Below are 49,181 nucleotides of genomic sequence, written 5' to 3' on the forward strand. Positions count from 1 at the left end.
GAAGAGGGCGACCGACACCACACAGACGAACACGGAAGCGAGCAAAGAAGTTCCCCCCTAGGAAGCGCCACGGAAGCGCCGCGGCAACGCTCGGATCTCCCCCTCCTCACGCGACTCCCCAGTACGCGTGCGTCTCTCCTCGGCCGAGGGTAAGAGGGTAAGGGGGAAAGGTGAAACTCAGGTGCGGAAACGATAAATCCTGTGTTTCCGAACGAACTCGGGCTTGATTACACAATGTTGGCATAGACCTTTCCCGGCGGGGGAGCCGCGCGCCGGGGTGCCGGACTGCCGGGCCGCCGGGGTGCCGGAGTGTGGGGCCATGGCCCGGAGGCGTTCTTCCGTCCGGCTCGGGCCGGTGGGAGACTCCCCGCTATGGGTGCGTTGGGGCGCATACGTGTCCGTGTTCCCCGGGTGCGGTACGCGGCGGGCGCCGCCGCTCTCGCGGGTGCGGCCGTCGTGACGCTCGCCGGCTGCGACCCGGCCGGCGGGCTCGATCCGGTGACCGTCGCGGTCACCACACAACGGCAGGCAGGCCAGGCGCTCGACCGCGCGGGCGTCCACGTGGCCTGGCTCAGCTGCAAGGGCAGGGCCGAGAACGGCGGCGCGGACTCCGCCGGTGCGACACAGCCGGTATCCGCCGTCGGTGTCGAATGCGAGGGGCGCACCGACACGGGCAAGAAGATCATCGTCTTCGGCAGGGTCACCGGCATCACCGGCCAGGCCTGCGTCCGCGGCCTGCTGACCGCCAAGGCCGACGGCAGGACGGTCTTCTCGCTGAGCGTGCTCGGCGACTGTTCCCACACGGGCACGGGCACGGGCGACGGCAAACCGCCCGGTCCGCCGCCGAAGCCCACCTCGTCCGCCGACTGCACCGACAAGCCGCCGAATCCCGGCGATCACGGCCACCACCAGCAGGGCAAGTAGCGCGGGGCCGGGCGGGGCCGCCACGGCCCGTAGGGACCTACCGGTAACATCCGGATCGTAGAAGCCGACGACCCGGGAGGAGCCACCGGTGGCGGGAGAACCGCAGGCCGACTGCCTGTTCTGCAAGATCGCGGCAGGGGAGGTGCCCGCGACGGTCGTCAAGGAGACGGAGACGACCCTCGCGTTCCGCGACATCAACCCGCAGGCGCCCGTGCACTGCCTGGTCATCCCCAAGGTGCACTACCGCGACGCCGCCGCCCTCGCGGCCGCCGAGCCGCAGATCGCCGCCGACGTGCTGCGCGACGCCGGCGAGGTCGCCCTGCAGGAGAACGGGGAGAACGGCTTCCGCATCGTCTTCAACACCGGCGCCGGCGCCGGGCAGACCGTCTTCCACGCGCACGCCCACGTCCTCGGCGGCCGCGGCTTCAACTGGCCGCCCGGCTAAGCGGTATGTCCGTACGCGAGCTCGTCGTCCTCGGCACCGCCAGCCAGGTGCCCACCCGGCACCGCAACCACAACGGCTACGTCCTGCGCTGGGACGGCGAGGGCCTGCTCTTCGACCCCGGAGAGGGCACCCAGCGCCAGATGCTGCGCGCCGGGGTGGCCGCCCACGACCTGAACCGGATCTGCGTCACCCACTTCCATGGTGACCACTCCCTCGGCCTGGCCGGGGTCGTCCAGCGCATCAACCTCGACCGGGTGCCGCACCCGGTCACCGCGCACTACCCGGCGAGCGGGCAGCGCTTCTTCGACCGGCTGCGGTACGCAACGGCGTACAAGGAGACGGTGAAGCTGGCCGAGGAGCCGGTCGCCGGCACCGGCGCGGTGCTCGCGCGCACGGACTCGTACATCCTCCAGGCGCGCAGGCTCTCCCACCCCGTCGAGTCCTACGGCTACCGCCTCGTCGAGCCCGACGGCCGGCGCATGCTGCCGGAGCTGCTGGCGGCGCACGGCATCAGCGGGCCGGACGTGGGCCGGCTGCAGCGCGAGGGCGCCGTCCGCGGCGTCACCCTCGACCAGGTGAGCGAGGTCCGGCGAGGGCAGCGCTTCGCGTTCGTCATGGACACCCGCCTGTGCGCCGGCGTCCACGAGCTCGCCGAGGGCTGCGACATGCTCGTCATCGAGTCGACCTTCCTCGACGATGACGAGACCCTCGCCACCGACCACGGCCACCTGACGGCGGGCCAGGCCGGGCGCGTCGCGGCCGAGGCGGGCGTGCGGCACCTGGTGCTCACGCACTTCTCGCAGCGCTACGACGACCCGGCCGTCTTCGAACGCCAGGCCCGGGCGGCGGGCTTCGACGGCGAGCTGACCGTCGCCCGGGACCTGATGCGCGTGCCCGTGCCGAAGCGGCTGTGAGCGCCGTGCCGGCCGGGCGGGGTCCGGAAGACCACAGGAGCATGCGGGTGCGGCAAACGTGGACTCCTTCGCCGTGAATCCTCGAAGAGTGGTAAAACGCCTGCGCCGCGCCGGACTGCAGCTGCTCCCCGGCGGCGTGCCCGCCGTCACCACGCCTCCCTCGGTCATGTCGCTGCTCACCACGTGCGGGAACGAGGACCGCCGCCGGGACGCGGCGGTGGACGGCGAGGCCTGGGCCGACGGTTGGCTGGAGGAGAACCCGGACTTCGTGCCGCGGGCCAATGCGGTGTGGCACGCGTTGGCGGTCGAGCACCAACTGTTCGGCCCGGAAGGCGATTTCCTGCTGCTGGTCGGCCGTCACTGGCGGCGGGTCCATCTCCTGGACGAGTGGGACCTCATCGGCGCGGGTTCCGCCTCCCGCCTGCTGGGCTCCGCCACGGCGGGGTGCCCCGAGTTCGCCATGACCTCCCTGGACGGCCGCGTCGCCCTGCGCGGCACCACGTACCAGAGCTGCATTTCCAGCCTCGTGGTGCCCGTGCCGTGGCTCGCGCCGACGGTCCGCGCGTACATGGGCCGCCTCGGCGACCGCGTCGCGCGGGGGCTGGACACGGACCCGGAGAATGTGGCGACGGTACGCGCGTGGGAGCGCTATGTCCGGCACCAGCGGGCCATGGAGGACGCGTACGTTGCCCGTCCGGCCGGCTCAGTGGCCTGCGTGACGGTAGCGGGCGCCCCGCATCCCGGCGCGCACGGCGGGGGTCGGGCGGCCGGGCGGTAAAGGCTTCGCTCAATCGTGCCGCATCCCGGCAACGGCCCGGCCGGGCACCATATGCGCGGTGCCCGGCCGGGCCGGCCGGGGCAAACCCCTACGGGAGGTAGTACATCGGGTTCGGCAGCTTGTAGGTGCGGTCCGCGTAGCCGCCCTGCAGGTCGCTGTACTGGTCGCCGAAGTTGGCGACGATGTCGTAGCCCTGCGACTCGATGTACTTGCGGGTGCCCGACTTGTACTCGACGGTCGTGCACTTCGCGCCGCACGCGAGGTAGGCGGGCGGGGTCTGCTTGTTCTTCAGGAAGAAGTGCGCGGTGTCGGCGGCGGGCTTGTAGCCGACGTTCTTGAGGTTGCGGGCGCTCCACTCGCGCTGGTGTTCGCCGCGGCCGGTGACGTAGAAGACCTCGATGCCCTGGGACTTGGCCCAGTTGACGAGCTTCGGCATGCCGAAGACGGGCGCCATGTCGGTGGACTTCAGGTACGCGTCCTGCGACTCGGGCGTGAAGTGGAAGCCCACCTGGAGCTCGTAGTTGTAGGTCAGCAGCGTGGTGTCGTCCACGTCCAGGACGATGGCGGGCTTCTTCGCGCCCTTCTTGGCGTGGGCCCGGTTCTTGACGACCTTCTCGAGCTGGGCCGTGGCCTTCTTCTCGATGTCGGCGACCTGCTTGGCGTAGTTGCTGTCCGGCGAGGCGTAGTGCTGGCCCGCCTTGTCGACGGTGTCGCCGTAGAAGGCCTTGATCTTGTCCTGGACCTGGGTGAGGTTCGGGATCTCCTTGTCCGTGCGGGGCACCGCGTGGTCGGCCGAGGCCGCGCCGGCGGTGTAGAGACCGGCGCCGACGGCCAGTGCGGCGGTGGCCGCGGCGATGCGCACGCGGGTGGACCTGGGGGAGAGCGACACTGTAGTGACTCCTGGGTAACAAGGAAGGTGCAGCGCGAAGCTAAGGCGCTTGACCAGCGCTGGTCAAGGGTCTTCTACGCGCGGAGAAAGATCCTTGGGCGTACCGTGACCATGTCGGACAGACCAGCGACGAGAAGGGTGGGGCGCTGACCATGGCGCAGGAAGTACGCGGAGTCATCGCACCGGGGAAGAACGAGCCGGTCCGGGTGGAGACCATCGTCGTGCCGGACCCGGGACCCGGCGAGGCCGTGGTGAAGGTCCAGGCGTGCGGCGTCTGCCACACCGACCTGCACTACAAGCAGGGCGGCATCAACGACAACTTCCCCTTCCTCCTCGGCCACGAGGCCGCGGGCGTGGTGGAGGCCGTCGGCGAGGGGGTGAGCGAGGTGGCCCCCGGCGACTTCGTCGTCCTGAACTGGCGCGCCGTGTGCGGCCAGTGCCGGGCGTGCCTGCGCGGCCGTCCGCAGTACTGCTTCGACACCCACAACGCGAAGCAGAAGATGACGCTGAAGGACGGCACCGAGCTCTCGCCCGCGCTCGGTATCGGCGCGTTCGCCGAGAAGACGCTGGTCGCGGCCGGCCAGTGCACCAAGGTCGACCCCGACGTCTCCCCGGCGGTGGCGGGCCTCCTCGGGTGCGGCGTCATGGCGGGCATCGGTGCCGCCATCAACACCGGCGAGGTCGGGCGCGGCGACTCGGTGGCCGTCATCGGCTGCGGTGGCGTGGGCGACGCGGCGATCGCCGGCTCCCGGCTGGCGGGCGCGGCGCGGATCATCGCCGTCGACATCGACGACCGCAAGCTGGAGACCGCGCTGCGCATGGGCGCCACGCACACGGTCAACTCCCGCCGGACGGACCCGGTCGAGGCCATCCGCGAGCTGACCGGCGGCTTCGGCGCGGACGTCGTCATCGAGGCGGTCGGCCGCCCCGAGACGTACGAGCAGGCGTTCTACGCCCGTGACCTGGCCGGCACGGTCGTCCTGGTCGGCGTGCCCACCCCGGAGATGAAGCTGGAGCTGCCGCTCCTGGACGTCTTCGGTCGCGGCGGCGCGCTCAAGTCCTCCTGGTACGGCGACTGCCTGCCCTCGCGCGACTTCCCGATGCTCATCGACCTGCACCGGCAGGGGCGGCTGGACCTCGGCGCGTTCGTCACCGAGACGATCGGCCTGGGGGACGTGGAGAAGGCGTTCGAGCGCATGCACACCGGCGACGTGCTGCGCTCGGTGGTCGTGTTCTGACCCGCCCTGCTCCGGCGTCACCGATCACTGACGACTGTCCCAGAGAAAACGTGCTTTCCTGACGGCGTTCCGTACGCCGCTGTAGGTTTGTCCGACTTCCCAGGGAGTGAGGATGTGGTCATGACCGACAGCGCGGAGCAGGCGATCATCGAGCTCGTGCTTCCCGACGGCCTGGAAGTCGCGTGCTTCAACGAGTACGAGACGAACATGCTCTGGCAGGAGATCCAGGGCGATTCCCCGTACGCCCGCGCTGCCCGGGGCCTCGGCCCGGACGAGGTGGTGCTCGACGTCGGCGCCCACATCGGCCTGGCCACCCTGTGTTTCGCCCGGCTGCTTCCGAGGACGCGCATCCTGTCCTTCGAGCCGGCGACGACGATGGGCGAGTGCCTGGAGCGCAACATCGCGCGCCACGCGAAGAACGCCACCGCGTTCCGGACCGCCCTCGGCGCACAGGTGGGCGAGCGGGAATTCGTCTACTACCCGCACGCGTCGTCGAAGTCGACCCTCTGCGCCGACGAGGCCGACAACGAGCTCAACCTCCTGGCGTTCATGGACGGCGCCGGGTTCAACGACGAGCTCAGGGCCCTGACGCGCCGGCTGGACGAGGTGCGCGAACACACCACGGTCCCCGTCACCACGCTCAGCACGGTCTTCCGCGAGCACGCCGTCGACCGGGTCGGCCTGCTCAAGGTCGACGTGGAACGCGCCGAACTCGAGGTGCTGGCGGGCCTCGACGAGGAGCTGTGGCCCCGGGTGCGGCGCCTGCTCGTGGAGGTCCACGACCGTGACGGGGCACTCGGGCAGGCCGTCGCCATGCTCGCGGGCCGCGGCTACACGGTCGAGGTCACCAAGGACCCCGCCTTCGCCGGTGGCACCGTCCACATGCTGTTCGCCCGCCGGGACTGACCCTGCGGGATCCGCGCCGGCGGCCGGGCGTGGCGCGGCCCGCTCCGGCCGCGCCCCGCAGGGGGCGTCAGGCCTGCGCCCGGGCGAGGATGCGGGCCGCCACCGCCGGGGAGTCGACCAGCGGGTGCAGCGCCAGGGCGCGCAGCGCCGCGGCACGGTCCTCGTGGACGGCCGCCTGGATCGTGGCCCGTTCGACCGCCTTGAGCTGGAGCATCAGGCCCAGCTGGTCCTCGCGCAGGGGGGCGCACGGCATCGGGTGCGCGCCCTTGGTGTCCACTACGCACACCGTCTCGATGATGGAGTCGGGGTTCAGCGCCGGCACGGTGGAACCGTTGCGTACGTTGAGGATGAGCCGGGCGCCCTCGTTCTCGGCGACCCCCCGCATGAAGGCCAGCGCCACCTTCTCGTAGCCGCCGCCGTCCAGGTCGCAGCTGTCGCGCTGCCAGCCGCCGCTGGCCGCGCGGCTCGCGGCCCCGTAGGTCTCCTCGCGCTGCAGCCGGGTGCGCTCCCACAGCTCGTACGAACGGTGCGGGGCCGCGGCCGCCTCGGTGAAGAAGTCGCTCTGCTGCTGGTCGAGGAACTCGCCGCGGGTCTCCGGCTCCTCCTGCACCGAGCGCAGCGTCTCGCGGCGGAAGTAGTAGTAGTGCAGGTACTCGTTGGGCAGCGCGCCCAGGGCGCGCAGCCACTCGCCGCCGAAGAGCTTGCCCTCCTCCAGCGTGTGCAGCGCCTCGTCGTCCTCCAGCAGGCCCGGCAGCAGGTCCTTGCCGTCGAGCGACAGGGAACGCAGCCACCCCAGGTGATTGAGGCCCACGTAGTCGTAGACCACCCGTTCCGGGTCCGCGCCGACCGCCTGCGCGGCGCGGCGCGCCAGGCCCACGGGCGAGTCGCAGATGCCGATCACCCGCTCGCCCAGCACGGCGGACATCGCCTCCGTCACCATCCCGGCGGGGTTGGTGAAGTTGATGACCCACGCGTCCGGGGCGACGGCCGCGACCCGTTCGGCGATCCCCAGCGCCACCAGCACGGTGCGCAGACCGTAGAGCACCCCGCCCGCACCGACCGTCTCCTGGCCCAACACGCCCTCGCTGAGCGGGATGCGCTCGTCCAGCACGCGCCCGGCGGTGCCGCCCACACGGATCGCGGAGAAGACGAAGTCCGTCCCCTCCAGCGCCTGGTCCAGATCGTCGGCGATCCGCACGGCCGGGGCGCCCGGCACCCCGGCGGCCTGGGCGGCCAGCACCGACGCGATGACTCTCATGCGTGTGGAGTCGGTGTCGTACAGCACGAGTTCCGTGCAGCGGCCCGGGGCCTCGCGCCGGGCGTCGTCCAGCAGGGCCCGGTGCACGAGAGGCACCCGAAAGCCGCCGCCGCCGAGAATCGTCAGCCTCATAGTCCGGAACGTACCGCAGGATCGGGCAGACTGTGGCGGACCGCACCCGTGCGTCCCTGAGAGGAGCAACGAGCGAGCATGTCGGTCCCTTCGCCGCACGTGACACCGCAGGCAGCCGGCCAGGGCGAGCACTTCCGGGACGAGCGGTTCGAGCCCGCGGCGCCCGTCCTCGACCCCCTCGCCGAGGTCCGTTCCGAGAGCGACCCGGCGACCGACGTCTACCTGACCGGACCGGTCTTCCTCGACATCATCTTCACCGGCCTCGACTCGGCCCCCGTGCGCGGCACCGAGTCCTGGGCCCGCGGCATGGGATCCAGCCCCGGCGGCATCGCCAACATGGCCACCGCCCTGTCCCGCCTGGGCCTGCGCACCTCGCTGGCCGCCGCCTTCGGCGACGACATGTACGGCGAGTACTGCTGGGAGGCCCTCTCGCGCGGCGAGGGCATCGACCTGAGCCTGTCGCGCACGGTGCCCGGCTGGCACTCCCCGGTCACCGTCTCCATGGCCTACGAGGGCGAGCGGACGATGGTCTCCCACGGCCACGAGGCCCCGCCGCCCGAGGAACCCGCCCCCGAGTGCCCGCCGCCCGCCCGCGCCTGCGTCGCCCTGCTCGTGCCGGGCCGGCAGGAGGAGTGGATCGGGCGCGCCGCCCGCCGGGGCAGCCGCGTCTTCGCCGACGTCGGCTGGGACGACACCGGCCGCTGGGACCCGGCCGACCTGGCCGACCTCGAGCACTGCGAGGCGTTCCTGCCCAACGCCGAGGAGGCCATGCGCTACACCCGCACCGACTGCCCTCGCGCCGCCGCCCGCGCGCTGGCGGACAAGGTGCCGCTGGCCGTGGTGACGATGGGGGAGCGGGGCGCGTACGCCGTGGACGGGCGTACGGGCGAGAGCGCCGAGGTCCCGGCGATCGTCGTGGAGGCGCTCGACCCGACGGGCGCCGGGGACGTGTTCGTGGCCGGCTTCGTCACCGGCACCCTCGCCGGGTGGCCGCTGGCGGACCGGCTCGCCTTCGCCGGGCTGACCTCGGCCCTGTCCGTGCAGGAGTTCGGCGGGTCGCTCTCCGCGCCCGGCTGGGTCGAGATCGCCGCCTGGTGGCAGCACGTACGGTCCTTCAACGACCAGTCCCAGGCCGCCCTGCGCCGCTACGCCTTCCTCGACGGCATCCTCCCCGCCGCCGCCCGGCCCTGGCCGCTGCGCCGGGCCGTGCCCACGCTGGGCTTCCGGCGGCCGTAAAAGCCTTCGGGCTCACGGGGGCACCGTCGTACCCTTGGTATTCCAAGGTCCTTCGTCGGACGCAGGACGCAGGACGCAGGATAGAAGGGGATGAGCAGGCCAGAGAGCCGGCCCATGACTCAGACACCCGCACGACCGCAGGAGACAGCCCGGTTCACCGTCCCGGCCAAACACCCGATGGTGACGGTCCTGGGCTCCGGGGACTCGCTCCTGCGCGTTATCGAGAAGGCATTCCCGTCGACGGACATCCACGTACGGGGCAACGAAGTCAGTGTGGCGGGCGACGAGCGGGAAGTCGCCCTCGTCCAGCGCCTCTTCGCCGAAATGATGCTGGTGCTCCGCACGGGGGCGCCGATGACGGAGGACGCGGTGGAACGCTCGATCGCCATGCTCAGGGACGAGGAGAAGGGGGTCGAGACCCCCGCCGAGGTCCTCACCCAGAACATCCTCTCCAGCCGCGGCCGCACCATCCGCCCCAAGACGCTCAACCAGAAGCGGTACGTCGACGCCATCGACAAGCACACCGTCGTCTTCGGCATCGGCCCCGCCGGTACCGGCAAGACCTATCTGGCCATGGCCAAGGCGGTCCAGGCCCTGCAGTCCAAGCAGGTCAACCGGATCATCCTGACCCGGCCGGCCGTCGAGGCCGGCGAGCGGCTCGGCTTCCTGCCCGGCACGCTCTACGAAAAGATCGACCCGTACCTGCGCCCGCTCTACGACGCCCTGCACGACATGCTCGACCCGGACTCGATTCCGCGGCTGATGGCGGCGGGGACGATCGAGGTGGCGCCGCTGGCATATATGCGGGGCAGAGCACAACCGCGCTTCACGAAGGTCCTGACACCGGCTGGCTGGCGCCCCATCGGTGACCTCCAGGTCGGTGACCTGGTCATCGGCTCGAACGGTGAGCCGACGCCGGTCCTCGGCGTCTACCCCCAGGGCGAAAAGGACATCTACCGCGTCACGGCACAGGACGGCTCGTGGACGCTGTGCTGCGGCGAGCACCTCTGGACGGTCCGTACAGCCTCGGACAAGCGCCGCGACAAGCCGTGGCGGGTCCTGGAGACCCAGGAGATGATCGGCAACCTGCGTGCCGCGCACGCCCGGCGGTACGAGCTGCCGCTGCTCACGGCGCCGGTGTGCTTCCCGGAGCGCGAGGTCCCGATGGACCCGTACGCCCTGGGTCTCCTGCTGGGCGACGGCTGCCTCACGGGCCGTACGACGCCGTCGTTCGCCACCGAGGACGCGGAGCTCGCCTCGGCCCTGGAAGCGGCCCTGCCGGGTGTGAAGGCGCGCTGGAAGAGCAAGGTCGACTACGTCCTGAACCGGGTGAAGGCGCCGGGCGATGTGGTCACTCTGGAAAATCCGGTCACCGGGTCGCTGCGCACGCTGGAACTGCTCGGCACCCGGTCGCACACGAAGTTCATCCCCGACGACTACCTGCGCAATTCGGCCGAGGTACGGCTGGCCGTTCTCCAGGGCCTGCTCGACGCCGACGGCGGCCCCGTCACGCAGTCCGCCCGCACCTGCCGCATCCAGTACACGACGACATCGATCCTGCTCCGCGACGATGTCATCGAGCTGGTCCAGTCGCTCGGTGGAGTGGCGTACTCCCGTCGCCGCGCGTCCGAAGGCCGGACGCCGGGAAGGGCGAGGGGCCGCGATGTCCACCACCGCTACGACGCTCACATCGTCGACATCCGGCTCCCCGAAGGCATCGAGCCCTTCCGTCTCGCCCGCAAGGCCGAGAAGTACCGGGCGGCCGGCGGCGGCGGTCGGCCGATGCGCTTCATCGACAGCATCGAACCCGCAGGGCGCGAAGAGGCCGTCTGCATCCAGGTCGCGGCCGAGGACTCGCTGTACGTCACCCAGGACTACCTGCTGACGCACAACACGCTGAACGATGCGTTCATCATCCTCGACGAGGCGCAGAACACCAGTCCCGAGCAGATGAAGATGTTCCTCACCCGGCTCGGCTTCGACTCCAAGATCGTGATCACCGGTGACGTCACCCAGGTCGACCTGCCAGGTGGCAGCACCAGCGGCCTGCGCCAGGTGCGGGAGATCCTCGACGGCGTCCAGGACGTCCATTTCTCCATTCTCACCAGCCAGGACGTCGTCCGGCACAAGCTGGTCGGACGTATTGTCGACGCGTACGAGCAGTACGACAGCCGCAACGGAAAGTAAGTCTCGGTAACCCCATGGCAATCGACGTCAACAACGAATCCGGCACGGAGGCCGACGAGCAGGCGATCCTCGACGTCGCCCGCTACGCCCTCGCCCGGATGCGTATCCACCCGCTCTCCGAACTCTCGGTCATCGTCGTCGACGCCGAGGCCATGGAGCAGCTGCACATCCAGTGGATGGACCTGCCCGGTCCCACCGATGTGATGTCCTTCCCGATGGACGAGCTGCGTCCGCCGGCCAAGGACGACGACGAGCCGCCGCAGGGCCTCCTCGGCGACATCGTGCTGTGCCCGGAGGTCGCGAAGAAGCAGGGCGAGGAGGCGCCGACCGGGCACTCCATGGACGAGGAGCTCCAGCTCCTGACCGTCCACGGCGTCCTGCACCTCCTCGGCTACGACCACGAGGAGCCCGACGAGAAGGCCGAGATGTTCGGCCTCCAGGCGGCGATCATCGACGGCTGGCGCGCCGAGCGCGGCATCGAAGGGCCCTCCCCGGCGCCCACGTTCACGTGACCGGCCGGCTGATCGCCGCGGCGGTCCTGCTGCTCGTCGTCGCCTGGCTCGCCGCCTGCGCCGAGGCCGGCCTCGCCCGGACCACCCGGTTCCGGGCCGAGGAGGCCGTGCGGGCCGGGCGGCGCGGCAGCGCGCGGCTGATGGCCGTCGCCTCCGACCCCACCCGCTACCTCAACCTGGCGCTGCTGGTGCGCGTCGCCTGCGAGATGGCGGCGGGCGTCTTCGTCACCTATGTGTGCCTGGAGGAGTTCGACTCCACCTGGCAGGCGCTGACGGTCGCCGTCGGCGTGATGGTCCTCGTCTCGTACGTGGCCGTCGGCGTCTCGCCGCGTACCATCGGCCGCCAGCACCCGCTGAACACCGCCACCACGGCGGCGCACGTTCTCCTGCCGCTGGCCCGGATCATGGGCCCGGTGCCCCGGCTGCTGATCCTGCTGGGCAACGCCCTCACCCCCGGCAAGGGCTTCCGCATGGGCCCCTTCGCCTCCGAGGCGGAGCTGCGGGCCATGGTCGACCTGGCGGAGAAGGAGTCGCTGATCGAGGACGACGAGCGCCGCATGGTGCACTCCGTCTTCGAGCTCGGCGACACCCTCGTCCGCGAGGTGATGGTGCCGCGCACGGACCTCGTCGTCATAGAGCGCGGCAAGACGATCCGGCAGGCGCTCACCCTGGCCCTGCGCTCCGGCTTCTCCCGCATCCCGGTGACCGGCGAGAACGAGGACGACGTCGTGGGCGTCGTCTACCTCAAGGACCTCGTCCGCAAGACGCACATCAGCCGTGACGCCGAGTCCGAGCTGGTCTCGACGGCCATGCGGCCGGCCGTCTTCGTCCCCGACACCAAGAACGCGGGCGACCTGCTGCGCGAGATGCAGCAGCAGCGCAACCACTGCGCGGTCGTCATCGACGAGTACGGCGGCACGGCCGGCATCGTCACGATCGAGGACATCCTGGAGGAGATCGTCGGCGAGATCACCGACGAGTACGACCGTGAGCTGCCGCCCGTCGAGGAGCTCGGCGACGGCCGCTTCCGGGTCACGGCCCGCCTCGACATCGGTGACCTGGGCGAGCTGTACGGCCTGGAGGAGCTGGACGACGAGGATGTGGAGACCGTCGGCGGCCTGCTCGCCAAGTCGCTGGGCCGGGTGCCGATCGCCGGTGCGACGGCGGACGTGAAGCTCACGGAGCTGGGCAGGGACCCCGGCCTGACGGCGCTGCGGCTGACCGCGGAGGCGGCGTCGGGGCGGCGCAACCGCATCGTCACCGTGCTGGTCGAACCGGTACGCGCAGGGGACGGCCCGGCGGAGTGAACATCCCCTGTGCGGGGATTTCCTCCGGGGTGCTCCGGGAACGTACCGGAGGTGGCAGTTGTCAGAAGGGTCGCCCGTCCGCTGCTGGCCTCGGCGTTCGTCAGCAGCGGCCTGCGGACCGTCCAGCACCCCGAAGCGCTGGCCGGGACGGCCGCGCCCGTGGCCCTCGCCATCGCCGAGTGGGTGCCGGGCCTGCCGCGTGACGCGCGGGCGCTGGTGCGCCTGAACGGTGCGGTGCATCTCGGGGCCGGCTCGCTGCTGGCCCTGGGCATCCTGCCCCGCACCTGCGCCCTGGCCCTGGCGGTCAGTCTTGTGCCGACGACGCTGGCGGGGCACGCGTACTGGGCGGAGGAGGACCCGGGCAAGCGGATGCAGCACCGGGTCGCGTTTTTCAGCAACATGTCGATTCTGGGCGGGCTGCTGATCGCTGTCGCGGACCGGCCACGAAGAAGGCGGCGCCGATGCGGCTGAGGCTCTGGTCCTCAAACGCCGGACGGGCTGCTGCGCTGTCCTCAATCGCCGGACGGGCTGGCTGTGCTTGTGTCCTCAATCGCCGGACGGGCTGGAAATCCAGCCCGTCCGGCGTTTGAGGACCGGGGGTCCGGGGGCGGAGCCCCCGGTTACGGTCAGCCCGTCGGCGTGACCGCCACATCAGGCTCCCGCTCGCGCGCCGCCTTCGGCGCGATGAGCCGCTCGGCGAGCTCGCCGAAGACCAGCCCGAAGCCGGTCCACAGCACAAGCTGAATGGCGATTGCCGAGAGGCGGAACTGCCACAGCAGCGTCGCCGGAAAGCCCTCCGGCACATTGTCACCGGCGGGCAGGAACGCGTACGCGAGCCCGACCGCCACCACCAGCGCCGCGCCGGCCGCCACCGTGGCGTGCCAGTTGCCCAGCCGCGGAGCCAGCCGCTTGCCGAGGATGACCGCGCCGACGGCGAGCAGCACGCTGAGCGCGATCATCAGGAAGAACAGCGCGGTGCGCTGGTCGAGGGTGTCCGGGTCGCCCACCGCGGGCGGGTTGGCGGGGTACTTCAGGAACGGCACCAGGAAGACCGCCACGAACGCGCCGGTGGAGACCAGGGCCGCTGTGGCCCGCGGGCCGAACCGGCCGACGCGGCCGAGGGCCACACAGAACGCCAGCGCGGCGATGCCGCCCAGCGCGACGCCGTAGACCAGGACACCGGTGGCCAGACCGCCCGTGGCCTGCATCGTGCGGCTGACCAGTTCGACGCCGTCGCCGTGGTCGTGGCTGTGCGCCTCCTCGAACGCGATGGCCGAGTCCACGTGGGGCTCGCCCAGCAGATAGGCGGTGATCAGGGCCAGTACGCCGGTGGCGAGACCGGCCAGCATGCCCCGCACGAGGAGGGCTCTTACGGATACGGAGTTCACGAGCTCGTTCCCCTTGGTCTCAGTGGCAGGGGAAGCCGAGCAGATGACGGCCGTCGTGCACCCACTCGTGCACGTCCTCGCCGGCGATGAGCGCGGTGGCACCCTGCTCCGCCCCGACGAAGTAGAGGAGGACCAGCATCAGGATCCCCATGAAGACCGCCCAGGGGGCGATGGCCTTCAGAGAAATGGGGGCGACCTCCGGTAGGGCGGGGGTGCTCGATGCGGGGACAGCGGACTGGGCCATGGCGGAACCTCCTGGGGAACAACGCGTCCCGATCGTTGGTGCGGACGACGGTGCCGGGTCTGACTTCCTCCGCCGCCCCGGGTGCCCCGGGGTGGCCGTCAGGTACACAGTGGCGCGACCGTGCCGGATTCACACCGGCTTCCGAGCGCACCGTCGTCATGTACACGCGACCGTACCGCCTGCGGGATCACTGCGCTACGGGCGTACGGAGGCGCACCCCCCGCGCACGCCCCGCCCGATGCCCGTGGTCTGCTGGGCCCTTGGGCCCGCGCGCCCGCCTGGCCCGGAGGGGAGAAGGACCGTGACCGTGCGTGTGATGCTGATCTCACCCGCGCCGGGGCCCGCGCTGCGGGCCGCGCGCTTCGACGACGACGCGCCGCTGGACGAGGCGGCCGTGCGCCGGGCCGGCGAGGCGGCGGGTGCCCTGCCACGCGGTGCACGGGCCTTTTCCGCGCCGTCCCGGCGCTGCCTGCAGACGGCCGCCGCGCTGGGCCTGGACCCGGCCGCCGAGCCCGCGCTGCGCGATCTGGAGGCCGGCTGCTGGCGGGGCCGGTCGCTGGAGGAAGTGGCGGCCGGTGAACCGGAGGCGGTGGCGGCCTGGTTGGCGGATCCCGGGGCCGCGCCGCACGGCGGCGAGACCCTCCTCACCCTGATCGCCCGGGTGGGCGCCTGGCTGGAGGACCGGGTGAGCGGCGACGGCGGCCGGGTTCTGGCCGTGGCGGACCCCGCGGTGATCCGCGCCGCGGCCGTGCACGCGCTCGGGCTGCCACCCCAGGTGTTCTGGCGCCTGGACGTGCCCCCGCTGACCCTCACCGAACTCTCCGGTCGCGCCGGGCGGTGGAACCTGCGCTGCGGCCGACCGCTGACGGCGTCCGGGCCGCCGCTGGACTGACCGCGGAAGCCGCCGCGCCGGACCGGCCCCGCCGCCCCTCAGCAGCGATGCCGGCCGGCACGGCGGCAGCTCGATGACGACGACAAGGATGACTACGACGAGGATGACGACGGCAAGGCCGTAACGGCCCGACACGCACGCCCGCTCCGGCACCGCCGGACTCCCCGGCGGAGGTCGCTCCCCGCCGCGCGGCGGGAAGCGGGCGCCGCAACGCCCGCTTCCCGCCGCAGGGAAGGCAATCCAGCGCCGCAGCGCGCTTCCGCCCGGACCGGCGATCCGCCGCCCCGGCGGCTACCCGCGCCCGTCGAGCTCCGCGCGGACGCGGCGGGCGGCCTCGACCAGGTGTTCCAGGGAGTCGCGTACCTCCGGCCAGCCGCGGGTCTTCAGGCCGCAGTCCGGGTTGGCCCACAGCCGCTCCGCCGGAATGGCCGCGAGGCCCTTGCGCAGCAGTGCGGCGATCTCCTCCGTGCCCGGCACGCGCGGCGAGTGGATGTCGTAGACGCCCGGACCGACCGCGTGCGCGTAGCCGGCCGTGGCGAGTTCGCCCGCGACCTGCATGCGGGAGCGGGCGGCCTCCAGGCTGATGACGTCGGCGTCCAGGTCCTCGATCGCGGCGATGATGTCGCCGAACTCCGCGTAGCACATGTGCGTGTGGATCTGGGTGTCCGCCCGCACCCCGCCCGTGGTGAGCCGGAACGCCTCGGTGGCCCAGGACAGGTACTCCGCCCGGTCCGCCGTCCGCAGCGGGAGCGTCTCGCGCAGTGCGGGCTCGTCGACCTGGATGACGGCGGTGCCCGCGGCCTCCAGGTCGGTGACCTCGTCGCGCAGGGCCAGGGCGACCTGGCGGGCGGTGGCGGCGAGTGGCTGGTCGTCGCGGACGAAGGACCAGGCGAGCATGGTGACGGGACCGGTGAGCATGCCCTTGACGGGGCGTTCGGTGTGGGACTGGGCGTAGGTGGTCCAGGCCACGGTCATCGGCTCGGGGCGGGAGATGTCACCGGCGAGGATCGGCGGGCGGACGTAGCGGGTGCCGTAGGACTGCACCCAGCCGTGCTGGGTGGCCAGGTAGCCGGTCAGCTGCTCGGCGAAGTACTGCACCATGTCGTTGCGTTCGGGCTCGCCGTGGACGAGGACGTCCAGACCGGCCTTCTCCTGGAAGGCCAGGACCTCGCGGATCTCGGCCGCGATGCGCTCGTCGTAGGCCGTGGCGTCGATGCGCCCGGCCCGCAGGCCGGCGCGGGCGGCGCGCAGTTCGGGGGTCTGCGGGAACGAGCCGATGGTGGTGGTGGGAAGCAGCGGCAGGCCGAGCCGGGCCCGCTGGGCGGCGGCGCGCTCGGCGTACGGCTGCGGGCGGCGGGTGCCGGCGGCGGTGACGGCCTCGGCGCGGGCCCGCACGGCCGGGTCGTGGGTGAGGGCGGAAGCGGCGCGCGAGGCCCGGGCGGAGCGGTTCGCGGCGAGCTGCGGGGCGATGGTGTCGACGCCCTGGTCGAGGCCGCGGGCCAGGGTGACCGTCTCGTCGGCCTTCTGCCGGGCGAAGGCCAGCCAGCGGGCGACCTGCGGGTCGATGTCGCGTTCGGCGGTGGCGTCGAGGGGGACGTGCAGCAGGGAGCAGGAGGGCGCGACGTCCACCCGGTCGGCGAGGCCGAGGAGGGTGGCGAGGGTGGACAGGGACTGTTCGAGGTCGTTGATCCATACGTTGCGTCCGTCGACCACGCCCGCGACCAGGCGCTTGCCGGGCAGGCCGCCGGCGGCCGCGAGGGCGTCGAGGTTGGCGGCCGCGGGCCCGGTGAAGTCCAGGGCCAGGCCTTCGACGGGAGACTTCGCGAGGACGGGCAGGGCGTCGCCCAGGCGGTCGAAATAGGTGGCCGCCAGCAGCTTGGGGCGGTCGGTGCGGGCGCCCAGTTCCCGGTAGGCGCGGGCGGCGGCGTTCAGGACGGCCGGGGGCTGGTCCTGCACCAGGGCGGGCTCGTCCAGCTGGACCCACTCGGCGCCGGCCGCCCGCAGGTCCGCGAGGACCTCGGCGTACACGGGCAGGAGCCGGTCGAGGAGGGTGAGCGGCTGGAAGCCGGGCGGGGCGCCGGGCCCCGGCTTGGCCAGCAGCAGGTAGGTGACGGGTCCGAGAAGCACGGGCCGGGCGGTGTGGCCGAGCGCGAGGGCCTCGTGCAGTTCGCCGGTCTGCTTGGCGGAGTCGGCGGTGAAGGCGGTGTCCGGGCCCAGTTCCGGTACGAGGTAGTGGTAGTTGGTGTCGAACCACTTCGTCATCTCCAGCGGCGGGAGCTGCTGGGTGCCCCGGGCCATGGCGAAGTAGCCGTCCAGGGGGTCGGCTTCGACGGCGGCGCGGTAGCGCTCCGGAATGGCGCCCACCATGACGGTGGTGTCCAGGACGTGGTCGTAGAGCGAGAAGTCGCCGGTGGGGAGCTCGTGGACGCCGGCCTCGGCGAGCCGGCTCCATGCGTCGCGGCGCAGCGCGGCGGCGGTGGTCCGCAGGGCGTCGGCTCCGACGCGGCCGGCCCAGTAGCCCTCGACGGCCTTCTTCAGTTCGCGGCCGGGCCCCTGCCGGGGGTAGCCATGGACGGTGGCCCGGGTGCGGGCGGCGGTGCGGTGGGTGGAAGGTGTTGCCACGGAACTCTCCTTCGCGAGTCGCGGTGGGATCGCGGCGGGGCCCGGGTGCGAAGGAACGGCAGGTCACCGGGTGGAGCATGCCGGGGCATGCCGTGCCCGTACCGCCGGCCCGCCCTCGGGGCCACCGAGATCGCCGCATGCGGGTGCATGCGGGCAGCGGCAGGTATTCGGACTCGCGGGCGCGCCGCGCCCGTCAAGGGCACGTCATCTACTGGCCGTCGCTTCCCGGGCCGCTGGTGGCCCAGTGCGTCTGACGGCGGTCGTTCCCGCTCACCGCTGCGGGGCAGTCCCGGATTCCCACCGGGTTCCCTCTTGCGACGCGCCCGCCTGGATGGCGGGGCGAACCGGCTGCGTCTTCACCCTAGACGCAGTCGGCCGCCCGCCGACAGGCCTTGCCCGGACAGGTTCGATCTTGGGTGTTCATCCGGTGGGGTACGGGTGGAAGCCGCGCCCGCTCTTGCGGCCCAGCAGCCCGGCGTCGACCATGCGGCGCAGCAGCGGCGGCGGGGCGTACAAGGGTTCGCGGAACTCCTCGTACAGCGACTCCGCGATCGCCGCGACCGTGTCGAGGCCGATGAGGTCGGCCAGGGCGAGCGGTCCCATGGGGTGGGCGCAGCCCCGTTCCATGCCGGCGTCGATGTCGTGTGCGGTGGCGAAGCCGGACTCGGCCATGCGCACGGCGGCGAGCAGGTAGGGAACCAGCAGCGCGTTGACGACGAAGCCCGCGCGGTCCTTGGAACGGATCACGTCGCGGCCCAGGACGGTGGTGGCGAACTCCTCGGCCGTGCGCAGGGTTTCGGCCCCGGTGTGCAGGGAGGCAACCACCTCGACGAGCGGCATCACGGGCACGGGGTTGAAGAAGTGCAGTCCGACGACACGGTCGGCGCGGGTGGTCGCCATGCCGAGCCGCATGACGGGGATGGAGGAGGTGTTGGTGGCCAGGACGGCCCCCGGATCCTCGACGATCTTGTCGAGGGCGGCGAAGACCTCGCTCTTGATTCCGGCGTCCTCCACCACGGCCTCGATGACGAGCTGGCGGTCGGCGAGCTCGTCGAGGGTGCCGGTGAAGGCGAGCCGGGCCAGGGCGTCGTCGCGTTCGGCCGCGGTCGCCCTGCCCCGGCGGACGGCGTGGTCGAGGGAGCGGACGATCCGCTCGCGGGCGGCATGGGCGGCGGGGGCGTCGGCTTCGCAGACGAGGGTGTCGAGTCCGGCGCGGGCGCAGGCCTCGGCGATGCCGGCGCCCATCCGGCCGCCGCCGACGACGCCGACGCGTCGTATCGCGGTGCCGCTCACTGTGCCGTTCAAAACTGCTCCTCCTCGGTGGAGCCGCGCAGGGCGAGGGTCTCGGCCGCCGGGTTGAGCGCGGTGCTGACCAGGTCGAAGTAGCCCGTGCCGACCTCGCGCTGGTGCTTGACGGCGGTGAAGCCGTGCCGCTGGTCGGCGAACTCGCGTTCCTGCAGGTCGACGTAGGCGGTCATGCCGTGCTCGGCGTAGCCGCGGGCCAGGTCGAACATGGCGTGGTTGAGGGAGTGGAAGCCGGCCAGGGTGATGAACTGGAAGCGGTAGCCCATCGCGCCCAGCTCGCGCTGGAACTTGGCGATCCGGTCGTCGTCGAGGGCGGCCCGCCAGTTGAAGGAGGGCGAGCAGTTGTAGGCGAGCAGCTGATCGGGGTACTCGGCGTGGACGGCCTCGGCGAACTCCCGGGCCTGTGCGAGGTCCGGGGTGCCGGTCTCCATCCACAGCAGGTCGGCGTGGGGGGCGTAGGCGAGGCCGCGGGCGATGACGGGGGCCATGCCGGGCTCGACGCGGTAGAAGCCCTCGGCGGTGCGGTCGCCGGTGCAAAAGCGCGCGTCGCGCTCGTCGACGTCGCTGGTGAGGAGGTTGGCGGCGAGGGCGTCGGTACGGGCCACGATCACGGTCGGCACGTCGGCGATGTCGGCGGCCAGGCGGGCGGCGTTGAGGGTGCGGATGTGCTGGGCGGTGGGGACGAGGACCTTGCCGCCGAGGTGGCCGCACTTCTTCTCGGAGGCGAGCTGGTCCTCGTAGTGGATGCCCGCGGCACCGGCCGCGATCATCGCCTTGGTGAGCTCGAAGGCGTTGAGCGGGCCGCCGAACCCGGCCTCGGCGTCGGCGACGACGGGGGCGAGCCAGTCGGTGGTGTCGCCGCCCTCGGCGGTGGCGATCTGGTCGGCGCGCAGTAGGGCGTTGTTGATCCGGCGCACCACGGTGGGCACGGAGTTCGCCGGGTACAGGCTCTGGTCGGGGTAGGTGTGCCCGGCCTGGTTGGCGTCGGCCGCGACCTGCCAGCCGGAGAGGTAGATCGCCTGCAGTCCGGCCTTGACCATCTGGACGGCCTGGCCGCCGGTGAGGGCGCCGAGCGCGTGGACGTAATCCAGTTCGTGGAGTTGGCGCCAGAGCCGTTCGGCGCCGCGCCGGGCCAGCGTGTGCTCTTCGCGGACGCTGCCGGACAGCCGGACGACGTGCTCGGCGCCGTAGGTGCGCTCGACGCCGCGCCAGCGGTCCTCCGTCGCCCACCGGTGGGCCAGCGTTTCGGCGGCGGTGCGCGATTGCGGGTTCGTCCCTGTCATGGCCGCTCCTGGGGGGAGTTGGGGATGTGCCGTCTCGTGCGAAGTGTGCGAACGGTGCGGTGCGGCCGGCCCGGGCCCGGTTCCCGGGTGCGCGGAGAGAGGCCCGTACCGGGCCCGTACCGGCCGCGAAGTCGACTCTCGCACCGTGGTGACGGCCGGTCGACCGTGGACCGGTGCCGATTTCAGTGAATGTTTTCGCGCTGCTTTGCCAAGCTTGCGAAGGCGGGTAGGCTCGCCGGACTCCGGCCGAAGGGGAGGTGGGTGGGCGGTGAGCAAGACCTACGCCGGTGCCCGGTTACGGCGGCTGCGCGAGGAGCGCCGGCTCACCCAGGCCGAGCTGGCCCGCCAACTGGCCATCTCACCCAGCTATCTGAACCAGATGGAGCACGACGCGCGGCCCCTGACCGTGCCCGTACTGCTGCGCCTGACGGAGGCGTTCGGGGTGGACCCCGGGTTCTTCTCCGCACGGGACACCACCCGGCTGCTGGCGGATCTGCGCGAGGCCCTGGCCGACGCCCCGGCGAGCACGGCCGTCCCGCCCGCGGAGCTGGCCGAGCTCGCCGAGCGGCTGCCCTCCGTGGCGCGTGTGCTGCTCGATCTCGACCGCCGCAACCGGGCGCTCACCGAGCGGATCGCCGAGCTCGCCGGGGACCGCGAGTCCGCCCCGGCCGCGGGCCGCACCCCGCACGAGGAGGTGCGGGAGTTCTTCTACCGGCGCCGCAACTACCTGCACGAGCTGGACGCCGCCGCGGAGCGGCTGGCCGGCGGGATGGGGCTGCGGCGCGGCGAGGTCCGCGAGGCGCTGGCCGCCCGGCTCGCCGACCGGCACGGCGTGCGGCTGGTACCCGACGCCGAGCAGCTGCACCGCTACGACCCGGCCGCCCGGGTCCTGCACTACTCGCCGCGGCTGCGCCCGGGGCAGCAGGCCTTCCGCATGGCCACCCAGCTGGCGCTGCTGGAGTACGGGCAGGAGCTGTCCCGGTATGCGGCCGAGGACTTCGCGGCGGGCTCCCCCGCCTGGGCGCAGGCCCGGATCGGCATCGCCAACTACTTCGCCGCCGCGCTCGTCCTGCCGTACCGCGTCTTCCACGCGGCCGCCGAGGAGATGCGTTACGACATCGAGCGGCTCGCCGACCACTTCGGCGTCGGCTACGAGACGGTGTGCCACCGGCTGTCCACGCTGCAGCGGCCGGGCGCCCGCGGGGTGCCGTTCTCGTTCGTCCGCGTCGACCGGGCCGGCAACCTGTCCAAGCGGCAGTCGGCGACCGGCTTCCACTTCTCCCGCAGCGGGGGGACGTGCCCGCTGTGGAACGTCTACGAGGCCTTCGCCTCCCCGGGGCGCGTGCAGGTGCAGGTGGCGGCCATGCCGGACGGGCAGCGGTACTTGTGGACGGCCCGTACCGTCACCCGCTACCGGGGCGGGTGGAAGGAGCCCGGCAAGACCTTCGCCGTCGGCCTGGGGTGCGAGATCCGGCACGCGGGCCGGCTGGTCTACTCCGCCGGCCTCGACCTGGGCAACGCCTCCGCCGCCACCCCGATCGGCATGGGCTGCAAGGTCTGTGAACGCCTGGACTGCCCGCAGCGGGCCGTGCCGCCGCTGGGGCGGCGGCTGGCCGTCGACGAAAACCGCACGACCTTCGTGCCCTACCCGGTCGAACCCTGACAGCGTCGGCCGGCACCCAGCCACCATAAGCCGAAATAACCCCAAAACAGGCAACCTCATCCGGGCGTAAACCCTCTTTCTCAGCAGAACCCCCTGCGAAGAGGAGCGACAACCGTGGGCCTCACGTCCCAGACCTTCCTGCTGGTCCTGGTGGCCATCGCCGTCGCGGTGACCGCCCTCGTGCTGTGGCTGTGGCCGCGGGCCGCGAAGAAGGGGCCTTGGGCGCTCGCCTCCCGGCTCGGCCTGCTCGTCGTCGCACAGGCCGGCATCCTGTCGGTGCTGCTCGTCGCGGCGAACAACGAGTTCGGTTTCTACTCCACCTGGAACGAGCTCCTCGGCCGCGCCTCCGGCAAGCAGGCGCTGCAGCCGGGCACGGAGGGCGGCAAGCGGCCGCCCGCCCTCGTGGTCAAGGGCCAGGAGTCCGTCGGCCTGGGGCCGAAGGAGAAGGCCGGGCGGGTCGACAGGATAGAGATCCGCGGCCCGGTCAGCGGGCTGAGCATGGACGGCTACGCCTACCTGCCGCCGCAGTACTTCCAGAAGGGGCACGAGAAGGACCGGTTCCCCGTGATCGTGGCGATCACCGGGCAGCCCGGCACCTCCAAGAACCTCATCACCCAGATCAAGGTCCCCCAGGCGGCCTCCGCCGCCGTCACGGCCAAGCAGATCAGACCGACGATCGTCCTCATGGTGCGCCCGTCGGTGGTGGCGGACCGCGACACCAACTGCACCGACGTGCCGGGCGGCCCACAGGCGCTGACGTTCTTCAACCAGGACCTGCCGGTCGCCGTCAACGACCAGTACCGCGCGGACAACTCCCGCGGCGCCTGGGGCGCGGTGGGCAACTCCACCGGCGGGTACTGCGCATTGAAGGCGGCCATGACCAACCCGGCCCGGTACGGCGCCGCCGCCGGGCTGTCGGCCGACCTCTTCGCGCGCCAGGACCACACCACCGGTGACCTCTACGCGGGCAACAAGCAGATCAGGAACGAGTCCGATCTGATCTGGCGCCTGGAGCACATGCCCCCGCCGCCGGCGTCCCTGCTCCTGGCTGCCAGCCGGAAGGGCGAGGAGAAATACTACGAACCCATGCTGAAGTTCGCCGGCAAGGCCAAGGCGCCGACCAAGGTCGACAAGCTGGTCCGCGAGGAGGGCGGCCACAACTTCCGGACCTGGCGCGAGGAGTACCCCGCGGTGCTGCGCTGGCTCGACAAGGAGCTGATCGCCCGCAGCTGAGGCACACACGGCCTTCACTCCCGGCCGGGAACGGTATCGGCCACGGCCGCGTCCCAGCCAGTGTGGCCCGAATGCGCACGGCTCGGTACGCCGTACGCAGGGGGAGGGGGCGTACGGCATGAACGGCGTGGACGGGATGAACACCGAGCGGCGCAGGCCGCTGCTGGCCGGTCGGTACCGGCTCATGGAACAGCTGGGCCAGGGCGGCATGGGCGTGGTCTGGCTCGCCATGGACGAGGTGCTCGACCGGGAGGTCGCGGCCAAGGAGGTGCGGGCGCCGGAGCGCATGAGCGACGAGGACGTCCGGGTCCTGTACGCGCGCCTGAAGCAGGAGGCACGGGCGGCCGCGCGGGTCGCCCACCCCAACGTCATCACGGTGCACGACGTGGTCGAGCAGCAGGGCCGCCCCTGGATCGTCATGGAGCTGGTGCGTGGCCAGGCGCTCGACGACGTGCTCCGGCAGGAGGGTGTGCTCCAGCTCAAGGAGGCCGCCCGGATCGGAACCCAGGTCCTGCGGGCCCTGCGCGCGGCTCACGCCGTCGGGGTACTGCACCGCGACGTCAAGCCGGCGAACGTCCTGCTGGAGGCCGGGGGCCGGGTCGTGCTCACCGACTTCGGCATCGCCGTGGTCGAAGGGGCCGGCACCCTGACGCGCACCGGCGACCTGGTCGGCTCCGCCGAGTACCTGGCCCCCGAGCGCGCCACGGGCAGGCGCCCCGGCATCCCCTCGGACCTGTGGTCGCTGGGGACCCTGCTGTACGTGGCGGTCGAGGGGGTCTCCCCGTTCCGGCGCGGCGACGCGCTCAGCACCCTGCGGGCCGTCGTCGACGACGAGCCCGCTCCGCCCCGGCGGGCCGGACCGCTGGCACCGCTGCTGGAGGGCCTGCTGCGCAAGGACCCGGAGGCCCGCATGGGCTCTGCCGAGGCGGAGCAGCTGCTCGACGCGGTGGCGAGCGGCAGGCTCACCGAGGAGCCGCCGGGGTACGTCCGCACCGCCCTCGACGAGCGGGTGCGCAGCGCGGGCCACGGCGCGGGGCCCGTGACGGTACCGGACACGCCCACGCCCGTGCCGGACCCGCCGACGCCGGTGTCCTCGTTCTCGCTCCTGCCTCCCCCGCGGGGCCCCGGTTCCGCCGCGGGGCCGCATGCGGGCGGTGTGCGGGCCGGGCTGCAGCAGGGCGGTTCGCCGACGCCCCAGGTCGCACGGTTCCCGGGGACGCCGTCGCCCGTCGGGTACCCGCTGCTCCCGGTGCCCGGCCCGGCGCCGGCGCCGCGGCGGGCGGTGTGGATCGTGACGGCCGTGGTGGCGCTTCTGCTGCTGGTGGGGGGCGTCGCCGTACTGATCTCCCTGCGTGAGGACGGCGGGTCCGGGTCCGGCGGGCCCGGGGACGCTCCCACGGCGACCGCCGAGCAGACGGACGGCACTTCGGAGCCGGAGACCCCGGAGCCCACCACCGGACCGACGGGGGACTACACCACCGCTCCCGCGCCGCCACCGCCGACCCCGGCGGAGAGCCCGGGCAAAACCTGCAACGGAGGCTGGGTGTGCTAGCGAAAGCGAAGTGAAGCGACGGAAGTGACCGGCAGACTTATCGGGGGGAGTGCGCTGTGAAGCGCGAACGGATGGGTGTCGTCGCACTGTTGGCCGTCTCCGCACTGCTGGGCGGCACGGGGGCGGCGGGTTGTTCCAAGGCCTCGAAGAAGATGGTCGCCGAGATCGCCCTGGAAGCCGCGGGGGTGATCGCGCCGGGTGCGTTCATGCCGGCGCCGGGCGCCGATCTCCAGGGGGTCAAGGCCGTGCCGCGCAGCGGTGATCAGGCGGCCGGCAAGCGGGGGACGCTCGGCGGCACGCCCGGCAGGACCCGCTGCGACAAGGCGAAACTGATCGCCGAGCTCACCCGGGACCCCGTCAAGGGAGCGGCGTGGGCAAAGGTCCGGGAGATCCCGTTCGAGAAGGTCGAGGAGTACATCAAGGGGCTGAGCGAGGGGAGTCTGCTCCAGGACACCCTGGTCAAGAACCACAACTACCAGGGCGACGGCAAAACGGTCGCCTACCTGTCGGTCCTGCAAGTGGGCACCACGGTCCTCGTCGACGCCTACAACAACCCTTCCGTGAAGTGCAATTGCGGCAACCCGCTGCTGCAGCCGGAGAAGAACGTCGACCGCGAGGCCTCCACGTACACCGGGCCGCACTGGGAGAGCTTCCAGAACTCGCAGGTCACCGTCATCACGCCCAGGCCCCTGGAGGAGGGGCCCATGAAGAATCTCCCGCTCGTCGACGCCTACCAGCCGGACAAGGGCTTCGACCGCCCGGTCGGCAGCGACGGCTCCCACGACTCCGGGACCTTCGCCGTGCCGACGCCGCCGGTTCCCTCGCCGTCCCGGTCCGGCTCCGGGGGTGCGAGCGGAAGCGGTTCCCGGTCGCCGTCCGGGAGCGCGTCCGGGTCCCCTCCCTCGTCCGTTCCCCCGTCGAGCGGCGGGGCGGCCACGTCGCGGCCGCCGGCGGGCACGCCGCCCACGCCGTCCCGCACGGCACCGCCGAGGACCGGCACCCCGAAGGTGCCACCGCCCGCCACCGGCACGTCGTCGCGGCCCTCGCGCTCGGCCCCGGCCGTGACACAGCCGCCCCCGCGCACGGCGCCCGTGCCCCCGCCCGTTCACACGACGGTTCTCTCCCGGCCGCCGAAGACGGCGCCTCCCCCGGTCGAACGCACCCTCGCCCCGCCCCCGAGGACCGCCGCCCCACCGGTCGAACGCTCCATCGCCCCACCGCCGAAAACGGCGGCGCCGCCCCGGGAGCAGCACAGCCTCGCGCCGCCGCCGAGGACTGCGGCTCCGCCGCCCGCTACCGCGCCAGCGCTGCCCGCGCCCGCCTGAAGTGCCGGTCGGTGACCTCGTACGTGGGGGCGGCATACAGGCCCCGCGCGCGTTGTGCGGGGTCCGGATGCGGGTTGCGGTACAGCCGCTCGGCCAGTCCCCGCAGCCGAAGCATGACCGGCGCCGCGGCCCCGATCCCGGCCGGGGCGCCGGTGAAGGCGTCCTCGAGAAGGCACAGCAGCTGTGCGTACACCTCGTTGAACTCCTCGGCGGCACGCCGCACGGCGCTGCCGCGCGGGTAGTGGGTCGCCTTGGCCCCGGGGTCGATGGGGTGGACGTCGCGCCAGGTGACGTCCACGACGGGGCCGGTGGGCCCCGTGGCCGGGGTGTCGTGCGGCCCGTAGGCGCGCTGCTGGAGGAGCTCGTTGAACCGGAAGTAGTGCGCGGGTTCCCTGGCCTCGCCGAAGACCTGGTCATCGGAGTCGAAGACGCTCATGCTCACGCCCTCGCCCTGGTCGGTGATCACCTTCAGGGTCTTGAGCGCGGAGGCCAGGCCGGTGACCGCGAAGACCTCGCCGCCGGAGTTGTAGAAGTGCTCGGGGCCCACCTGCCGGGCAGGGTCGCCGCTGAACAGCCGCTGCTCGCCCAGCTGTGCCGACAGCCGTAGCACGCCCTCGCGGATGGTGTCGTAGAACTGCCCGACGGAGGTCCACCCCTCGGCGTCCCCGGCTGCCGAGGGGTGATGCGGCGGCCCGGACAGGTACTCGGGCTGCTCGATGCGCAGGAACGTCTCCAGGGCCTTCACTCCGAAGTGGCGCAGGGCAACCGTGACCCGGTCCCGGCTGAAGGGCAGTAGGGCGGGGTAGCCGGTGACGAACCGGGAGTTCGCCACCAGGGGCGTGCCGCCGACCGCGTTGAGGAGGTTGGCGACGAGCGTCATGTGGAGCATCTCTTCGAGGACGACGCCCCGGATGGCGTAGAAGGCGGGCCGGTTGGTGCCGGGCCGCATCGAGTACATCGCCGTCAGGTAGGGCGGGATGGTCAGGTGTTCCAGCGTCAGCGCGGCCTGGAGGAACAGCTGCAGGTCGGCGCGGTCGCGCGGCACCCGGAAGGGCGGCTCCCGCAGCACGGCGGGTCCGGTCATGGCTGTTCTCCCCGCCTGCGGCCGGTGGTGGCCGTCCGGGCCGCGGGCACCGGGCGGACGGTCCTGGGCCGGTGCAGCTCCCTCAGGTCGCGGTGGATCCGTTCGCAGCTGCGCAGCGCGAGGGCGGCCATGGTGAGCGACGGGTTGGAGGTGCCCATCGAGGGCATGCTGCCGCAGCCGACGGCGTAGAGGCCGGGGTGGTCCCAGCAGCGCTGCCAGTGGTCGACCACGGATGTCGCGGGGTCCTCGCCCATGATGTGCGTTCCGGCGCCGTGCCCCGCGCCCTGGAAGACGAAGTCGCGGTCGTCGAAGCGGAACCAGCCGGGTGAGAAGGGGCCGGGGGCGTAGCCGGTGCGGTCCTCGGCGCCGAGCAGCCGGAAGATCTGGTCGGACACCGCCTTCGCGGCGGCCATGCCGCGTTTGACGCGCTCGGAGAGGTCGTAGGTGATGACGGGCCGGGGGTTGCCCAGCAGGTCGCGGTGGCGGGGGTCGACGGTGACGCGGTTGCGGCTCTCGGCGTCCTGTTCCAGGGCGAACTGCAGGCTGAACTGGTGCCCGACCTCCCGGCACAGGGCCTCGCGCAGCCCGGCGCCGAAGACGCCCCTGCCGCGCGGCTGCGCGGAGTCGCCCCCGATGCCCAGCAGCCGGGCGACGTCGCTGCCGGGGGAGCCGGTGGGCCAGCTCCAGCCCCAGTTGCCGATCTCGATGCGGAAGGGGGCGCGGCCGCGGCGGGCGGGACCGGTGCGGAAGTTCTCCAGGCCGGAGGTGGAGCCGGGGCCTCGGAACGGGCCCACCGGATGGTCGAGCAGCCCCCAGGTGAGCAGCGTGGGGTGGTCCATGAGGTTGCGGCCCACCTGGCCGCTGCTGTTGGCGAGCCGCGAGACGAGGAGCAACCTGGCGTTCTCGATGGAGTGGGCGGCCAGGACGACGATGTCCGCCTCGGCGGTGCGGGTGGTGTGCACGGGGCCGGCGGGGTCCTCGTACCGCTGGTACTCGACGCCGAGGACGCGGCCGTTGCCGGTGGTGAGAACCCGGCTGACCACGGCACGGGCGACGAGTGTGACGCGGTGGCTCCAGGCGGCCCGGGTCTTGAGGGGGTTGTACTTCGCCTGCACGGGACAGATGGGGACGCAAGAGGCGTGGCCGACGCAGCGTTCGCCGTAGTTGGGCAGCCCCACCGCGCCGGCGGGGCGGTAACCGGCGCCCGCGTCGTACCGCTGGTTCGGGGTGCTGTTGCGGGCGTGCGGGGTGGTGACCACGCGCAGGGTGGTCTCCGGGGCGTCCGGTGCCTCCCGGACGACGGTGCCGTCGAGCCGGGCGGCGAGCACGCGGTCGAGATAGGTGCGGGGGATCTCGTGCATCGGGTAGACGTAGCCGTCCGGGAAGGGCAGCCCGATGGCGTCGCTCTGCTCGGCGGCGTCGCCGGCCGCGCCCAGGAGGCGCTCGGCGGTGCGGTAGTGACTCTCCAGGTCGTCGTAGCCGAGGGGCCAGTCCCGCCCGTAGCCGTAGGTCCGCTCGACCGCGAAGTCGTCCGGGTGCATGCGCGGGACCAGGCCCATCCAGTGCATGGCGGTGCCGCCGGTGGTGCGCAGGTAGTCGCTCGCGTAGGGCAGGGCGCCGTTCTGGACGAAGTAGCCGCGTGCGCGGTAGCCGCCGGCCGGCAGGCCCTCGAGGTCGAGGACGTCCGGGGAGGGTGCGGCGACGTTGGGCCGGTAGGGCGAGTTGGGGACCTTGGCGGGGGCCGCGTAGAAGGAGTTCAGCGCGTCGAGGTGGCCGGGCCAGGTGTCCAGGGTGCGGGTGCCGGCCTCCAGGACCAGCACCCGCCAGCCCAGGTCGCCCAGTTGCCCGGCCACCAGGGAGCCGGCCAGTCCGGCGCCCACGACGATCACGTCGTAGCGGTCCGCGCCGGGCCGCGGTGAGGTGGTCACGCGGCGCCCTCCGGCCGCCGGGCCGGGGCGGGGACGGCGGGGGCACCCGGCGGCGGGTCGGCCCAGGTGCCGTGGCCGGGGGGCTTGGCGCCCGGTGGGTGACCGTGGAAGGTCCGCCAGGCCAGGCCCTCGGTGTACGCCTCGGGGGAGACCATGAACGCGGTGTTGGCGCGCTCCCGGCCGAGTCCGGCGTGGACGGACTGCGCGAGCTGCGGCCAGACGCCGAGGTACCACAGGTGCGTGATGGCGCGGGCGATGTCGCGCGAGGTCTCGTCGGCGATGCCGTCGGGGTCGCCCCCGGCCGCGGCCAGATCGTCGATGAAGCGGCCCACGGCCGCCCGCCCCACCTGCTCGACGGTCGTGTCGTGGTACAGCCGGACCATGCCGGTGGCCCGCAGCTCGAACTCGTCGAAGCCCGTGAGCCGTACGGACACGGCGACGAAACCCGCGCACTCCGCGGGGGCTCCGGCGGGTCCGGGCGGGGGCGCTGAGTGCTCGGGATCCATCCTGGCTCCCCCCATCTGTGCGACTGCCGCATTTCTACCGGAGAGTCCGCAATGAGAGAAGGGTCTTGAACGCCCTTCACCTTCAGGTGGTTTGCCGGAGCCCGGCGCATGGGCCTCTAGCGCTGCACGAGGTCGCTGGGGTCGGTGTTGGCACCGCAGACGACCACGGCCACCGTCTCGCCCTCGGCGGGCACGTACCCGCTCCCCTCCTCCGCCCCGACAGCCGCGAGGGCGGCGGCCCCCGCGTGCTCCACGGCGAGCCGGCGTTCGTCCCAGAGCGCCTGCCGCGCGCGGACGATCGCGCTGTCGGGTACGAGCACGGACCGCACGCCGTCGTCCTGCGCGACGGCCAGAGCGGTCCGGGACACCCGCCGGGCCCCCAGCGCGTCGGCCGCGACCGATTCGACGCCCACCTCGACGACCCGCCCGGCGCGCAGGGCGGCGTGCAGGGCACGGCAGTTCTCGGGTTCCACCGCGACGATCCGTATGCCGTGGTGCCGGGCGGCGGTGGCCACGCCGGCGAACAGCCCGCCGCCGCCCACGGCCACGACGACGGTGTCCAGGCCGGGCACCCGCTCGCGGATCTCGTCGAGGAGGGTGCCCGCGCCGGCCGCGATCAGCGGGTGGTCGTAGGCGTGGCTCGCCAGGGCACCGGTGGTCCGGGCGAACTCCTCGCACGCCGCCAGGGCCTGGGCGTACTCGGTGCCGACCAGGCGCACGTCGGCACCGTAGCCGCGGAGCTTGGCGACCTTGACGTGGGGGGCGTTCTCGGGGAGGAAGACGGTGGCCCGTACGCCCTGCCGCCGGGCGGCCCACGCGCAGGCCAGGCCGGCGTTGCCGCCCGAGGCGATGGTCACCCCGGCGGCCGGCAGTGTGCCGGCTTCGCGGTGGGCGGCAAGGAAGTTGTGGGCGCCGCGGGCCTTGAAGGAGCCGGTGTGCTGCATCTGTTCGAGCGCCAGCCACAGTCCGGGGCGGGCGGGGGCCACGGTGACGGGCCGGATGTGGCCGGCCACGCGGCCGGCTGCGCGCTCGACGTCGTCATAGGTGAGGTGGTGCACGGTTCTGCTCCTTGGGAGGGCTGGTCGGTTGACGCACGGCTGGTTTCCGCGTGGGGATCTTGCCCCGGACCCGCCCTTTCACCTCCCCCAGCTGACATTTCCGCCGGCTGGGCAACCATCAAGCCCGTCCGGCGTTTGAGGACCGGGGCCCGGGGCGGAGCCCCGGTTCGGGAAGGGGCGGGGTGGGGGAAGATCCACCGCCCGCGAGCCCAGGCCGCGGCGTCCAGCAGAGTCCGCGCCGCCTCCCGGGCCCGGCGGGCCACACCAGGGCCCCGGAGACGGCCGCCGTCGCCATCGCCCCCTCGGCGAGCAACAGAAGATGATCCGCAAGCCGCGACGCGAACGGCCTGATGCGAGGGCGCTACGCCAGTGCCAACAACCTGCGCATCACCGCCGGGGAGCGTCGGGTCCGTTCTCGGGGGGAGTCATCCGCAGCGGCGTGAGCTGCTCGATGTCGTAGCGGACGCGCAGCTCGGCGACCGCCTCGTGGTCCACCTCCGGCCCGGAGCTGAGGATCTCGAAGAGCTCCTCGAAGTAGCGCTCGTGATCGGGCGGCGGCGAGGCCTGGAAGAACATCCGGGCCGGTTCGCCGGTCGGGTTGGCGAAGGCGTGCGGGCAGCCCGCCGGGACGACGATCACGGTGCCGGCGGTGGCCCGCACGCACCGCCGGCCCGTCGGGGACTCCCACTCCCGCCAGTTGTCGCGGGTGCGTACGCGCGGTTCGAAGGCGAGGACGTCGAGCTCGCCCTCCAGGACGTAGAACAGCTCTTCGCTGCGGGTGTGCAGGTGGGCGCCGACGTCGAAGCCCGGCGGCACGACCACTTCGAAGCTGGAGGCGGCACGCGAGTGCTCCCCGGTCACCTTGAAGGTCACCTGCTGGGCCGGGGTGACGAGGGTCCGCCCCCCGTCGGGGGGCACGACGAGGCCGTCGGGGGCGGTGATGAGCGTCATGGTGCGGGCCTTTCGGAACGGCCGGGGCGGTGGCCTGCGCGGCGGTCACCAGGTGACGGGCAGGTTCTCCGGGCCCCGGATGAGCGCGCTGCGCTGCCACCGGATCCTGTCCAGGGGCTCGGCGAGGCGCAGGTCGGGGAAGCGCTCGATGAGGCTGGTGAGGATGACCTCGGACTCCAGCCGGGCCAGCATCGAGCCCAGGCAGAAGTGCGGCCCGTGTCCGAAGGACAGGTGCGGATTGTGCTCCCGGTCGAAGTCGAGCTCGTCCGGGGAGTCGAAGACCTCGGGGTCGCGGTTGGCCGTGAGGTAGGAGGAGTGCACGACCTCCCCGGCCCGGATCAGGACGCCGCCCACCTCGACGTCCTCGGTGGCCACGCGGGCCAGCCCCACGGCGTTGCGGTGCGGGATGTAGCGCAGCAGTTCCTCGATGGCCTGGGGCAGCAGCTCCGGCTCGGCGCGCAGCCGCGCCAGGTGGTCGGGGTGGGTGAGCAGGGCGTAGACCATGTTGGCGCTGTTGTTGCGCACGGCGTGGGCGGCGCTGGCCTGGATGAGCAGGGCGATGGCGACCGCTTCCTCCACGCTCAGTTCGCCCTGGACGGTGGCCTCGGCGACGTAGCCGATCAGGTCGTCGCTCGGCTCGGCGCGCCGGCGTCCCAGCAGCTCGGTGAAGTAGGCCGCCATTCCCGTCTTGGCGCGCTCGCTCTCCTCCCGGCCGTACCCGGCGGACAGCAGGATGTTCGTCCACTCCGCCATCTGCGGCCGGTCGTGCGGCGGGACGCCCATCACATCGCTGATCACGGCCAGCGGCAGCGGCCCGTGCAGATGCTCCATCAGGTCCGCGGGCGGCCCGTCCTGCTCCATCTCGCTGAGCAGTTCGTCGGCGGCGCGCTGCGCGGCGGGGCGCAGCCGCTCCAGGCTGCGGGTGGTGAAGGCCCGCGCCACGGCCTTGCGCAGCCGGGTGTGCTCGGGCGGGTCGGCGAACCCCACTGCCTCGTCGAGCGGGATGAAGTGCGGGGCCAGGCGGGTGATCGGGCGGCCGAGCACAGCCTGCCGGCTGAACCGGGGGTCGGAGGTGACGAACTTGACGTCCTCGTACCGGGTCACGAACCAGGCGTGCCCCTCGCCGTTGGGGAGCTTGACCCGGGAGACCGGCTCCTGGTGGAGCCGTTCGGCCATGAAGGGGTCGAAGTCCAGGCCCCGCAGGTCCTTCACGTCCCAGAACCGCACGGGGTACTGGTCTGATACGGATTCCGTCGTCGTCATCGGCTGCACACCCACCCTGCACTTGAGCGCTGCTGTCCCGAGGGCGAATCTCCCCGCAAACGCGTGTGTGCAGCACGCCACGCCGCCGATTTCACCCGTCCGGCCCAGGGCCGGGGCCCGGGCGCCACCCGTTTGCCTGACACGCGGGCGTGGCGGCGCCGGTGCGGCGGACGGGGCGGCCGACGCTGTGCGGCGTGCGTGGACAACGGGTACGGAAGGCTCGCGAGGGCGCCTCGCTGAGACGGTCGGCGGCCGTCCTGCTCGCGGTGCTGCTGCTGATCCCGGCGGCCACCGGCGTCGCCGGTGCCGGGCAGCGTGGCGGGGCGGGCAGGGCGCCGGCCTCTCCCATCGTGGCGGCCGACCAGGCGACGCGGGCCGTGTACGTGCTCGACGCCGGCCGGACGCGGTGGGACACCGGGGGCGACGACCCGGGGGTGCTGTGGTCCTGGAGCGCGGACGGGCGGCGGAGTCTGGAGGACCTGCGGACGGACACCTCGTGGACGAACCCGAGCGAGGTGAAGTCCCGTGAGCTGGACGGCCGGCGCTATCTCCTGGTGACGGCCTCCGGCGGGCTGGCCGCGGTGGTGGGCTATCCGGACGGCGCCGTGTACTGGGCGGCCGACACGGGGACGGGCAACGCGCACAGCATCGATCTGCTGCCCGACGGGAACGTCGCCGTGGCGGCCAGCACGGGCGGGTACGTACGGCTGTACGCCGCCTCCACCGGGTCGCGGGCCACCGGGCACGCGCAGGTGCCGCTCGCCGGGGCCCACGGGGTGCACTGGGACCCGCGCACCCGGCTGCTGTGGGCGCTGGGCAGCGGGCAGCTCGTCGCCCTGCGGGTCGGCGGGGCGCCGGAGGACCCGGCCCTGAGCGTCGTGCGGCGGGTGACGCTGCCCACCCGCGGCGGTCACGACCTGGCTCCCGTCCTCGGCACCCCGGGGCGGCTGTGGGTGACCACCGCTTCGGCGGTGTACCAGTACGCGACGTCGCAGGGGGCGTTCGTGGCGTATCCGCTCCAGGAGCGGATCAGCGTCCCCGGCGTCAAGAGCGTCGGGGACGACCCGGACACCGGGCAGGTGCTGGTCGCCCGGCCCGAGCCGGGCAACCCCTGCACCTGGTGCACTTCCAAGCTGGTGCTGTACCGGCCCGACGGCACGCGGACGCTCCTGCGCGGAGGGATGTACAAGGCCCGCTGGTGGAGCGCCGACCGCGGGCGGTGAGCGGGCCGCCGGCAGTTCAGCGCGAGAGGCTGGGCGGCGCCTCTTGCAGGCGCGCGCGGACGTCCGCGGCGGCCCCGCCGCTGTCCGGGACCCGCTCCCACAGCGCGAGCAGGGCAGGCGCCAGGCCGGACGCCCGGTCGCCGCTGTGCTGCCAGCAGTAGTGGGCCCGCTTGAGCGCCGCGAGCGCCTCGGCGTCGGCGGGGCCGCCGCCGGCCAGGCGGTGGGAGGCGGCCGACATCCACAGTTCGGCGGCGCGCGGGTGGTCGCCGGCGAGGCGGGCGAGGTCGGCGCGCACCTCGATCCACAGGCCGGCCTCAGGGCTGTGCGGCCCGTGGCGGCGCAGCGCCTGCTGCTCCCACGCCGCGGCCATGGCGGCGGCCTCGTTGTGCCGGCCGGCGTGGGCCGCGGCGAGGATGCGCGGCAGGGGGTCCTCCTCCCGCGGCGGGGCCGGGGCCTCGGCCGCCACCGGGGGCGCGGGGGCGGGGGCGGGGGCGGGCGGGGCAGCGGGCCGCGGGGCCGCGCGATTGGTGAGGACGGCTCCCGCCGTGCCGGACCGCAGGGCCACGAAGCCTTCGGGGAGCCCTGCCTGAGCCAGCGCCAGCTGGTGCAGGAGGGCGGGGTCGAGCGTGGGCCCGGCCGTGGGGTGGCCGACGGACAGGGCGGTGAGGAAGGAGCGGGTGTAGGGCCCGGCTTCCTGTGCGGGTCTGTCCGGGGTGGGGGTGATCACTCCGCAGGCCGGGAGGCCTCCGGCGAGGCGTCCGTCGTGGGCCGCGGCGGCCACGTGCGGCCAGGCCTGGGCGTCGGCCTCGGCGTCGAGGAGGAGCAGGGTCGGGCCCGGGTGCCCGCGCAGCGCCCGGACCAGCCACTCCCAGGGCAGGCCGGTGTAGCGGACGGTGGCGGCGGTGCTCTCCCGCAGCGCCAGGTGCAGCTCGGTGCTGCGACGGGCCGGCACCATCAGGTGCCCGGTGACCCACATCAGCAGCGGTCCCGGCACCCGGACCGCGTCCTGGAGGTAGGCCAGCACGCTCTGGGGGCCGGCCATGGCGGGCAGCTGCACCACGTCGGCCGAGGCGGCGGCGAGGAATCCGCGCGGGCTCGCGCCCGCGATGGCGTGCGCGGTCGGGTTCGGCAGGGCACCCCGCCGCCCGTCGGGGGTGCCGTCGAGCAGCAGAACACAACCATGGGTCGCGTGGTCCAACGCGGTTCTTCCTTCCGGCCGATGCGAGAGCCCGTGACGCAACTCTAGGCGCCGGTCCGCGCGCCGCGGCCGCCTTTCTCCACCACATCCGGCCCCCGCCCCCGCGAAATCCGACATTGAGTCACATATAAGTCATATGAGAAGTGTGTTTTTTCGTCGGAGAAGCGGAGTACGGGTAGTGATGAGGCACACGGGCACAGCCGTACTGGCGGTATTGGGCGTCATAGCAGGGTCGGTCACGGCGGGCTGCTCACCTCCGGACAGGGGGGTGCGGACCGCCGGAGCGCCGCCCGCGAGCCCCGTGGTGCGGGGCGGGTTCACGCTCGTGGCCACCGGGGACGTCCTCCCCCACGACTCGGTGATCGCGCAGTCACGGGAGGACGGCGAGCGGTCCGGTACGGCCTACGACTTCCGCCCGATGCTCGCGGGCGCCAAAGGCGTCGTCTCGGGCGCCGATGTGGCGATCTGCCACATGGAGACGGTGTACGGGCAGGAGAAGGGGCCGTTCAGCGGCTATCCGGCGTTCGTGTCACCCCCGCAGGTCGCCCGGGCGCTCAAGGAGACCGGGTACGACTCCTGCTCGACCGCCTCCAACCACACCCTGGACGCCGGGGAACCGGGCGTGCGGCGCACGCTGGACGCGATGGACGCGGCGGGCCTGCGGCACACCGGCTCGGCCCGGTCCGCCGCGGAGGGCGCCCGGGTGAACCTGCTGCGGGCCGGCCCGGCCCGGGTCGCCCAGCTCTCCTACACCTACGCCACCAACGACATCCCCGTCCCCGAGGGCCGCCCCTGGACGGTCGGCCTCATCGACGAGGGCCGCATCCTGGCCGACGCCCGCGCCGCCCGGAAGGCCGGGGCGGACGTCGTCGCGGTCAGCCTGCACTGGGGCACCGAGTGGCAACAGGAGCCGGACGAGCAGCAGCTGACGCTCGCCCGGCACCTCACGGCGGCCACCACCGGCGGCCGCCCCGACATCGACCTGATCCTCGGTACGCACAACCACGTGCCCCAGGCGTACGAGAAGGTCAACGGCACCTGGGTCGTCTACGGCATGGGCGACCAGCTCGCGGGCGAGATGTTCAACCCCGCCGGCGAGCAGGACGCCCGGGGCAACCAGAGCTCCGTCGCCCGCTTCACCTTCGCCCCGCCCGCACGCCGGGGGCAGCGCTGGAACGTGGTCAAGGCGGAGTTCCTGCCCCAGGTCACGGACCTGCGGCGGCCGTTCAGGGTGCTCGTCCTGGACCGGGCGGCCGCGAGCAGGCCGGGCCGGGCGGACCTGGCCGACGCCAGGGAGCGCATCCGCCGGGCCGTACTGTCGCGCGGGGCCGCGAAGGACGGCCTGACCATGACCGGCTAGCCGCGGTCCCGGCGCCGGGAGCCGCGGCTACGGCCGGGCCGCCCGGCGTTCGCGCACCGGGCGGCGGCTGCCTCACCCCACGGCCGCGCGCGTCGCCGGAGTCGCCTCGGGGGCCTTGCCCGTGACGGCCTTGCAGACCGGCACGTCCCCGGTGCTCTCGATGTACTTCGCCGAGACCCAGGTGGCGCGGTCCCGCAGCATGTACCAGATCGGGTTGCCACCCACGTCCTGGGCACGGACCTTGCAGCGCAGGGCGGCCTGGCCGTGGTGCTTGAGGATGCCTCTGACGGAGGAGTCGGTGGTCGGGAAGGCGCGTTCGACGATGCCTGTGGTGGCGACGACCGTGCCGTAGGGCCGGGTCGGCGGGGCGGCCTGGACGGGCGCGGCGGCGAACAGGGATCCGCCGAGGGCGGCGGCCGCGATCACACCGGCCGAGACCTTCCTGCTGCGGATCGCGAATGTACTGAACATGGGAACTCCCTCGATGCGAAGTGGATCACGCATTGCCCAGGTTCCACATGAAATGTCGACCTAAACACAAATCAAGATGACGGCCCGGATCGCCGACCATTCGGCCGTCACCGGAGACCTCAGCCGTCCTTCTTCTTCGCCCGGCTGGGCTGCACGCGCTTCGGCTCGCCCTTCACCTTCGGGTGCTCGGGCGGGTAGGGCAGATCCCCCAGTCCGTGCTCGCGCTCGTCGCGCGCGGCCAGGTCGAGCGCCGCCGCCAGCCCGCAGGGGTGCGCGTCCATGTCGGCGTGCACATCGCCGACTTCGGCGAACCGGGCCGGCATCGTGGCCAGGTCGAAGTCCTCGGGGACGGCGCTGGACAGCTCCTCCCAGCGCAGCGGCGCGGAGACGGGAGCGTGCGGGCGGGGCCTTACGGAGTAGGCGCTGGCGATGGTGCGGTCGCGGGCGGTCTGGTTGTAGTCGACAAAGATCTTTTCCCCGCGCTCCTCCTTCCACCACGCGGTGGTGATCCGCTTTGGCGCCCGCCGTTCCAGCTCCCGCGCGACGGCGATGGCCGCCCGGCGCACCTGGGCGAACGTCCAGTCCGGCGTGATGGGCACGAAGACGTGCAGGCCGCGCCCGCCGGAGGTCTTGGGCCAGCCGGTCAGGCCGAGCCCGGCCAGGACGTCCCGCAGCTCGAGCGCGGCGCGGACCGCGTCCGCGTAGTCGGTGCCGGGCTGCGGGTCGAGGTCGATGCGCAGCTCGTCGGGGTGGTCGGTGTCGGTGCGCCGCACCGGCCACGGGTGGAAGGTGAGGCAGCCCAGGTTCGCCGCCCACAGGACGGCCGCCGTCTCGGTGGGGCAGATCTCGTCGGCGTACCGGCCGCTGGGGAACGCGATCCGGCCGGTGGGAATCCATTCGGGGAGGTTCTTGGGCGCCCGCTTCTGGAAGAAGGACTCGCCGTCCACCCCGTCGGGGTAGCGCTCCAAGGTGGTGGGCCGGTCCTTGAGGGCACGCACGATGCCGTCGCCGACGCTCAGGTAGTACCGGGCCAGGTCGTACTTGGTGAACCCGGGCTCCGGGAAATAGACCTTGTCCGGGTGGGACAGCCGTACCGTCCGCTCGCCGACGGTGAGCTCCAGGGTCTCTGCCATGCGTGTCACGTTAGGCCGAACGGGAGGGCCGCGCCTGTCGGCGGGCGGGGCCCCGGCCTCGCCCGCACAATCCAGGTCATGGACCTTCCGGTGATGCCTCCCGTGCAGCCCATGCTGGCAAAGCCGGCGGCGGCGATCCCGCCCGGCATGCAGTACGAGGCCAAGTGGGACGGCTTCCGGGCCATCGTCTTCCGCGACGGCGACGAGATCGAGCTCGGCAGCCGCACCGGGAAGCCGCTCACCCGCTACTTCCCCGAGCTCACCGGGACCCTGCTGCGGCAGCTGCCGCCGCGCTGCGTCCTCGACGGGGAGATCGTCATCGCCCGCGGGGGCCGCCTGGACTTCGAGGCCCTGCTGGAGCGCATCCACCCGGCCGACTCGCGCGTACGCCATCTGGCCGAGGCGACCCCGGCGAGCCTGATCGCCTTCGACCTGCTCGCCCTGGGCGACGAGTCCTGGATGGCGACGGCCCAGCGCGAGCGCCGGGACGCGTTGACGGACGCCCTGCGCGACGCCCGCGACCCGCTGTTCACCGCCCCCGTCACCTACGACCTGGAGGTGGCCCGGGGGTGGTTCGGGCAGTTCGAGGGGGCGGGGCTGGACGGGGTGATCGCCAAACCGCCGGGCCTGCCGTACCTGCCGGGCGAACGCGCCATGGTCAAGGTCAAGCACGAGCGGACCGCCGACTGCGTCGTCGCCGGGCTGCGGCTCCACAAGAGCGGCCCGGTCGTCGGCTCGCTGCTGCTGGGCCTGTACGACGCCGCCGGGCGGCTGCAGCACGTGGGGGTCTGCGCCTCCTTCCCGATGCGCCGGCGCCAGGAGCTGATGACCGAGCTGGAGCCCCTGCGGATGCCCTCCGCGGCCGGCCACCCGTGGCAGGACTGGGCCAGCGCGGAGGCCCAGGCCGCCGGCCGGCTGCCCGGCGGCCCCAGCCGCTGGACCGGCAAGAAGGACCTGTCCTGGATCGCGCTGCGCCCGGAGCGGGTGGTCGAGGTCGCCTACGACCACATGCAGGGCGACCGCTTCCGGCACACGGCCCAGTTCCGCCGCTGGCGCCCGGACCGGGAACCGGAGCAGTGCACCTACGCGCAGCTGGAGGAGCCGGTCGGCTACGACCTGGCGCAGGTTCTCGGCACCGCCTGACGCTCCGTCAGCGCAGGCCTCCCCTCGGAGCAACAACGCCCCTCGTACGGCGCAGAAAACGCACATCTGACGGGACGCCACATCCCACTGCGGGGAGAAGTACCGCACCCGGTGGAGAGGTGGTGCTCATGGCAAGGGCCCGGACGACACGCTTCGTCAGCGGTGCACGGTGGGGTGCCGCCGTGCTGGCATGCGCGGGTGCCGTGTGCCTGCCGCTCTGCGCGGGAGCCGCCACGGCCTCGGACGCCGACGGCCCCGATTCCCCTTTCTGGGCCGAGCCCGTGAACCGGCCCGCCAAGCAGGCGCAGATCTGGCAGGAGCGGGGACGGGAGGAGGAGGCCCAGGCCGTGCGGCGCATCGCGGTGCAGCCCACTGCCGTCTGGATGACCGGCGACGACCCGGAGGAACAGGCCGGGCGAGTCGTCGAGGAGGCCGAACGCGCCGGCCGCATCCCCCTTCTGGTGGCGTACGACATCCCGCACCGCGACTGCGGCCAGTACTCCTCCGGCGGCGCGCCCACCGCCGCCGCCTACCGGGAGTGGGTGGCCCGCGCCGCGGCCGGCATCGGCGAGCGCCGGGCGTGGGTGGTGCTCGAGCCCGACGCGGTCGCCCAGTGGGCCTCGGGCTGTCTGCAGGCGGACGCGAAGGCGGAACGCCTCGGACTGCTGGCGGAAGCGGTGAGGACGTTCAAGGCCCGGCGCGGCACGTCGGTGTACGTCGACGCCGGCAACGCGGGATGGATCTCCGACCAGCGGCTGCTGGCCGGCGCTTTGCAGCAGGCGGGGATCGCCAAGGCGGACGGCTTCGCGCTGAACGTCTCCAACTTCCACACCACTTCCGTCACCCGGGCGTACGGCGGCCGGTTGTCGGATCTGCTGGGCGGCGCCCACTACATCATCGACACCAGCCGCAACGGCAACGGGCCGCTGCCGCCCGCGCCACCCGGTTCGGGGGACGAATCGTGGTGCAACCCGCCGGGCCGGGCGCTGGGCACGCCTCCCACGACGGCGACGGGCGACCCGCGCGTCGACGCGTTCGTCTGGGTCAAGCGCCCCGGCGAGTCGGACGGCTCCTGCCGGGGGGCTCCCCAGGCCGGGCGCTGGTGGTCGGAGTACGCCCTGGGCCTGGCGACGGCCTCGCCCGCCCCCACTCAATGACCGGGGCTCCGCCCCGGAGCCCGCTCCTCGGTCGCCGGACGGGCTCGACCCTGTCACCCGGACCGGTGGAAAACCGAGCCGGTCCGGTGATCGCCCTCAGTGCACGTGCACCCACGCCGCCCGCGACGGCGTCCCCGCCCGGTCCACCAGGAAGACCATGTACCAGCCCGCCGGCACCAGCGACGGATCCTCCGGAACCGTCACGGACACCGCACCGTTCCGCCCGCGGGCGAAGCCCAGCGCAACCGACCGTTGCTCCACATCCGTCGCATGCGTCACCGCACTCGGCCGCATCAACCGCACCGCGGCCACCTCCCGCCGGTCAGTCCCCGGCAACGTGAACGCTCCCCCGCGCCCCGCCTCAAGAGGCCCCGTGCGCAGCGCGGGACGGCGGTCACGGTAGAGATAGGGCGGGGTGTAGACCTCGATGCGCTTCTCGAAGGCGCCCATGCGGTTGCCTTCCTTGTCGGCGAAGAGCGGGTTGGAGCCGAAGACCGCGATCCGCCCGTCGGGCAGCAGCAGCGCCTCCGAGTGGTAGTCGCGGCCGACCGTGGGCTCGGCGGCGGTGTCGAAGGCACCCTTCCGCGGGTCGTAGAACTGGGCGCGCAGAATGTCCGAGCCCCGCTTGCCCCGGTAGTCGCCCGAGCCGCCGGTGGTGAAGACCCGGTCGTCGGGCGTCAGGACGGCGTTGAGGTAGCGGGTGGGCCGGGGCAGGTCGGGTCCCGGGACATACCGGGGGGCCGGGGCGCTCAGGTCGGCGATCGCGGTGCGCCGGGTGGAGCGGTGGGACTCCCCCACTCCCCCGCCGCCGAGGATCATCACCTTCCGGTCCTGGGCCGGGGGCAGCAGCACAGAGGCGGAGGTCTCCGTCATGTCCTGCCGCACCAGGCCCGGTACGGGCTCGAAGGCGTTGCTCCGCACGTCCCACAGGCCCGGCTTGCGGCCCTGGTCGGCCGGGCCGTAGCCGGCGTTGGAGCCGGAGTAGAAAAGGCGGCCGCCACCGGTGAGGAAGAGGGCGGGGTAGGTGGGGAAGTAGCGGTTCGGGCCGGCGGACCAGGTACGGGTCCGGGGATCGTAGATCTCGTTCCTGCCCGGAATGATCTCGCCCATGTCGTCCAGGCCGGACACGGCCAGCACCCGCCCGTCCTCCAGCGTGACCAGAGTGGGGTACCAGCGGGCGTCGGACATCGGGTCGACCGTTACGTAGCGTTCGGCGATGGGATCGAACTCGTAGGTCTCCTTGAGCCCTTGGAAGTCCTTCTTGTCCAGGCCCAGCTTGGCCGCCAGCCCGTAGAGGTCCTGGGCGTCCTTGCCCGTCAACCCCTGGATGCGGTACTGGTCGGCGGTGTGGGTGATGCCGCCCTCCCCCTCGGCGACGGCCTCCACGTACACCCGGGCCTGGGCGGCGGTGACCGTGACCGTCTTCCCGGCGTGCTTGTCCTTTCCCGCGTGCCCGTCCTTCCCGGTGACGTCCTTCTTCGCGCGCGGGACGAGTACGGGTACCTGGGAGCGGTAGCGCTTGCCGGAGGAGCCCACGAAGACGGTGCCGGCGGGGAAGGTCCTGGGGGCATCGGGGTTCTCGTTCTTCACCAGCATCGCGCCGCCGGCCCGCCGTACGTCGCCGGTCAGTTTCTCGTAGCGTGCGGTACCCCCCGCCACCAGGAGCTTTCCGTCGGGGAGCTGCGCGTGCCCGGCGCAGAACATGTCCTTGGGGGTGGGGATGTGCTTGAAGGTGTTGCGCACCGGGTCCCACAGGACGCTTTGGAACGTCCCGGCCCGGAAGTTCTTCTCGTCGTTGCCCGACCCGGCGATCAGCAGCACCCTGCCGGTGCGCAGCAGCGCGGCGTGGATGGCGTTGATGCGGAACCTCCCCGGAACGTCCACGACGTCCCAGTGTCCGTAGCGCGCCTTGTACGCCTCCTGGTTGACGGTGTACTCGTGCCAGGCCCGTTCGGCGAACCCGGTGGCGGCCGGGCCGTTCGCGGCGACCAGTGCCAGCACCGCGCCGACGCTGAGCATCACCCTGCGTTCCTTTGCGTTCGGCAGCAACCTCACCGCACCCACATCCCATCGACCGGCTCGTTCTGCTACGTGTCGTCACATCTGCCGGCGGTGCTGCCCCACCGGACGCGAGACCCCCGCCTCCGGCTGCCCGCAGGTTGCCGGGGCGCCGGCCGTCGCGGGCGCCGGGGTCAGGCCCCGGCGCACCAGCCGGCGCTCCCGCCACAGGCCCCCTTGCCAGACGCCGAGGGGCCCGAGCGCCGTCAGCAGCGCGAGCAGGGCCCAGATCCGCATCGCCGTGTGCGCGTGGCTCAGCGTCCAGGAGGCGATCAGCGACAGCGCGAAGACCGCCGCCCACATCAGGTGGGTGCGGAAGGTCGCCATGCAGTCGGGACTGGCGGAATCACCCTTGGGCGTCACCACGAACCGCGAGCGCCGGCGCAGCAGGGCCTCGCCCAGGGACCGGGCGTACAGCGGTGCCGAGAGGGCCGACATCACCATGCCGGCCGCTCCGGAGGAGCCGGCGGGCTCGTGGGGGCTCACGTTGTGGCGCCGGTTCCATACGTAGAGCCCGACCTGCAGGGCCGCCGCGTCGCAGTAGAGCATCAGCCACAGCGAGGACTCGACGGTGATTCCGGAGGCGCCCAGTCCGAGGAAGAGCGCGCAGGTCAAGGCGCCCAGGGCCCAGTTCAGCGCGGCCATCGGGTAGTAGGCGATCATGAAGGTGTAGTTGATCAGCCGCCCGGGCGGCAGGGTCCACACAGCCCGCCAGAACTGGCGCAGCAGCGTCTCGTAGGTCCCGCGCGACCAGCGCAGCTGCTGGGAGAAGAAGTCCGTCCAGCTGGAGGGGCCCTCGCCGACGGCGAGCACGTCGGGGGTGTACACGGACTTCCAGCGCCGGCCGGTGGCGGGGTTGCGGCGGCGGTGGATCTCCAGGCCCGTGGCCATGTCCTCGGTGATCGAGTCGAAGAGGCCGCCGATCTGGCGCAGGACGCTGATCCGCACACAGTTGCTCGTTCCCACGAACATGGGCGAGCCGTAGGCGTTGCCGGCGCGCTGGATCAGGGCGTGGAAGAGGAACTGCTGGCTCTCGGCCGCCTTGGTGACGGCGGTGGTGTAGTTGCCGTAGACCTGGGGGCCGACCACGAAGGCCACGTCGGCGTCGCGGAAGTAGCCCAGCATCCGCTCCAGGAAGTTGGGCAGGGGCACGTGGTCGGTGTCCACGCAGGCCATGAACTCGTACTCGTCGCCGTGGGCGTCCAGCCAGGCGTTGTAGTTGCCGTGCTTGGTGCGCGCGCGGAAGGTGCCGGAGGGCTGGTTCCAGCGCTCGGCTCCCTTGCGGGAGAAGTGCCGTACTCCCAGCTGTTCGCACAGCCGCTTGACCTCCGGGTCGTCGCCCTCGTCCAGCAGCCAGACGTCCAGCGGCCCCTCGTGCTCGATGCGTACGGCCCCCTCGAGCGTCGCCCGCACCATGGACAGCGGTTCCTTGCCCGGCACGAAGCTGGTCAGGAACGCCACGCGCGTGCCCGGCTGGGCGCGTACGGGCACCGGGTCCCGGGCCACCCAGGTCGCATGGGCGTTGGAGGCGACGTTGACCACCCGGAACAGCTCGATGAGGCCGATGGAGACCAGCATCACCGAGTCGGCGAACCGCTCCCAGTCGCTGACATAGGGCCGGTAGAGCCAGTGCTCGGGGGAGATCAGCCAGAGCAGGAGCGCCACGGAGACCAGGGGTGCGGCCGCCACCAGCAGCATCACCCCAACTCCGCCGCCGGGGCCACGGCTCAGCAGCCGCCGGTAGCGCACCTGGTAGACGCCGTTCGGGGGCTCGGTCAGCTCCCCCGCCAGCCGGCTGAAGCCCACGTAGTCATAGCCTGCCGGACCGCTCGTCGCGGCCGGCCCCACGACTGCGGGGGTCCCCGGGCCGTCGCCGCCCGGGCCTGTGCCGCCCTGTCCCGGGCCGCCCGTTCCGGGGCCTGCGGGCCCACCGGAGCCCGGTCCGCCCGTTCCGCCGGGGCCCGGCACCGCGGCGGGATTCGCGCCCGGTTCCTCGTCGGGCGATGCGCTCGGCGCGGCCGGGCCGTCACTGTCTCCGTCACCGGACGCGCTCGTGTCGGGGCGCCCGCGGGCTGCCGCCGGACGGGCGTCACTCGCTGAAATCGCCACCAAACACCCCCAGCCGCACGAGGACACGGGACAACGCGGAGAAAAACTAACAACCCGGACCTCTGATCATGTGACAAACGCACCGAAAGCGGCAACGCATCACTCACCCAGCCCACGGGCGACGGAGGGGGAGCGAAGTGCTCTAGAATTGCAGAATTCTTCAATTCACCAGATGCGCAGGATGCCGGACGACGAACCACCGAGGGGGCGGCCGTGAGTGCGTTCGCTGAAGCGATGCGGGAGCGGGTGCGCGCGGCGCGCGCGGCCCTGGCTGCGGCCCGGGCGGCCGGGGACAGCTACGGTGCGGCGATCGCCGAGGACGAGCTGGACGACGCGCTCCGGCTGGCCCTCGCGCACGGCGTGACGACGGACATCGTGGACGAGGACGACGGGCAGGGCAGGAGTTGATCGGCGTGCGCGTGCCGCTGTACCAGGCGAAGGCGGAATTCTTCCGGATGCTCGGGCACCCCGTGCGCATCCGGGTCCTGGAACTGCTGCAGGACGGGCCGATGCCGGTGCGCGACCTGCTCACCGCGATCGGCGTCGAGCCCTCTAGCCTCTCCCAGCAACTCGCGGTGTTGCGCCGCTCCGGCATCGTGACCTCCACCCGCGAGGGCTCCACCGTCGTCTACGCCCTGGCCGGCGGGGACGTGGCGGAGCTGCTGGGCGCCGCCCGGCGCATCCTGACCCAGGTGCTGACCGGTCAGGAGGAGCTGCTCAGCGAGTTGCGCGGAGCCACCAGGACAGGAGCGGAACAGCAATGACCCACGACTGCGAGAAGTACGCCGAGAAGGCGGTGGGCTGGCGCGTGCTGATCTACGTCGTCTTCGGCCACGTCCTGGCCGGCTTCATCTGGCTGCTCTTCTACCTCGGCGCCCACGCGAAGTGATGCCCGAGCCGGGGCGGACGGGCGTCGGCCGCGGCCATGGACAGGCGTGCCGGGCTCGCGCGCGAGCCGGGAACCGGCATTCAGGAGGACAGGTGGTAACGGAATGGCCAAGAGTGGCGTAAGCAATGTATGGGGGCATCACGTGCCGGTATAGGTCCGCGTCCTATGCCAGCCCTGGTAAAAGCCCCTCAGCTGCACGTCGCAGGACGAACCGGCCGCCACGACGCTCGGAAGCGCTCCCTCCGCTCCAGTCAACGCGCAGGTCAGCACCGTGGGCCATTGCCCGGAACCGGGGTCGCGGGCAGCGCCGCGCTGCTACTGTCCGGCGGCATGGAGGAGCTCTTCACCCCTGATGAACTCGCCCGCATCGAAGCCACCGCGCAGGAGAACGGCATTTCCTCGCGCGATTGGATACGGGAAGTCGTGCTCCAGCGCCTCAGCGGCGAGTGGCGGCACGACCTCGAGGATGCCGTCTGGCCGATCACGGTGCACCGCCGCCCCGGTGGCACCCTCCAGGAGCTGCATCACGCGGGCTGCTGGGTACCGCGGGGCGGGGAGGACACCGTGACCACCGCCGAGGCCCGGCGCAAGGCGGCCGAGTACGACGTCCGGTTCTGCGACGCCTGTGAACCGGAGCGGTTCCTGGTCCCGTTCGAGTGACGGTCTCCGTGCCGGGCGGCCGCCGAGACCCCCTCGGCGCCCGGCACGCGGGCCCGCGGCGGGCGAGGGCCGCACCCCCCATTACGCTGTCCACCGCAAGATCAATTAGGTGGGTGGGGGAAGCACGGCATGAGGATATGGACGCGCCTCACGGGGTGGGCGACGCTGCTCGTGGGCTACGCGACCGCGCTGCTCGGCGTCGTCCCGTTACGGGAACTGCCGCCCAAGCGGCATGAACTGCAGCTGCTGGCCGCGACCGGCGTATGCGCCGCGTGCTGGTTGCTCGCTTCCTCAGTCGTACGGGCGAGCCGGCGCGCCGCGTTGCGCAGGAAGGCCTGGCGCAGGCGGCACGAACCGTGGCCCGAGCCGCGGTCCTCGCGACTGCTGTGCTGGGTGCTGGGCTTCGGCATCGCCCTCACGAGCATGGCCGCGCTGTGCCAGGGCGTGGGACCCGACGGCGCGGAGGGCGAGTGGCTCGCCCGGGCCGACCGGGCCGGCGGGAGCACGTACGAACTGCGGATCGAGAAGATCCTCGGCGCACCCCGCCCCACGGACGCGGAGATCAACGGCGCCGACGAGTACGCGTCGACGATCGTCGTCAGCGTCCCCTTCGCCTCCGGCCCGCGGCAGGTGACCGTGGACGCGGTGCACACCAGCGGCAAGCCGGAAGAGGGCCGCACGGTCGAGCTGCTGTACGCGCCGGACCGGCCGGACCTGGGGGTGCGTCAGGCCCCGGACAACGACATCGGCTCGTTCGCCGGCCGCATCATCGCGCTGCCGACCATCTGGATCCTCGGCCTCGCGGCCGGACTGGTGACGAGCGTGGCGCTCCACCGGCGCGAAGCGGGCGTGCGCTACGCGCGTCGATTCGAGCCCTGGGTGCACCTGCCCGCCGCGGCGGTCCTCGCGTGCGGGGCCGCTCTCGTCGTCCCGCTGCTCATCGGCTTCCCCGGCACGGGTACGGGCTGGTGCCTGGCGGCCGCCGCCGCGGCCACGCCGTGGCTCGCCCTGACGTGGGTGGTGAAGACCAGATGACCGGCGGCTCGCCCGGCCCCCGGGGCCGGGCGAGACCTCACACGGTGCTCCGGGCGGGCGTCAGGCGCGGCGGCGCTTGAAGGCCCGGCGGATCAGGAAGACCGCCAGCACGATCATCGCCACCACGAAGAGGGTGCCGAGGATCATCACGATGAGAAGGGCCACCCCGAGCTTCTTGAAGAAGCCCTTCTTCTTCTTCTTTTTCTTCTTGTCCTTGGCCAGCGTCCGGTTCTTCTTGTCCTTCGCCAGCGTCTGGTGGCCGGCGGTGGACTTGTGATGCGACGCGGCGTCGACGGCCACCGCAGTGCCGGCGGCGGTGGTCGCGGCGTCGGAGCTGCCGGCAGCCGCGACGGCGGCGCGCACGGTGCCGCCCGCCGGGGACGGGCTCGTCGCCGATGCGGGCGTGGCCAGCAGGGCGGCGCCCAGGGCCAGCGCGATGACGGCGGACACCCGGCGGGCCAGGCGTCCTCGGTACCGCTGCCGGTCGTTCTTCTGCTCGCTGTTCATCCGCGCCCCCTGGGTCGGTGCTGTGACGGTTCGATGCTCCGCGGGTCGCGGGGCGCACCCATTATCGGCACACCTGCACCGCGCCCAGCAGGGCGCATGCCCGCTGAGCGCGAGACCAGGCACAACCGGGCGCGACGGCCGGCCGGTGTGCGCCCGCCCCCGGCGCCGGTCAGCCGCTCTTGCGGCGGAAGTTGCGCTGGCCGCCGACCTTGCCGTGAGTGCCGTGCACCTTGGATCCGTCGCGGTTCTGACCGTTGGCGCCACCGTCGGCCGATTTGCCCTGCTTCCGGGCCAGCGCCTCGCGGAATTTACGCTTCACTTCGTCCTCGGGGCCCCCGGCGCTCTCGCCGTTCACGGCCGCGTCCTGCCCCGTTGTGTCCGCCGTCATTAAAACCTCCTGGTCATCGGGGTGTTCGCCACAGCTTCGCACAGATCCGGCGCTGCCCGTCCCCCGGAACGGGCCGGCCCGGGGCCGCCCCGCGCGAGCCGAAGATCAGGTGACCGTCTGGTCGCCGTCGGGCACGTCCTGGACGGACACCCGCACACGCTGCGGCAGGCCGAGGCCCGTGGCCACGGCCCGCGCCAGGCCACCGGGGTCGGGCCGCGTCGGGTACGGGACGGGCTCACCGTCGGTGTAGCTCTCGATGGCCTTGGTGAAATAGCCCGGGTGCCAGGCGCCGACGGCGCCCCTGACCTCGACGGCGGTGATACGACGGCCCGCGGCCCGGCGCGCGGCGGCGGCCAGGATCTCGTCCGACCGCAGTTCGCCGGGCACCTGGAAAAGGCTGGCGTGGGCGCCCACCTTGCCGCCGTCACCCATCCGGAGGGTGATGGTCAGGCAGCTGGTCACACTGGGGTAGACGATCGTGCCGCCCGGCCCGGTCTCCCCCACCTGCCCTTCGGTGATGCGGACGGTGGCGGGCGCCGGGGTGGCGGCCGAGGACGCGGTGGCCGTCGCGGGCTGGACGGCGAACGCGGCCGCGGCAGCGAGCAGGGCCCGGCGGGAGGTCCGGGCGCTGGGTGCGGGCGTGCGGAGGTCGGGCACGGTGCTCCTGGGTCGGTGATCGAGCAGTGGTTGCTGCCGCCCTTTTGTCCTCAAGCGCCGGACGGGCTGGCTGTGCTGCGTCCTCAAGCGCCGGACGGGCTGATTTCCAGCCCGTCCGGCCCGTGTTGACAGGGGTGCGGGACGGAGCGACGGGGATAAAGACGGGGGAT

General features: G+C 72.7%; 47 protein-coding genes and 1 riboswitch (1 of these 48 only partly in view). Of the genes, 25 read left to right on the forward strand and 22 right to left on the reverse strand.

Annotation, left to right across the window (positions count from 1 at the left end):
* Positions 1-45, reverse strand: the start of a protein-coding gene (locus AB0F13_RS20310) for a glycosyltransferase (protein WP_362083848.1). It extends 1,212 nt beyond the left edge of the window; the window shows 45 of its 1,257 coding nt (coding positions 1-45); it begins with the start codon at positions 43-45; its stop codon lies beyond the left edge, outside the window.
* A 327-nt stretch (positions 46-372) separates the two neighbouring features.
* Here AB0F13_RS20310 and AB0F13_RS20315 point away from each other — a divergent pair, with 327 nt between their 5' ends.
* From AB0F13_RS20315 to AB0F13_RS20330, 4 genes are all read left to right on the forward strand, one after another.
* A complete protein-coding gene (locus AB0F13_RS20315) occupies positions 373-924 on the forward strand; it encodes a hypothetical protein (RefSeq protein ID WP_362083851.1) in 552 nt (183 codons plus the stop codon).
* Between the two features lie 88 nt (positions 925-1,012).
* On the forward strand, positions 1,013-1,369 hold the full coding sequence (locus AB0F13_RS20320) for a histidine triad nucleotide-binding protein (RefSeq protein WP_362083854.1): 357 nt from the start codon (positions 1,013-1,015) through the stop codon (positions 1,367-1,369).
* Positions 1,370-1,374: 5 nt separating this feature from the next.
* Complete coding sequence (locus AB0F13_RS20325; RefSeq protein ID WP_362083857.1) at positions 1,375-2,283, forward strand: ribonuclease Z; 909 nt, start codon at positions 1,375-1,377, stop codon at positions 2,281-2,283.
* An 88-nt stretch (positions 2,284-2,371) separates the two neighbouring features.
* Entirely contained in the window at positions 2,372-3,061 is a 690-nt protein-coding gene (locus tag AB0F13_RS20330) for a hypothetical protein (protein WP_362083860.1), read from the forward strand.
* An 88-nt stretch (positions 3,062-3,149) separates the two neighbouring features.
* Here the strand turns inward: AB0F13_RS20330 and AB0F13_RS20335 are convergent, their stop codons facing one another.
* Complete coding sequence (locus tag AB0F13_RS20335) at positions 3,150-3,950, reverse strand: HAD family acid phosphatase (RefSeq protein ID WP_362083862.1); 801 nt, start codon at positions 3,948-3,950, stop codon at positions 3,150-3,152.
* Positions 3,951-4,102: 152 nt separating this feature from the next.
* Here AB0F13_RS20335 and AB0F13_RS20340 point away from each other — a divergent pair, with 152 nt between their 5' ends.
* Both AB0F13_RS20340 and AB0F13_RS20345 read left to right on the forward strand, forming a co-directional pair.
* Positions 4,103-5,188 (forward strand): S-(hydroxymethyl)mycothiol dehydrogenase, encoded by a 1,086-nt coding sequence (locus tag AB0F13_RS20340; protein ID WP_362083865.1) that lies wholly within the window; start codon positions 4,103-4,105, stop codon positions 5,186-5,188.
* A gap of 120 nt (positions 5,189-5,308) precedes the next feature.
* Positions 5,309-6,094 carry an FkbM family methyltransferase gene (locus AB0F13_RS20345; protein WP_362083868.1) on the forward strand — a complete coding sequence of 262 codons (786 nt, stop codon included), beginning with the start codon at positions 5,309-5,311 and terminating at the stop codon, positions 6,092-6,094.
* Between the two features lie 67 nt (positions 6,095-6,161).
* Here the strand turns inward: AB0F13_RS20345 and AB0F13_RS20350 are convergent, their stop codons facing one another.
* A complete protein-coding gene (locus tag AB0F13_RS20350; RefSeq protein WP_362083870.1) occupies positions 6,162-7,484 on the reverse strand; it encodes a 6-phospho-beta-glucosidase in 1,323 nt (440 codons plus the stop codon).
* A gap of 78 nt (positions 7,485-7,562) precedes the next feature.
* Here AB0F13_RS20350 and AB0F13_RS20355 point away from each other — a divergent pair, with 78 nt between their 5' ends.
* The 5 genes from AB0F13_RS20355 (at position 7,563) to AB0F13_RS20375 (ending at position 13,197) form a co-directional block, all read left to right on the forward strand.
* Complete coding sequence (locus tag AB0F13_RS20355; RefSeq protein WP_362083873.1) at positions 7,563-8,720, forward strand: PfkB family carbohydrate kinase; 1,158 nt, start codon at positions 7,563-7,565, stop codon at positions 8,718-8,720.
* Between the two features lie 114 nt (positions 8,721-8,834).
* Positions 8,835-10,907 carry a PhoH family protein gene (locus tag AB0F13_RS20360; RefSeq protein WP_362083876.1) on the forward strand — a complete coding sequence of 691 codons (2,073 nt, stop codon included), beginning with the start codon at positions 8,835-8,837 and terminating at the stop codon, positions 10,905-10,907.
* 14 nt (positions 10,908-10,921) lie between these two features.
* Positions 10,922-11,419, forward strand: a complete 498-nt coding sequence (ybeY, locus tag AB0F13_RS20365; protein WP_362083879.1) for an rRNA maturation RNase YbeY — start codon at positions 10,922-10,924, stop codon at positions 11,417-11,419.
* Positions 11,416-12,726, forward strand: coding sequence for a hemolysin family protein (locus tag AB0F13_RS20370; RefSeq protein WP_362083882.1), 1,311 nt, complete (start codon positions 11,416-11,418; stop codon positions 12,724-12,726). Before ybeY ends, AB0F13_RS20370 begins: the two co-directional genes overlap by 4 nt.
* A 51-nt stretch (positions 12,727-12,777) precedes the next feature.
* Complete coding sequence (locus tag AB0F13_RS20375) at positions 12,778-13,197, forward strand: DoxX family protein (RefSeq protein ID WP_362083885.1); 420 nt, start codon at positions 12,778-12,780, stop codon at positions 13,195-13,197.
* Positions 13,198-13,352: 155 nt separating this feature from the next.
* Here the strand turns inward: AB0F13_RS20375 and AB0F13_RS20380 are convergent, their stop codons facing one another.
* The gene (locus AB0F13_RS20380) at positions 13,353-14,114 is read right to left on the reverse strand and encodes a CbtA family protein (protein ID WP_362083888.1); all 762 of its coding nucleotides are present in this window, start codon (positions 14,112-14,114) and stop codon (positions 13,353-13,355) included.
* 19 nt (positions 14,115-14,133) lie between these two features.
* Complete coding sequence (locus AB0F13_RS20385) at positions 14,134-14,358, reverse strand: CbtB-domain containing protein (protein WP_362083891.1); 225 nt, start codon at positions 14,356-14,358, stop codon at positions 14,134-14,136.
* A gap of 301 nt (positions 14,359-14,659) precedes the next feature.
* Between AB0F13_RS20385 and AB0F13_RS20390 the strand changes: the two genes are divergently transcribed.
* A complete protein-coding gene (locus tag AB0F13_RS20390) occupies positions 14,660-15,250 on the forward strand; it encodes a histidine phosphatase family protein (RefSeq protein ID WP_362083894.1) in 591 nt (196 codons plus the stop codon).
* Between the two features lie 291 nt (positions 15,251-15,541).
* On the opposite strand, the gene metE is transcribed toward AB0F13_RS20390, so the two are convergent.
* The 3 genes from metE to aceA form a co-directional block, all read right to left on the reverse strand.
* A complete protein-coding gene (metE, locus tag AB0F13_RS20395; RefSeq protein WP_362083897.1) occupies positions 15,542-17,872 on the reverse strand; it encodes a 5-methyltetrahydropteroyltriglutamate--homocysteine S-methyltransferase in 2,331 nt (776 codons plus the stop codon).
* 140 nt (positions 17,873-18,012) lie between these two features.
* Positions 18,013-18,236: riboswitch (cobalamin riboswitch) on the reverse strand.
* A 56-nt stretch (positions 18,237-18,292) separates the two neighbouring features.
* The gene (locus AB0F13_RS20400; protein ID WP_362083900.1) at positions 18,293-19,177 is read right to left on the reverse strand and encodes a 3-hydroxybutyryl-CoA dehydrogenase; all 885 of its coding nucleotides are present in this window, start codon (positions 19,175-19,177) and stop codon (positions 18,293-18,295) included.
* Positions 19,174-20,460, reverse strand: a complete 1,287-nt coding sequence (gene aceA / locus AB0F13_RS20405; RefSeq protein WP_362083903.1) for an isocitrate lyase — start codon at positions 20,458-20,460, stop codon at positions 19,174-19,176. Before aceA ends, AB0F13_RS20400 begins: the two co-directional genes overlap by 4 nt.
* Before the next feature lie 268 nt (positions 20,461-20,728).
* Here aceA and AB0F13_RS20410 point away from each other — a divergent pair, with 268 nt between their 5' ends.
* The 4 genes from AB0F13_RS20410 to AB0F13_RS20425 all read left to right on the forward strand — a co-directional run bounded on the left by AB0F13_RS20410 (position 20,729) and on the right by AB0F13_RS20425 (position 26,233).
* Positions 20,729-22,123: a short-chain fatty acyl-CoA regulator family protein gene (locus tag AB0F13_RS20410; protein ID WP_362083906.1), complete on the forward strand. Its 1,395-nt coding sequence runs from the start codon at positions 20,729-20,731 to the stop codon at positions 22,121-22,123.
* A gap of 114 nt (positions 22,124-22,237) precedes the next feature.
* The gene (locus AB0F13_RS20415; RefSeq protein WP_362083909.1) at positions 22,238-23,356 is read left to right on the forward strand and encodes an alpha/beta hydrolase-fold protein; all 1,119 of its coding nucleotides are present in this window, start codon (positions 22,238-22,240) and stop codon (positions 23,354-23,356) included.
* Positions 23,357-23,474: 118 nt separating this feature from the next.
* A complete protein-coding gene (locus AB0F13_RS20420; RefSeq protein ID WP_362083912.1) occupies positions 23,475-24,908 on the forward strand; it encodes a serine/threonine-protein kinase in 1,434 nt (477 codons plus the stop codon).
* A gap of 56 nt (positions 24,909-24,964) precedes the next feature.
* Complete coding sequence (locus AB0F13_RS20425) at positions 24,965-26,233, forward strand: DUF6777 domain-containing protein (RefSeq protein ID WP_362083916.1); 1,269 nt, start codon at positions 24,965-24,967, stop codon at positions 26,231-26,233.
* Here AB0F13_RS20425 and AB0F13_RS20430 read toward each other — a convergent pair.
* The 6 genes from AB0F13_RS20430 to AB0F13_RS20455 all read right to left on the reverse strand — a co-directional run bounded on the left by AB0F13_RS20430 (position 26,202) and on the right by AB0F13_RS20455 (position 33,023).
* Positions 26,202-27,317, reverse strand: a complete 1,116-nt coding sequence (locus tag AB0F13_RS20430) for a ferritin-like protein (protein ID WP_362083919.1) — start codon at positions 27,315-27,317, stop codon at positions 26,202-26,204. The two genes, AB0F13_RS20425 and AB0F13_RS20430, sit on opposite strands and share 32 nt — an antisense overlap.
* Positions 27,314-29,245 carry a GMC family oxidoreductase gene (locus AB0F13_RS20435; RefSeq protein WP_362083921.1) on the reverse strand — a complete coding sequence of 644 codons (1,932 nt, stop codon included), beginning with the start codon at positions 29,243-29,245 and terminating at the stop codon, positions 27,314-27,316. The genes AB0F13_RS20430 and AB0F13_RS20435 overlap by 4 nt, the downstream gene beginning before the upstream one ends.
* Complete coding sequence (locus AB0F13_RS20440; protein WP_362083924.1) at positions 29,242-29,751, reverse strand: hypothetical protein; 510 nt, start codon at positions 29,749-29,751, stop codon at positions 29,242-29,244. The genes AB0F13_RS20435 and AB0F13_RS20440 overlap by 4 nt, the downstream gene beginning before the upstream one ends.
* 116 nt (positions 29,752-29,867) lie before the next feature.
* Positions 29,868-30,809: a threonine/serine dehydratase gene (locus AB0F13_RS20445; RefSeq protein ID WP_362083927.1), complete on the reverse strand. Its 942-nt coding sequence runs from the start codon at positions 30,807-30,809 to the stop codon at positions 29,868-29,870.
* A 387-nt stretch (positions 30,810-31,196) separates the two neighbouring features.
* On the reverse strand, positions 31,197-31,760 hold the full coding sequence (locus AB0F13_RS20450; protein WP_362083930.1) for a cupin domain-containing protein: 564 nt from the start codon (positions 31,758-31,760) through the stop codon (positions 31,197-31,199).
* A 45-nt stretch (positions 31,761-31,805) separates the two neighbouring features.
* Complete coding sequence (locus AB0F13_RS20455) at positions 31,806-33,023, reverse strand: cytochrome P450 (protein WP_362083933.1); 1,218 nt, start codon at positions 33,021-33,023, stop codon at positions 31,806-31,808.
* 194 nt (positions 33,024-33,217) lie between these two features.
* Here AB0F13_RS20455 and AB0F13_RS20460 point away from each other — a divergent pair, with 194 nt between their 5' ends.
* Complete coding sequence (locus AB0F13_RS20460) at positions 33,218-34,246, forward strand: DUF6528 family protein (protein ID WP_362083936.1); 1,029 nt, start codon at positions 33,218-33,220, stop codon at positions 34,244-34,246.
* A gap of 16 nt (positions 34,247-34,262) precedes the next feature.
* On the opposite strand, the gene AB0F13_RS20465 is transcribed toward AB0F13_RS20460, so the two are convergent.
* Positions 34,263-35,444, reverse strand: a complete 1,182-nt coding sequence (locus AB0F13_RS20465; RefSeq protein ID WP_362083939.1) for a hypothetical protein — start codon at positions 35,442-35,444, stop codon at positions 34,263-34,265.
* A gap of 268 nt (positions 35,445-35,712) precedes the next feature.
* On the opposite strand from AB0F13_RS20465, the gene AB0F13_RS20470 reads away from it, so the two are divergent.
* A complete protein-coding gene (locus tag AB0F13_RS20470; protein ID WP_362083942.1) occupies positions 35,713-36,804 on the forward strand; it encodes a CapA family protein in 1,092 nt (363 codons plus the stop codon).
* 72 nt (positions 36,805-36,876) lie between these two features.
* Here AB0F13_RS20470 and AB0F13_RS20475 read toward each other — a convergent pair whose 3' ends face one another.
* Together AB0F13_RS20475 and ligD are read right to left on the reverse strand one after the other, a co-directional pair.
* The gene (locus AB0F13_RS20475; protein WP_362083945.1) at positions 36,877-37,275 is read right to left on the reverse strand and encodes an SH3 domain-containing protein; all 399 of its coding nucleotides are present in this window, start codon (positions 37,273-37,275) and stop codon (positions 36,877-36,879) included.
* A 119-nt stretch (positions 37,276-37,394) separates the two neighbouring features.
* Positions 37,395-38,408 (reverse strand): non-homologous end-joining DNA ligase, encoded by a 1,014-nt coding sequence (gene ligD / locus AB0F13_RS20480; RefSeq protein ID WP_362083948.1) that lies wholly within the window; start codon positions 38,406-38,408, stop codon positions 37,395-37,397.
* A gap of 78 nt (positions 38,409-38,486) precedes the next feature.
* Here ligD and AB0F13_RS20485 point away from each other — a divergent pair, with 78 nt between their 5' ends.
* On the forward strand, positions 38,487-39,551 hold the full coding sequence (locus tag AB0F13_RS20485) for an ATP-dependent DNA ligase (RefSeq protein WP_362083951.1): 1,065 nt from the start codon (positions 38,487-38,489) through the stop codon (positions 39,549-39,551).
* Between the two features lie 128 nt (positions 39,552-39,679).
* Positions 39,680-40,708: a glycoside hydrolase family 6 protein gene (locus tag AB0F13_RS20490; RefSeq protein WP_362083954.1), complete on the forward strand. Its 1,029-nt coding sequence runs from the start codon at positions 39,680-39,682 to the stop codon at positions 40,706-40,708.
* Between the two features lie 96 nt (positions 40,709-40,804).
* On the opposite strand, the gene AB0F13_RS20495 is transcribed toward AB0F13_RS20490, so the two are convergent.
* Positions 40,805-42,727 (reverse strand): kelch motif-containing protein, encoded by a 1,923-nt coding sequence (locus AB0F13_RS20495; RefSeq protein WP_362084009.1) that lies wholly within the window; start codon positions 42,725-42,727, stop codon positions 40,805-40,807.
* 78 nt (positions 42,728-42,805) lie between these two features.
* Positions 42,806-44,614 carry a glycosyltransferase gene (locus AB0F13_RS20500; RefSeq protein WP_362083957.1) on the reverse strand — a complete coding sequence of 603 codons (1,809 nt, stop codon included), beginning with the start codon at positions 44,612-44,614 and terminating at the stop codon, positions 42,806-42,808.
* Positions 44,615-45,088: 474 nt separating this feature from the next.
* Between AB0F13_RS20500 and AB0F13_RS20505 the strand changes: the two genes are divergently transcribed.
* From AB0F13_RS20505 to AB0F13_RS20525, 5 genes are all read left to right on the forward strand, one after another.
* Entirely contained in the window at positions 45,089-45,283 is a 195-nt protein-coding gene (locus tag AB0F13_RS20505; RefSeq protein ID WP_362083960.1) for a hypothetical protein, read from the forward strand.
* Between the two features lie 5 nt (positions 45,284-45,288).
* Positions 45,289-45,639 carry a metalloregulator ArsR/SmtB family transcription factor gene (locus AB0F13_RS20510; RefSeq protein ID WP_362083963.1) on the forward strand — a complete coding sequence of 117 codons (351 nt, stop codon included), beginning with the start codon at positions 45,289-45,291 and terminating at the stop codon, positions 45,637-45,639.
* Positions 45,636-45,764, forward strand: coding sequence for a DUF6126 family protein (locus AB0F13_RS20515; RefSeq protein WP_362083966.1), 129 nt, complete (start codon positions 45,636-45,638; stop codon positions 45,762-45,764). The genes AB0F13_RS20510 and AB0F13_RS20515 overlap by 4 nt, the downstream gene beginning before the upstream one ends.
* Positions 45,765-46,043: 279 nt before the next feature.
* Complete coding sequence (locus AB0F13_RS20520; protein ID WP_362083969.1) at positions 46,044-46,424, forward strand: DUF6233 domain-containing protein; 381 nt, start codon at positions 46,044-46,046, stop codon at positions 46,422-46,424.
* Between the two features lie 129 nt (positions 46,425-46,553).
* Complete coding sequence (locus AB0F13_RS20525) at positions 46,554-47,459, forward strand: hypothetical protein (RefSeq protein WP_362083972.1); 906 nt, start codon at positions 46,554-46,556, stop codon at positions 47,457-47,459.
* A 60-nt stretch (positions 47,460-47,519) separates the two neighbouring features.
* On the opposite strand, the gene AB0F13_RS20530 is transcribed toward AB0F13_RS20525, so the two are convergent.
* From AB0F13_RS20530 to AB0F13_RS20540, 3 genes are all read right to left on the reverse strand, one after another.
* Positions 47,520-47,966 carry a hypothetical protein gene (locus AB0F13_RS20530; RefSeq protein WP_362083974.1) on the reverse strand — a complete coding sequence of 149 codons (447 nt, stop codon included), beginning with the start codon at positions 47,964-47,966 and terminating at the stop codon, positions 47,520-47,522.
* 169 nt (positions 47,967-48,135) lie between these two features.
* Positions 48,136-48,354: a DUF5302 domain-containing protein gene (locus AB0F13_RS20535; protein WP_362083977.1), complete on the reverse strand. Its 219-nt coding sequence runs from the start codon at positions 48,352-48,354 to the stop codon at positions 48,136-48,138.
* Between the two features lie 105 nt (positions 48,355-48,459).
* Positions 48,460-49,011, reverse strand: coding sequence for a hypothetical protein (locus tag AB0F13_RS20540; RefSeq protein ID WP_362083979.1), 552 nt, complete (start codon positions 49,009-49,011; stop codon positions 48,460-48,462).
* Positions 49,012-49,181: the final 170 nt, after the last annotated feature.

Source organism: Streptomyces sp. NPDC026206, assembly GCF_040638465.1.
In the GTDB taxonomy this organism is placed as follows: Bacteria; Actinomycetota; Actinomycetes; order Streptomycetales; family Streptomycetaceae; genus Streptomyces.

Coding starts and splice junctions, on each gene's coding strand:
- AB0F13_RS20315 (WP_362083851.1), top strand. CDS start 373: ATGGGTGCGTTGGGGCGCATACGTGTCCGTGTTCCCCGGGTGCGGTAC.
- AB0F13_RS20325 (WP_362083857.1), top strand. CDS start 1,375: ATGTCCGTACGCGAGCTCGTCGTCCTCGGCACCGCCAGCCAGGTGCCC.
- AB0F13_RS20340 (WP_362083865.1), top strand. CDS start 4,103: ATGGCGCAGGAAGTACGCGGAGTCATCGCACCGGGGAAGAACGAGCCG.
- AB0F13_RS20345 (WP_362083868.1), top strand. CDS start 5,309: ATGACCGACAGCGCGGAGCAGGCGATCATCGAGCTCGTGCTTCCCGAC.
- AB0F13_RS20350 (WP_362083870.1), bottom strand. CDS start 7,484: ATGAGGCTGACGATTCTCGGCGGCGGCGGCTTTCGGGTGCCTCTCGTG.
- AB0F13_RS20355 (WP_362083873.1), top strand. CDS start 7,563: ATGTCGGTCCCTTCGCCGCACGTGACACCGCAGGCAGCCGGCCAGGGC.
- AB0F13_RS20360 (WP_362083876.1), top strand. CDS start 8,835: ATGACTCAGACACCCGCACGACCGCAGGAGACAGCCCGGTTCACCGTC.
- ybeY (WP_362083879.1), top strand. CDS start 10,922: ATGGCAATCGACGTCAACAACGAATCCGGCACGGAGGCCGACGAGCAG.
- AB0F13_RS20385 (WP_362083891.1), bottom strand. CDS start 14,358: ATGGCCCAGTCCGCTGTCCCCGCATCGAGCACCCCCGCCCTACCGGAG.
- aceA (WP_362083903.1), bottom strand. CDS start 20,460: ATGACAGGGACGAACCCGCAATCGCGCACCGCCGCCGAAACGCTGGCC.
- AB0F13_RS20420 (WP_362083912.1), top strand. CDS start 23,475: ATGAACGGCGTGGACGGGATGAACACCGAGCGGCGCAGGCCGCTGCTG.
- AB0F13_RS20430 (WP_362083919.1), bottom strand. CDS start 27,317: ATGACCGGACCCGCCGTGCTGCGGGAGCCGCCCTTCCGGGTGCCGCGC.
- AB0F13_RS20440 (WP_362083924.1), bottom strand. CDS start 29,751: ATGGATCCCGAGCACTCAGCGCCCCCGCCCGGACCCGCCGGAGCCCCC.
- AB0F13_RS20450 (WP_362083930.1), bottom strand. CDS start 31,760: ATGACGCTCATCACCGCCCCCGACGGCCTCGTCGTGCCCCCCGACGGG.
- AB0F13_RS20455 (WP_362083933.1), bottom strand. CDS start 33,023: ATGACGACGACGGAATCCGTATCAGACCAGTACCCCGTGCGGTTCTGG.
- AB0F13_RS20475 (WP_362083945.1), bottom strand. CDS start 37,275: ATGTTCAGTACATTCGCGATCCGCAGCAGGAAGGTCTCGGCCGGTGTG.
- ligD (WP_362083948.1), bottom strand. CDS start 38,408: ATGGCAGAGACCCTGGAGCTCACCGTCGGCGAGCGGACGGTACGGCTG.
- AB0F13_RS20485 (WP_362083951.1), top strand. CDS start 38,487: ATGGACCTTCCGGTGATGCCTCCCGTGCAGCCCATGCTGGCAAAGCCG.
- AB0F13_RS20490 (WP_362083954.1), top strand. CDS start 39,680: ATGGCAAGGGCCCGGACGACACGCTTCGTCAGCGGTGCACGGTGGGGT.
- AB0F13_RS20495 (WP_362084009.1), bottom strand. CDS start 42,727: ATGCTCAGCGTCGGCGCGGTGCTGGCACTGGTCGCCGCGAACGGCCCG.
- AB0F13_RS20515 (WP_362083966.1), top strand. CDS start 45,636: ATGACCCACGACTGCGAGAAGTACGCCGAGAAGGCGGTGGGCTGGCGC.
- AB0F13_RS20525 (WP_362083972.1), top strand. CDS start 46,554: ATGAGGATATGGACGCGCCTCACGGGGTGGGCGACGCTGCTCGTGGGC.
- AB0F13_RS20530 (WP_362083974.1), bottom strand. CDS start 47,966: ATGAACAGCGAGCAGAAGAACGACCGGCAGCGGTACCGAGGACGCCTG.
- AB0F13_RS20535 (WP_362083977.1), bottom strand. CDS start 48,354: ATGACGGCGGACACAACGGGGCAGGACGCGGCCGTGAACGGCGAGAGC.